Source organism: Pseudomonas sp. NPDC007930 (assembly GCF_042958985.1).
Classification (GTDB): Bacteria; Pseudomonadota; Gammaproteobacteria; order Pseudomonadales; family Pseudomonadaceae; genus Aquipseudomonas.
On the sequence record NZ_JBIBKC010000019.1, the window covers coordinates 1 to 55535 of the forward strand.

General features: G+C 67.3%; 50 protein-coding genes and 1 riboswitch (1 of these 51 running past the window's edge). Of the genes, 29 read left to right on the forward strand and 21 right to left on the reverse strand.

What is annotated here, in order from left to right:
- Nucleotides 1–127: 127 nt before the first annotated feature.
- Both ACFZCE_RS23995 and ACFZCE_RS24000 read right to left on the reverse strand, forming a co-directional pair.
- Entirely contained in the window at nucleotides 128–1381 is a 1254-nt protein-coding gene (locus tag ACFZCE_RS23995; protein WP_390943037.1) for a mechanosensitive ion channel domain-containing protein, read from the reverse strand.
- Between the two features lie 93 nt (nucleotides 1382–1474).
- On the reverse strand, nucleotides 1475–2566 hold the full coding sequence (locus tag ACFZCE_RS24000) for an NADH:flavin oxidoreductase/NADH oxidase (RefSeq protein WP_390943038.1): 1092 nt from the start codon (nucleotides 2564–2566) through the stop codon (nucleotides 1475–1477).
- A gap of 83 nt (nucleotides 2567–2649) precedes the next feature.
- Between ACFZCE_RS24000 and ACFZCE_RS24005 the strand changes: the two genes are divergently transcribed.
- The gene (locus ACFZCE_RS24005; protein WP_390943039.1) at nucleotides 2650–2949 is read left to right on the forward strand and encodes a helix-turn-helix domain-containing protein; all 300 of its coding nucleotides are present in this window, start codon (nucleotides 2650–2652) and stop codon (nucleotides 2947–2949) included.
- Nucleotides 2950–2962: 13 nt separating this feature from the next.
- Here ACFZCE_RS24005 and ACFZCE_RS24010 read toward each other — a convergent pair whose 3' ends face one another.
- Nucleotides 2963–3343 carry a DnaJ domain-containing protein gene (locus tag ACFZCE_RS24010; protein ID WP_390943040.1) on the reverse strand — a complete coding sequence of 127 codons (381 nt, stop codon included), beginning with the start codon at nucleotides 3341–3343 and terminating at the stop codon, nucleotides 2963–2965.
- Between the two features lie 128 nt (nucleotides 3344–3471).
- Here ACFZCE_RS24010 and ACFZCE_RS24015 point away from each other — a divergent pair, with 128 nt between their 5' ends.
- A complete protein-coding gene (locus ACFZCE_RS24015; protein WP_390943041.1) occupies nucleotides 3472–4155 on the forward strand; it encodes an FCD domain-containing protein in 684 nt (227 codons plus the stop codon).
- A 34-nt stretch (nucleotides 4156–4189) separates the two neighbouring features.
- On the opposite strand, the gene ACFZCE_RS24020 is transcribed toward ACFZCE_RS24015, so the two are convergent.
- Nucleotides 4190–5860 carry a protein phosphatase 2C domain-containing protein gene (locus ACFZCE_RS24020; RefSeq protein ID WP_390943042.1) on the reverse strand — a complete coding sequence of 557 codons (1671 nt, stop codon included), beginning with the start codon at nucleotides 5858–5860 and terminating at the stop codon, nucleotides 4190–4192.
- Nucleotides 5860–7071 carry an MFS transporter gene (locus tag ACFZCE_RS24025; RefSeq protein ID WP_390943043.1) on the reverse strand — a complete coding sequence of 404 codons (1212 nt, stop codon included), beginning with the start codon at nucleotides 7069–7071 and terminating at the stop codon, nucleotides 5860–5862. Before ACFZCE_RS24025 ends, ACFZCE_RS24020 begins: the two co-directional genes overlap by 1 nt.
- A 351-nt stretch (nucleotides 7072–7422) precedes the next feature.
- Between ACFZCE_RS24025 and ACFZCE_RS24030 the strand changes: the two genes are divergently transcribed.
- Entirely contained in the window at nucleotides 7423–8442 is a 1020-nt protein-coding gene (locus ACFZCE_RS24030; RefSeq protein ID WP_390943044.1) for a quinone-dependent dihydroorotate dehydrogenase, read from the forward strand.
- A gap of 143 nt (nucleotides 8443–8585) precedes the next feature.
- Here the strand turns inward: ACFZCE_RS24030 and rmf are convergent, their stop codons facing one another.
- Nucleotides 8586–8801, reverse strand: coding sequence for a ribosome modulation factor (rmf, locus tag ACFZCE_RS24035; protein WP_390943045.1), 216 nt, complete (start codon nucleotides 8799–8801; stop codon nucleotides 8586–8588).
- Between the two features lie 477 nt (nucleotides 8802–9278).
- Between rmf and rlmKL the strand changes: the two genes are divergently transcribed.
- On the forward strand, nucleotides 9279–11492 hold the full coding sequence (rlmKL, locus tag ACFZCE_RS24040; protein WP_390943046.1) for a bifunctional 23S rRNA (guanine(2069)-N(7))-methyltransferase RlmK/23S rRNA (guanine(2445)-N(2))-methyltransferase RlmL: 2214 nt from the start codon (nucleotides 9279–9281) through the stop codon (nucleotides 11490–11492).
- 129 nt (nucleotides 11493–11621) lie between these two features.
- On the forward strand, nucleotides 11622–14012 hold the full coding sequence (locus ACFZCE_RS24045) for a diguanylate cyclase (protein WP_390943047.1): 2391 nt from the start codon (nucleotides 11622–11624) through the stop codon (nucleotides 14010–14012).
- A gap of 12 nt (nucleotides 14013–14024) precedes the next feature.
- Here ACFZCE_RS24045 and ACFZCE_RS24050 read toward each other — a convergent pair whose 3' ends face one another.
- Together ACFZCE_RS24050 and ACFZCE_RS24055 are read right to left on the reverse strand one after the other, a co-directional pair.
- Nucleotides 14025–14807, reverse strand: coding sequence for a hypothetical protein (locus ACFZCE_RS24050; protein WP_390943048.1), 783 nt, complete (start codon nucleotides 14805–14807; stop codon nucleotides 14025–14027).
- A 53-nt stretch (nucleotides 14808–14860) separates the two neighbouring features.
- Nucleotides 14861–15814 (reverse strand): alpha/beta fold hydrolase, encoded by a 954-nt coding sequence (locus tag ACFZCE_RS24055; protein WP_390943049.1) that lies wholly within the window; start codon nucleotides 15812–15814, stop codon nucleotides 14861–14863.
- A 120-nt stretch (nucleotides 15815–15934) separates the two neighbouring features.
- On the opposite strand from ACFZCE_RS24055, the gene aroC reads away from it, so the two are divergent.
- Genes aroC through ACFZCE_RS24070 form a run of 3 tightly spaced genes read left to right on the forward strand, consistent with a single transcriptional unit; the run spans nucleotide 15935 to nucleotide 18667 of the window.
- Nucleotides 15935–17026: a chorismate synthase gene (aroC, locus tag ACFZCE_RS24060; protein WP_390943050.1), complete on the forward strand. Its 1092-nt coding sequence runs from the start codon at nucleotides 15935–15937 to the stop codon at nucleotides 17024–17026.
- Complete coding sequence (locus ACFZCE_RS24065) at nucleotides 17023–18222, forward strand: MFS transporter (protein WP_390943051.1); 1200 nt, start codon at nucleotides 17023–17025, stop codon at nucleotides 18220–18222. The genes aroC and ACFZCE_RS24065 overlap by 4 nt, the downstream gene beginning before the upstream one ends.
- Nucleotides 18223–18238: 16 nt before the next feature.
- Nucleotides 18239–18667, forward strand: coding sequence for a hypothetical protein (locus tag ACFZCE_RS24070; RefSeq protein WP_390943052.1), 429 nt, complete (start codon nucleotides 18239–18241; stop codon nucleotides 18665–18667).
- Between the two features lie 108 nt (nucleotides 18668–18775).
- Here ACFZCE_RS24070 and ACFZCE_RS24075 read toward each other — a convergent pair whose 3' ends face one another.
- Nucleotides 18776–19054: a DUF3509 domain-containing protein gene (locus tag ACFZCE_RS24075; RefSeq protein ID WP_390943053.1), complete on the reverse strand. Its 279-nt coding sequence runs from the start codon at nucleotides 19052–19054 to the stop codon at nucleotides 18776–18778.
- 326 nt (nucleotides 19055–19380) lie between these two features.
- Here ACFZCE_RS24075 and ACFZCE_RS24080 point away from each other — a divergent pair, with 326 nt between their 5' ends.
- A complete protein-coding gene (locus ACFZCE_RS24080) occupies nucleotides 19381–19902 on the forward strand; it encodes an ankyrin repeat domain-containing protein (protein ID WP_390943054.1) in 522 nt (173 codons plus the stop codon).
- A gap of 267 nt (nucleotides 19903–20169) precedes the next feature.
- The gene (locus ACFZCE_RS24085) at nucleotides 20170–20793 is read left to right on the forward strand and encodes a trypsin-like peptidase domain-containing protein (RefSeq protein WP_390943055.1); all 624 of its coding nucleotides are present in this window, start codon (nucleotides 20170–20172) and stop codon (nucleotides 20791–20793) included.
- A gap of 6 nt (nucleotides 20794–20799) precedes the next feature.
- Here ACFZCE_RS24085 and ACFZCE_RS24090 read toward each other — a convergent pair whose 3' ends face one another.
- Nucleotides 20800–21192 carry a ketosteroid isomerase-related protein gene (locus tag ACFZCE_RS24090; protein ID WP_390943056.1) on the reverse strand — a complete coding sequence of 131 codons (393 nt, stop codon included), beginning with the start codon at nucleotides 21190–21192 and terminating at the stop codon, nucleotides 20800–20802.
- 107 nt (nucleotides 21193–21299) lie between these two features.
- Between ACFZCE_RS24090 and ACFZCE_RS24095 the strand changes: the two genes are divergently transcribed.
- Together ACFZCE_RS24095 and ACFZCE_RS24100 are read left to right on the forward strand one after the other, a co-directional pair.
- Nucleotides 21300–21884: a GNAT family N-acetyltransferase gene (locus tag ACFZCE_RS24095; RefSeq protein WP_390943057.1), complete on the forward strand. Its 585-nt coding sequence runs from the start codon at nucleotides 21300–21302 to the stop codon at nucleotides 21882–21884.
- The gene (locus ACFZCE_RS24100; protein ID WP_390943058.1) at nucleotides 21881–22753 is read left to right on the forward strand and encodes a nitrilase-related carbon-nitrogen hydrolase; all 873 of its coding nucleotides are present in this window, start codon (nucleotides 21881–21883) and stop codon (nucleotides 22751–22753) included. Before ACFZCE_RS24095 ends, ACFZCE_RS24100 begins: the two co-directional genes overlap by 4 nt.
- A gap of 153 nt (nucleotides 22754–22906) precedes the next feature.
- On the opposite strand, the gene ACFZCE_RS24105 is transcribed toward ACFZCE_RS24100, so the two are convergent.
- On the reverse strand, nucleotides 22907–23959 hold the full coding sequence (locus ACFZCE_RS24105) for an alcohol dehydrogenase catalytic domain-containing protein (protein WP_390943059.1): 1053 nt from the start codon (nucleotides 23957–23959) through the stop codon (nucleotides 22907–22909).
- A 170-nt stretch (nucleotides 23960–24129) separates the two neighbouring features.
- Between ACFZCE_RS24105 and ACFZCE_RS24110 the strand changes: the two genes are divergently transcribed.
- Nucleotides 24130–25011 carry an AraC family transcriptional regulator N-terminal domain-containing protein gene (locus tag ACFZCE_RS24110; protein WP_390943060.1) on the forward strand — a complete coding sequence of 294 codons (882 nt, stop codon included), beginning with the start codon at nucleotides 24130–24132 and terminating at the stop codon, nucleotides 25009–25011.
- A gap of 154 nt (nucleotides 25012–25165) precedes the next feature.
- Nucleotides 25166–26770, forward strand: a complete 1605-nt coding sequence (locus ACFZCE_RS24115) for an inorganic phosphate transporter (protein ID WP_390943061.1) — start codon at nucleotides 25166–25168, stop codon at nucleotides 26768–26770.
- A gap of 417 nt (nucleotides 26771–27187) precedes the next feature.
- Here the strand turns inward: ACFZCE_RS24115 and ACFZCE_RS24120 are convergent, their stop codons facing one another.
- The gene (locus ACFZCE_RS24120; protein WP_390943062.1) at nucleotides 27188–27355 is read right to left on the reverse strand and encodes a DUF2897 family protein; all 168 of its coding nucleotides are present in this window, start codon (nucleotides 27353–27355) and stop codon (nucleotides 27188–27190) included.
- 128 nt (nucleotides 27356–27483) lie between these two features.
- Between ACFZCE_RS24120 and pyrF the strand changes: the two genes are divergently transcribed.
- On the forward strand, nucleotides 27484–28179 hold the full coding sequence (gene pyrF / locus ACFZCE_RS24125) for an orotidine-5'-phosphate decarboxylase (RefSeq protein ID WP_390943063.1): 696 nt from the start codon (nucleotides 27484–27486) through the stop codon (nucleotides 28177–28179).
- 134 nt (nucleotides 28180–28313) lie between these two features.
- Here the strand turns inward: pyrF and ACFZCE_RS24130 are convergent, their stop codons facing one another.
- A complete protein-coding gene (locus ACFZCE_RS24130) occupies nucleotides 28314–29612 on the reverse strand; it encodes a PQQ-dependent sugar dehydrogenase (protein WP_390943064.1) in 1299 nt (432 codons plus the stop codon).
- Between the two features lie 94 nt (nucleotides 29613–29706).
- Nucleotides 29707–29906, forward strand: a riboswitch (cobalamin riboswitch).
- A gap of 96 nt (nucleotides 29907–30002) precedes the next feature.
- Between ACFZCE_RS24130 and cobO the strand changes: the two genes are divergently transcribed.
- Genes cobO through ACFZCE_RS24180 form a run of 10 tightly spaced genes read left to right on the forward strand, consistent with a single transcriptional unit; the run spans nucleotide 30003 to nucleotide 38757 of the window.
- Nucleotides 30003–30614, forward strand: coding sequence for a cob(I)yrinic acid a,c-diamide adenosyltransferase (gene cobO, locus ACFZCE_RS24135; RefSeq protein WP_390943065.1), 612 nt, complete (start codon nucleotides 30003–30005; stop codon nucleotides 30612–30614).
- A complete protein-coding gene (locus tag ACFZCE_RS24140) occupies nucleotides 30611–31924 on the forward strand; it encodes a cobyrinate a,c-diamide synthase (RefSeq protein WP_390943066.1) in 1314 nt (437 codons plus the stop codon). Before cobO ends, ACFZCE_RS24140 begins: the two co-directional genes overlap by 4 nt.
- On the forward strand, nucleotides 31921–32571 hold the full coding sequence (gene bluB, locus ACFZCE_RS24145) for a 5,6-dimethylbenzimidazole synthase (protein ID WP_390943067.1): 651 nt from the start codon (nucleotides 31921–31923) through the stop codon (nucleotides 32569–32571). Before ACFZCE_RS24140 ends, bluB begins: the two co-directional genes overlap by 4 nt.
- Nucleotides 32568–33476 (forward strand): adenosylcobinamide-phosphate synthase CbiB, encoded by a 909-nt coding sequence (gene cbiB, locus ACFZCE_RS24150; RefSeq protein WP_390943068.1) that lies wholly within the window; start codon nucleotides 32568–32570, stop codon nucleotides 33474–33476. Before bluB ends, cbiB begins: the two co-directional genes overlap by 4 nt.
- Nucleotides 33469–34452 (forward strand): threonine-phosphate decarboxylase CobD, encoded by a 984-nt coding sequence (cobD, locus tag ACFZCE_RS24155; RefSeq protein ID WP_390943069.1) that lies wholly within the window; start codon nucleotides 33469–33471, stop codon nucleotides 34450–34452. The genes cbiB and cobD overlap by 8 nt, the downstream gene beginning before the upstream one ends.
- The gene (locus ACFZCE_RS24160; RefSeq protein ID WP_390943070.1) at nucleotides 34449–35918 is read left to right on the forward strand and encodes a cobyric acid synthase; all 1470 of its coding nucleotides are present in this window, start codon (nucleotides 34449–34451) and stop codon (nucleotides 35916–35918) included. Before cobD ends, ACFZCE_RS24160 begins: the two co-directional genes overlap by 4 nt.
- On the forward strand, nucleotides 35906–36427 hold the full coding sequence (gene cobU, locus ACFZCE_RS24165; protein ID WP_390943071.1) for a bifunctional adenosylcobinamide kinase/adenosylcobinamide-phosphate guanylyltransferase: 522 nt from the start codon (nucleotides 35906–35908) through the stop codon (nucleotides 36425–36427). Before ACFZCE_RS24160 ends, cobU begins: the two co-directional genes overlap by 13 nt.
- Nucleotides 36424–37476 carry a nicotinate-nucleotide--dimethylbenzimidazole phosphoribosyltransferase gene (cobT, locus tag ACFZCE_RS24170; protein ID WP_390943072.1) on the forward strand — a complete coding sequence of 351 codons (1053 nt, stop codon included), beginning with the start codon at nucleotides 36424–36426 and terminating at the stop codon, nucleotides 37474–37476. The genes cobU and cobT overlap by 4 nt, the downstream gene beginning before the upstream one ends.
- Complete coding sequence (locus ACFZCE_RS24175) at nucleotides 37473–38030, forward strand: histidine phosphatase family protein (protein ID WP_390943073.1); 558 nt, start codon at nucleotides 37473–37475, stop codon at nucleotides 38028–38030. The genes cobT and ACFZCE_RS24175 overlap by 4 nt, the downstream gene beginning before the upstream one ends.
- Before the next feature lie 4 nt (nucleotides 38031–38034).
- The gene (locus tag ACFZCE_RS24180) at nucleotides 38035–38757 is read left to right on the forward strand and encodes an adenosylcobinamide-GDP ribazoletransferase (RefSeq protein WP_390943074.1); all 723 of its coding nucleotides are present in this window, start codon (nucleotides 38035–38037) and stop codon (nucleotides 38755–38757) included.
- Nucleotides 38758–38808: 51 nt separating this feature from the next.
- Here ACFZCE_RS24180 and ACFZCE_RS24185 read toward each other — a convergent pair whose 3' ends face one another.
- From ACFZCE_RS24185 to ACFZCE_RS24220, 8 genes are all read right to left on the reverse strand, one after another.
- Entirely contained in the window at nucleotides 38809–40080 is a 1272-nt protein-coding gene (locus ACFZCE_RS24185; protein WP_390943075.1) for an outer membrane protein transport protein, read from the reverse strand.
- Between the two features lie 597 nt (nucleotides 40081–40677).
- Entirely contained in the window at nucleotides 40678–40902 is a 225-nt protein-coding gene (locus tag ACFZCE_RS24190; RefSeq protein ID WP_390943076.1) for a hypothetical protein, read from the reverse strand.
- 866 nt (nucleotides 40903–41768) lie between these two features.
- A complete protein-coding gene (locus tag ACFZCE_RS24195; RefSeq protein ID WP_390943077.1) occupies nucleotides 41769–45248 on the reverse strand; it encodes a PAS-domain containing protein in 3480 nt (1159 codons plus the stop codon).
- Between the two features lie 21 nt (nucleotides 45249–45269).
- Nucleotides 45270–46865, reverse strand: coding sequence for a diguanylate cyclase (locus ACFZCE_RS24200; RefSeq protein WP_390943078.1), 1596 nt, complete (start codon nucleotides 46863–46865; stop codon nucleotides 45270–45272).
- A 472-nt stretch (nucleotides 46866–47337) separates the two neighbouring features.
- Nucleotides 47338–49677 carry a TonB-dependent Fe(3+) dicitrate receptor FecA gene (gene fecA / locus ACFZCE_RS24205; protein ID WP_390943079.1) on the reverse strand — a complete coding sequence of 780 codons (2340 nt, stop codon included), beginning with the start codon at nucleotides 49675–49677 and terminating at the stop codon, nucleotides 47338–47340.
- 107 nt (nucleotides 49678–49784) lie between these two features.
- Entirely contained in the window at nucleotides 49785–50744 is a 960-nt protein-coding gene (locus ACFZCE_RS24210) for a DUF4880 domain-containing protein (RefSeq protein ID WP_390943080.1), read from the reverse strand.
- On the reverse strand, nucleotides 50741–51238 hold the full coding sequence (locus ACFZCE_RS24215; protein WP_390943081.1) for a sigma-70 family RNA polymerase sigma factor: 498 nt from the start codon (nucleotides 51236–51238) through the stop codon (nucleotides 50741–50743). Before ACFZCE_RS24215 ends, ACFZCE_RS24210 begins: the two co-directional genes overlap by 4 nt.
- Before the next feature lie 82 nt (nucleotides 51239–51320).
- The gene (locus ACFZCE_RS24220; protein ID WP_390943082.1) at nucleotides 51321–51851 is read right to left on the reverse strand and encodes an RNA polymerase factor sigma-70; all 531 of its coding nucleotides are present in this window, start codon (nucleotides 51849–51851) and stop codon (nucleotides 51321–51323) included.
- 192 nt (nucleotides 51852–52043) lie between these two features.
- Here ACFZCE_RS24220 and ACFZCE_RS24225 point away from each other — a divergent pair, with 192 nt between their 5' ends.
- From ACFZCE_RS24225 to tssK, 4 genes are all read left to right on the forward strand, one after another.
- Nucleotides 52044–52352, forward strand: a complete 309-nt coding sequence (locus ACFZCE_RS24225) for a DUF2845 domain-containing protein (RefSeq protein ID WP_390943083.1) — start codon at nucleotides 52044–52046, stop codon at nucleotides 52350–52352.
- Nucleotides 52353–53227: 875 nt separating this feature from the next.
- Nucleotides 53228–53722, forward strand: coding sequence for a type VI secretion system contractile sheath small subunit (gene tssB / locus ACFZCE_RS24230; RefSeq protein ID WP_390943084.1), 495 nt, complete (start codon nucleotides 53228–53230; stop codon nucleotides 53720–53722).
- A gap of 31 nt (nucleotides 53723–53753) precedes the next feature.
- Nucleotides 53754–55289, forward strand: a complete 1536-nt coding sequence (gene tssC, locus ACFZCE_RS24235; RefSeq protein WP_390943085.1) for a type VI secretion system contractile sheath large subunit — start codon at nucleotides 53754–53756, stop codon at nucleotides 55287–55289.
- 18 nt (nucleotides 55290–55307) lie between these two features.
- Nucleotides 55308–55535, forward strand: the 5' portion of a protein-coding gene (gene tssK, locus ACFZCE_RS24240; protein WP_390943086.1) for a type VI secretion system baseplate subunit TssK. It continues 1119 nt past the right edge of the window; 228 of the gene's 1347 nt are visible here — the first part of the coding sequence; its start codon is at nucleotides 55308–55310; its stop codon lies beyond the right edge, outside the window.

Genomic DNA, 55535 nt, shown 5'->3' on the forward strand with positions numbered 1-55535 from the left:
CCGGCCTCCCACGGGCTCTGTGTTACCTTGTAAATCAAGCACTAACACAAATCTGGTGGGAGGCCGTGGTCCGGCACTCCGGCTGTGCCGGGCGAGGGGCCATTTAAAACGTTGATAATCGCGAGGGTTAGATTTGCTTGCCCCCCAACCCCACCCGCATATCCGCCCCGCTCGGCTGCTGATACACCGCCAGCCCAAACTCGGGCAACACCGCCAGCAGATAATCGAAAATGTCGCTTTGTATCCGCTCGTATTCCGCCCACACCGTGGTGCGGGTGAAGCAGTAGATTTCCAGTGGTACGCCTTGGGCGGTGCTTTCCATCTGCCGCACCATGCAGGTCATGTTTGGCTGAATGTCGGGGTGGCTTTTCAGGTAGGCCAGGGCGTAGGCGCGGAAGGTGCCGAGGTTGGTCATGCGGCGCTGGTTGGCGGCGTTGTCGGCCACTTCGCCCTGGGCCTGGTTCCAGGCGGCGAGCTCGGCCCGCTTGCGCGTGACGTAGTCGCTGAGCAGGCGGATTTCACCCAGGCGGGCGTGTTCGTCGGCGGCCAGAAAACGCACGCCGGTGGCGTCGAGGTACAGGCTGCGCTTGATCCGCCGGCCACCGGATTGCTGCATGCCGCGCCAGTTGCGAAAGCTCTCGCTCATCAACCGCCAGGTGGGGATGGAGACGATGGTTTTGTCGAAGTTCTGCACCTTGACCGTGTGCAGGGTGATGTCGACCACGTCGCCATCGGCGCCCACCTGGGGCATTTCGATCCAGTCGCCGACCCGCAGCATGTCGTTGCTGGTGAGCTGCACTCCGGCCACGAACGACAGCAGGGTGTCTTTGTAGACCAGCAGGATCACCGCCGACATCGCGCCCAGGCCCGACAGCAGCAACAGCGGCGAGCGGTCGATCAGGGTGGCGACGATGATGATCGCGGCGAACACGTACAGCACCATCTTCGCGAGTTGCACGTAGCCCTTGATCGAGCGGGTGCGGGCGTGTTCGGTGCGCGCGTAGATGGCCAGCAGGGCGTTGAGCAGGGCGCTCAGGGCCAGTGCCTGGAACAGGATGGTCACCGCCAGCGCCAGGTTGCCGAGAAAGTGCGCCAGCGCGGTGTTCAGCTCCGGCACCAGCGCCAGGCCGAACTGCACCACCAGTGACGGGACCATTTGCGCCAGGCGGTGGAAGACCTTGGCGTGGCGCAGGTCGTCGACCCAGAGCAATGCCAATTGGTGCGACAGCAGCCGCGCCACCCGCTGCAGCACGTAGCGCATCAGCCGCCCGGCGGCCAGCGCCACCACCAGCAGCACCAGCAGGCCGAGGGTGGATTGCAGCCAGGGGTGGCGGTCCAGGAGGTTCCAGAAATCCTCGATTTGCAGCCAGAGTGCCTGCACGGGTAAGCCTGCCGTAAGGGAAAAGGGCCGGTATTAAACCGCACCGGCCCCGGGGCTTGCCATCGCAGGGCGTTGCCGGATGTTAACCAAGCCTTAGCGGTAGCGTTCCAGCCAGTGCGCGTAGGGCGCGGGCAGCGTCCAGGAAGCCTTGTCGACCCCCAGCTCCTTGGCCGCGTAGTACGCCCAGTGCGGGTCGGCCAGGTGCGCGCGGCCGATCGACACCAGGTCGAGCTGGGCGTTCTTGACCGCTTCCTCGGCCAGTTGCGGGGTGCCGAAGCCCCACGCCGAGGTCACCGCCAGGCCGCTTTCACGGCGCACGCGCTCGGCCACCGGGCCCATGAACGCCGGCCCCCAGGGGATGTTCGTGTCGGGGATGGTAAAGCCCACGCTGACGCTGAGCAGGTCGAGGCCACCGGCCTTGAAGCGCCGCGCCAGCTCGATGGATTCCTCCAGGGTGCGCTCGTCGCGGCCGTCGTATTCGATCACGCCGAAGCGCGCGGTCAATGGCAGGTGGTCTGGCCACACCTCACGCACCGCGGCGAGGGTTTCGAGCAGGAAGCGGCTGCGGTTGTCGAAGCTGCCACCGTAGGCGTCGGTGCGCTGGTTGGAGTGCTCGGAGAAAAAACTCTGCGCCAAGTAGCCGTGGGCAAAGTGCAGCTCGAGCCATTCGAAGCCGGCCTCCAGGGCACGGCGCGCGGCGGCGACGAAGTCCTGGCGAACCCGGGCGATGTCGGCCAGGGTCATTTCCTGTGGCACTTTCGGCAGGTTGGCGCCAAAGGCGATGGGCGAGGGCGCCAGGGTTTGCCAGGCGCCCGGGGCGCCGTCGGCGATGTGGTCGTCACCTTCCCAGGGGCGGTTGGCGCTGGCCTTGCGCCCGGCGTGGGCGATCTGGATGCCTGGCACCGCGCCGGCGGCCTTGATGGCCTGCACGGCGGGCACGAAGGCCTGCGCCTGGGCATCGTTCCAGATGCCCGCGCAGCCGGGGGTGATACGCCCCTCGGGGGCCACCGCGGTGGCCTCGACCACCACCAGCCCGGCGCCACCGCGGGCCATGCTCGCCAGGTGCACGTGGTGCCAGGCGTTCACCATGCCGTCGTCAGCGCTGTACTGGCACATCGGCGGGATGGCGATGCGGTTGCGCAGGGTCACGCCTTTGAGGGTGAAGGGTTCGAACAGTGCGGCCATGGGGGAGCTCCAAAGGGTTGGTTCGTTTGTTCGATAGTATTCGAACTATGGCGATAATGAAAAGCCCTCGGTATCCTGTGACCATGCGTACCTTCAAACATCCCCAGCCCGCGGATTTTTCCCTCGAGCGCCTGCTGTATGCCCTCAGCGACCCGGTGCGGCTGCAGATCGTCCGCTGCCTGGCGGCGGTGCCGGAGGCCTCCTGCGGCGAGCTGGACGGCGGCCGGCCGAAATCCAGCGTGTCCCATCATTTTCGCGTATTGCGCGAGGCCGGGCTGGTGCACACCCGCAGCGTGGGCACCACGCACATGAACTCACTGCGGGCGGAAGACCTCGACGCGCGCTTTCCGGGGCTATTGCAGTCGATTCTGGCGCAGGCCTAGCGCCCTGGCGCGTTCAACGCAGATGCGGCGCCACCCCGGGCAATTGCAGGGCCATCACCATCCCCAGCCCGAACGCCAGCAGCACCAGCGCCGCTACCCACATCCAGCCACCGCGGCGCACCGGCGCTGGCGGCGCGGCGGCGGGTAAGGGCAGGGGCCGCGGGCGTGGCGCCTGGGCGCGGATCCAGGCATCGTGGCGGGCCTTTTTTTCCGGGTCGCTGAGCACCGCATAGGCTTCGTTGATCATCAGCAGGATCTTCGCCGCGCGCTCACTGTTGCCGTGCTTGTCGGGGTGGTACTTCTGCACCAGCGCCTTGTAGGCCGCGCGGATCACCTCCGGCGGGGCGTTGCGGGCGATTTTCAGGTTGTCGTAGTGGGTGCGAACGTCGTGCATCGAAACCGGTCTCTGGGCGGCGGGCCGCCCTTGGGCGCAGGGCGGGCAAGCAGGGTATCGGCCTTGTTACACGTTTCTTTAGAGGCCGCCGGCAGGCTATGCTGGGCCCCTCACAAGGAACCCGCCCGATGCCCGCACCCGCACCTGCCCCCGAGCGCCGCCTGTACCAGGTGACTGCCGACCGCCTGCGCCATTACATTCGCCAGCACGCCATCGAGCCGGGCGCGCGGTTGCCGCCGGAGCGGGACCTGGCGCAGCAGTTGGGGGTGTCGCGGCCGTCGCTGCGCGAGGCGCTGATCGCCCTGGAAATCGAAGGCAGCGTAGAAGTGCGCATGGGCTCGGGCATCTATGTGTGCGAGCGGTTGCTGGTGGCGCGCCCGGCCAACCTCGGCGAAAGCCCCTCGGAACTGATGAAGGCGCGGGCGGTGATCGAAGGCGAGTGCATCGTGCTGGCCTGCCTGCATGCCACCAAGGCCGACCTCAAATACCTGCGCAACTGCATCGACGCCATGCGCGCCGGTGTGGAGCAGGGCATCCCGGCGCTGGACGACGACCGCAAGTTCCATTACCGGCTGGCGCGCATGAGTGGCAATTCGACCCTGGCGCGGATCGTCGGCACGCTCTTCGATGAACGCTACAGCCCGTTGCTGGCGCACATCAGCGAGCATTCGGAAAACCGCGGCACCTGGGCCGAGGCGGTGCAAGAGCACGAGTTGATTTTGCAAGCGCTGGAACAGCGCGACCCGATCGCCGCGCAAACGGCGATGCGCCGGCATATTCAGTTGGCCGAGGGGCGTTGGCTGGATAGCTGACCGCCGGGAGGGCGCCAGGGCACACCCCACAGCCTCACCCCTTCAGCCAACACACCCACACCACCAGGTTCACCAGCAACGACACCAGCGCCAGCGCCCGCCATACCCGCATCGGCTCACGCTCCAGCAATGGCCGGGCGCGGGCCGCGGGTGGCTGGCGTTCGCCCTGTTCGAGTTCGATCAGCGCCTGCTCGGCGGTTTCGAAGCGTAGCGTGGCGTTGGGCTCGACGGCCTTGAGCAACCAGGCCTCGAGCCAGGCCGGGAGGTCTGGGCGGTAGCGCCCGGGCGCGGCCGGCGCGCCGAAGCGCGGGCGCTGGAAGGCTTCGATCTCGCCATGGGGCCAGTGCCCGGTGAGCGCGCGGTAGAGGGTCACGCCGGCGGCGTAGAGGTCATGCTGGGCGGTGGGCACCTCCCCGGTGTAGGCCTGCGGGGCGATGTAGCCAGGGGTGCCCGCCACCTCGCCGGCCGGCGCGGTACTCAGCCCGGGGCAGTAGGCCAGGCCGAAATCCAGCACGCGGTAGTCATCGCCGCCCAGCCACCAGAGGTTTTCCGGCTTGATGTCGCGGTGCACGATGTTGCGCCGGTGCAACTGGCCGAGCGCCTTGAGCAGCGTGCTGGCCAGCCCCAGCCAGGCCGGCAGCGACAGCGGCCCGTCACTGGCCAGGCGCGCGGCCAGGCTGCTACCGGGGTACTCGCGCATGGCGTAGAACAAAAACTGTTTGGCCCCCACCGGGTGCAGTTCAGGGAAGTAACGCCCGGCCACCCGGCGCAGGAACCACGCCTCCAGCAGCAGCGCATGCTGCGCCGCGGCGTCATCGCGCAGCCGGGGCGGTAGGGTTTTCAGCAGCCAGGCCTGGCCTTGGGCATCCTGGGCGCGGTACAGCAGTGCTTGCTGGCTTTCGCCCAGCCGGGCCTGCACGTTGAAGCCTTCCAGCGCCTGCCCGGCCTTGAGCGGCGGCGGCACCGGGGTGTGCTGGCCCTGCTCGAGGGCTTCGCGCAGCGACGCCTCGCCCACCGCGCTCACCTGCAGCACCAAGGCGCTGGCGTTGTCCTGGCTGCCAGCCAGGTGGGCATGGCTGACCAACGCCTCGGCGGCGGCCTGCGGCTCGGGGTAGTCACGCAGGGCGTTGGCGATTTCCTCTTCGCGCAGGCTGGCCCACACGCCATCGCTGAGCAGCACGAAGCCATCGCCGGGGTGCAGTTCGCCTTCGGAAAAATCCACCACCAGGTGTTGGTCCAGGCCCAGCGCACGCTTGAGCACGTGCTGCATGCCGGGTTGGTCCCAAACGTGGTCTTCGGTCAGCCGCTGCAGGTGCCGCTGGCGCCAGCGGTACACCCGGCAGTCACCCACATGCCCAAGGGTGAAGCGTTGGCCGCGCAGCACCAGCGCGCTGAGGGTGGTCAGCAGCGGCTGGCCACCGCCCTGGGCGCGCAGCCAGTGGTTCTGGGCGATCAGCAGGCGCTCCAGCGCCTGCGCCACCGGCCAGGTTTCCGGGGTGCTGTAGTAGTCCAGCGCGAGCGCCTGCAACGAGGCGCGCGCGGCCAGGCCGCCATCGGCGCACTGGCTCACACCATCGGCCAGGGCGAACAGGTAGCCCTTGCTCGCCGCCAGGGGTGCGGCCGGGGTCACCCCACGCAGCGCGTCCTGGTTTTCCGCGCGCGGGCCGGTGGCGCTGGCCTGGCCGAACGCCAGGCTCAGGCCCATTACACCCGCGCCGCGGTCACGGCCGCCGCGCCCCAGGTGGTGCGCCAGCGGCGTTTCACCCCGTGCAAGCCGAACCAGGCGAGCACCGCCAGGCAGGCGAAGGCCCACAGCGCCAAGTGGTAATCACCGGTTTGCTGCTTGATCGCGCCCAGCCCCGACACCAACAGGAAGCCACCCACACCGCCGGCCATGCCGATCAACCCGGTCATCACGCCGATCTCCTGGCGAAAGCGCTGCGGTACCAGTTGGAACACCGCGCCGTTGCCAGCGCCAAGGCCCAGCATGGCGACCACGAACAACGCCAGCGCCGCCAGCGAACTGGGCAGGTTGAAGCCCACCGCGGCGATGCACAGCGCCGCCACCGTGTACATCGCCAGCAGCGCGCGGATGCCGCCGAAGCGGTCGGCCAGGGCGCCGCCGATCGGCCGCATCAGGCTGCCGCCGAACACGCAGGCGGCGGTGTAGTAGCCGGCGGTGACCGGGCTCAGGCCGTACTGGTCATGGAAGTAACCGGGCAGCGCACTGGCCAGGCCCATGAAGCCGCCGAAGGTGATGCTGTAGAAGAACATGAACCACCAGCTGTCTTTGTTGCCCAGCGCCTTGGCGTAGTCGGCCAGGGTTTTCGGCTGTGGCCGGGTGGGGGCATTGCGCGCCAGCAGGGCGAACACCACGAAGGTGATCACCAGCGGGATCAGCGCCCAGCCGAACACGTTGTTCCAGCCAAACGCGGCCGCCAGCGCCGGGGCGAACAGCGCGGCGAACACCGTGCCGCTGTTACCGGCGCCAGCGATGCCCATGGCCTTGCCTTGATGCTCGGCCGGGTACCATTGCGAGGCCAGCGGCAGCGACACCGCGAACGACGCCCCGGCCACCCCCAACGCCACCCCCAGCAGCAGTGCTTGTTCCAGGCTGTGAATACCCAGCTGCCAGCCGGCCAGCAGCGAGAGGATCACGATCGCCTGGCCAATCAGCCCGGCGCGCTTGGGCGAATAACGATCGGCCAGCCAGCCGAGGATCACCCGCAGCACCGCCCCGGCCAGCAGTGGCGTGGCCACCAGCAACGAGCGCTGTTGGGTGGTCAGTTGCAGGTCGGTGGCAATCTGCACCGCCAGCGGGCCGAGAAGGTACCAGACCATGAACGACAGGTCGAAATAGAGAAAGGCGCAGAACAGGGTCGGGGCGTGCCCGGCTTTCCAGAAACTCGTTTGCATCTCAGCACCTCAGCACGTGAGGGCCACGCCGGCGTGGCCAGAAAACAAAAAAGGCGCCTCTCCCGCCCGTGCCGGAGCAAGGGGGGAGCGACGCCTTCGTCGGGGGAGCAGGCCGCCATTGGCCACCTCCCGAATGTGTTGCTGAGTGTTTTGCAAAAGCCGGGCCAATGGTGCCGGGTGGCTCTGGGGCGGGGCTTACAACCCTCGCGGTGGCGCCCCGGCGGGCGCCGCTGCGCCGTGCTGGTGCTCGCCGCGGCCGGCGCGCGCCAGGGCAGCGCACAGGTGCCGCCGGCGCCGGTTGCGGGTATACTCTGCGGCCCGCCCGCACACCTAAAGAGCGTTGCCCCGCCCATGTACAACCTGGCCCGCCAGCTGCTGTTCAAGCTTTCTCCGGAAACCTCCCACGACCTGTCGCTCGACCTGCTCGGCGCCGGCGGCCGCCTGGGCCTCAACGGCCTGCTGGCGAAGGCCCCGGCGCGCGCGCCGGTCACGGTGATGGGCCTGGCGTTCGCCAACCCCGTCGGCCTGGCCGCGGGGCTGGACAAAAACGGCGCGGCCATCGACGGCCTGGCGCAACTGGGCTTTGGTTTCGTCGAAATCGGTACCGTCACCCCACGCCCGCAACCGGGCAACCCCAAGCCACGGTTGTTCCGTTTGCCCGAGGCGAACGCGATCATCAACCGCATGGGCTTCAACAACCTGGGCGTCGACCACTTGCTCGAGCGGGTGCGCGCCGCGCGTTACCGGGGTGTGCTGGGCATCAACATCGGCAAGAACTTCGACACCCCGGTCGAGCGCGCGGTCGACGACTACCTGATCGGCCTGAACAAGGTCTATGAACTGGCCAGCTACATCACCGTGAACGTCAGCTCGCCCAACACGCCGGGCCTGCGCAGCCTGCAGTTCGGCGAGTCGCTGAAGCAATTGCTCGGTGCCCTGGCCGAACGCCGCGAAGCGCTGGCCAGTGAGTATCGCCGCCGCGTGCCGCTGGCGATCAAGATCGCCCCGGACATGACCGACGAAGAAACCGCCGAGGTTGCCGAAGCCCTGCTGCAAAGCGGCATGGACGCGGTGATCGCCACCAACACCACGCTCAGCCGCGAAGGCGTCGAAGGCCTGGCCCATGCCGACGAGGCTGGCGGCCTGTCGGGCGCCCCGGTACGGGAAAAAAGCACCCACACCGTGCGCGTGCTCGCCCAGGCATTGGCTGGCCAGATGCCGATCATCGCCGCCGGCGGCATCACCGAAGGCGCCCATGCCGCCGAGAAAATCGCCGCGGGCGCGAGCCTAGTGCAGATCTACTCCGGTTTCATCTACCGGGGGCCGGCACTGATTCGTGAGTCGGTGGATGCGATCGCGGCAATGAGGTGATACACCGCGCGGCGAAGCGTGGGTAACGGCGAGGGTTGGCGTGGGAAGTTGCGAGAAGGGAAGGGGTTTCAAACCTACCCCGCCGCCCGGACATGGCGGGGTAGGGCAAAAGGTGAATAGTAAAGATGAACTAAAAAGCGCCGTTAGCCGACGGCGTGAAGCTCATTCAGCCGATGAATCCCCGCGGTGCCGGTCATGCCGTCCCATTGGTCGCCGCGCCCCTCGCGCCAGCCGTTGATCCACGCCTGGCGAACGGCCGGAAGGTTGAATGGACAAAGTTCGCGAGATTTTCCGCTGACACCATGTTGGTAGCCTTTGCTGAATGCTCGTTCCATCGGATCACGCTTGAGTCTTCTCATAGGGTGTAGCCCTCGTTGTTGACTGGTATGTCCGGTCGGCCTCCGGGAGGCCGCGCAGCATGATTGCTGCAGGTGATACTGACCCGTTGATCGGGCCTTTTTGCGCACTGGCTAGCGGTGCGCTTGGTTTGGAGTGTCAAACAAAGCTCGCGGCGCAGGGAATGATCGATTTGTCATAACCCCGTCATGTTTAGCATAAAGGGCCATAAGTAAAAGTGTATTTCCGCCCTTGCAAACGCTGAAAAGCATTGGCGCTGGGTGCTGCGATGCCAATGCAAGCCATTCGCTATTGCACAGTGGGCTGTTATATCGCTGTAAAAAACTCGACGAAGGGTCATCACCGGCTCAAGCCCGGCGCCCTTCAGCTGCTTTCGTTACGGAGGCGGCACGGCACTTGATGTGCCACCGTGGCGCTGCGGGAACAGCGCCAGTAACCAGGGCCGGCGTGTGGCGTGCGGCCCGCTAGAGGTGTTTTGGATGTCTGAAGTACACGAACTGTTCCTGACCTGCCCCAAGGGGCTGGAAGGCCTGCTGGCCGAAGAAGCCGCCACGCTGGGCCTGGCCGAAGTGCGCCAGCACACCTCGGCGATCCGCGGTGAAGGCACGCTGGAAACCGCCTACAACCTGTGCCTGTGGTCGCGCCTGGCCAACCGGGTGTTGCTGGTGGTATCGCGCTTTGCGATGAACAACGCCGACGAGCTGTACCAGGGCGTGCACGCGGTCGACTGGGCCGACCACCTGGCGGCCAACGGCACCCTGGCGGTGGAGTTCAGCGGCCATGGTTCGGGCATCGATAACACCCACTTCGGCGCGCTGAAGGTCAAGGACGCCATCGTCGACCGCCTGCGCAACGCCCAGGGCGAACGCCCGAGCATCGACAAGCTCTCGCCAGACCTACGCGTGCACCTGCGCCTGGACCGCGGCCAGGCGATTCTCTCGATCGACCTTTCCGGGCACAGCCTGCACCAGCGCGGCTACCGCCTGCAGCAGGGCGCCGCGCCGCTGAAAGAAAACCTCGCCGCGGCTATTTTGATCCGCGCCGGCTGGCCGGCGATCGCCGCCCAGGGCGGTGCGCTGGCCGACCCGATGTGCGGTGCCGGGACCTTTTTGGTCGAGGCCGCGCTGATGGCCGCCGACATCGCCCCCAACCTCAAGCGCGAGCACTGGGGCTTCAGCGCCTGGCTGGGCCATGTGCCGGCGCTGTGGCGCAAGCTCCACGACGCCGCCCAGGCCCGCGCCGAGGCCGGCCTGGCGCGGCCGCCGCTGTGGATTCGCGGCTACGAAGCCGACCCGCGGCTGATCCAGCCCGCGCGCAACAACATCGAGCGCGCCGGCGTCAGCAGCTGGGTGAAGCTGTACCAGGGCGAAGTGGCCACCTTCGAGCCGCGCCCGGACCAGAACCAGACCGGCCTGGTGGTCTGCAACCCGCCCTATGGCGAACGCCTGGGTGATGAAGCCAGCCTGCTGTACCTCTACCAGAACCTCGGCGAGCGCCTGCGCCAGGCCTGCCTGAACTGGCAGGCCGCGGTGTTCACCGGCGCGCCGGAACTGGGCAAGCGCATGGGTATCCGCAGCCACAAGCAGTACGCCTTCTGGAACGGCGCGCTGGCCTGCAAGCTGCTATTGATCGACGTGGTGCCGGCGCAGTTCGTCACCGGCCCGCGCACTGAGCGCCCGGCCGCGGGCGCCGCCCCGGCCGCCGTTGAAGCGGGCACCCCGGCCCCGGCCGCCGCGCCGGCGCTGGAAGCGCGCCTGAGCGAAGGCGGGCAGATGTTCTGCAACCGCCTGCAAAAAAACCACCGGCAACTGAGCAAGTGGGCCCGCCGCGAGAACGTGGAATGCTACCGGGTGTACGACGCCGACATGCCCGAGTACGCGGTGGCGGTCGACCTCTACCGCGACTGGGTGCACGTGCAGGAGTACGCCCCGCCGCGCAGCATCGACCCGCAAAAGGCCCAGGCGCGCCTGCTCGATGCCCTGGCGGCGATCCCCCAGGCCCTCGGCGTTGACCCGCGCCAGGTGGTGGTCAAGCGCCGTGAGCGCCAGGCTGGCAGCCGCCAGTACGAGCGCCAGGGCGCCGAGGGGCGCTTCATGGAGGTGAGCGAAGGCGGTGTGCGGTTGCTGGTGAACCTCACCGATTACCTCGACACCGGGCTGTTCCTCGACCACCGGCCGATGCGCCTGCGCCTGCAGAAGGAAGCCGCCGGCAAGCGCTTCCTCAACCTGTTCTGCTACACCGGCACCGCCACCGTGCACGCGGCCAAGGGCGGCGCGCGCAGCAGCACCAGCGTTGACCTGTCGCGCACCTACCTGGATTGGGCGCGGCGCAACCTGTCGCTCAATGGTTATTCCGACAAGCACCGCCTCGAGCAGGGCGACGTGATGGCCTGGCTTGAAGCCTGCCGTGACGAATTCGATGTGATCTTCATCGACCCGCCGACCTTCTCGAATTCCAAGCGCATGGAAGGGGTGTTCGACGTGCAGCGCGACCACGTGCAACTGATCGACCTGGCGATGGCGCGCCTGGCGCCGGGCGGCACCTTGTATTTCTCCAACAATTTCAGGCGCTTCGCCCTGGATGAGCCGTTGCAGCAGCGCTACCAGGTGGAGGAGATCAGCGCCGCTACCCGCGCGCCGGACTTCGCCCGCAACGAGAAGATCCACCGCGCCTGGTGCATCAAGGCCCGCTAAAACCCGCCGGCGTACTGGCCTTTTGTCCGAGGCCAGGCACGCCGGGCTTTTCAAGCTAATGGCGAATGGCTATAACCGTGCTGTGGCCAGGCTGATCCATTGTGCGCTGGCGTTGGGCGGGAAACGCATATGGAGACCGTGGCGCGGCCAAAAATTCTCGGCCTGATCAGTGAGGGGGCTTCCGCCTGGCTGGTCGCTTGCGTGGGCCTGGCCTGCGGCGCCCTGCTGACCATCGCCCTGGCCCTGGGCCTGGAGCGCCTAGCCCGCGAGCAGATGGCCCAGCGCTTCGAACTGCTCGCCGGCGAGCGTTTCAGCCGCTTGGCCGAGCGCTTCGCCGACCAGGCCCAGCGCCTGGACGGCCTGCGCCGTTACTTCACCTATTCGCAAAACATCAGCCGCGCCGAATTCAATGGTTATGCCGGGCCCCTGCTGGTGCGCTCGCAATCCTTTGGCTGGCTGCCCCACGTGCTGGGCAGCGAGCGCGAGGCGTTCGAGCGCGAGGCCCAGGCCGACGGCGTGCCGGGCTATACCATTCGCGATCTGGCCAATGGCACCCTGGCCAGCGCCGCGCCGCGGCCAGAGTATTACCCGGTGTTGTTCATCCGCAGCCTGGGGCACCTGCAACTGCCGCTGGGCTTCGACCATTACGCCGACGGCACCCGCGGCGCGGCCATGCGCAAGGCGGTGGCCAGCGCCGAGGTGGCCGCCACCGCGCCGCTCGACCTGATCGGCATCGACACCACCTACCGCCGCGGCGTGGTGCTGTACGCGCCGCTGTATGGCCATGGCGCCCTCACGGGCAACCCTGGGCAGGTGCCGCTGGGGTTCGTCACCTGTGCGATCAGCATCCGCCAGATGATGGTCGACGGCTTTCCGCCGGCCGACGAAGACAACCTGCGCATGGCCCTGCGCGACATCACCGACCCGGCCGCGCCGCTGCCGTTGCATGGCAGTTGGGAAGCCCCCGGCGCGCTGGCCGAGCAACACACCCTGCGCCTGGCCGACCGGGTGTATGAGCTGGCGCTGCTGCCCAGCCCGGCGTTCCTGCGGGCCAACCGTTCTTCGGTGTACACCCTGGTCGGCGCGCTGGGCGGCCTGCTCAGCCTGTTGCTGGCCGGGTTGCTCTACAGCCTGGTCAGCCAGCGCCAGCGCGCCCTGCACCTGGTGGCGCGGCGCACCCTGGAACTGAGCACCAGCGAGCAGCGCCTGCGCAACACCCATGGGCAATTGCGCAGCGTGCTGGATGCCGCCACCGAGGTGGCGATCATCGCCACCGACCTGAACGGGGTGATCACCACCTTCAACGCCGGCGCCGAACGCATGCTCGGTTACCGTAGCGAGCAGGCGATCAACCGCCTGAACCTGGCCGACCTGCACGTGCACCATGAGCTGCGCGAGCGCGTGCGGCAGTGGGCCCAGCATGGCGAGGTGATCGCCCCTGGCCGGGCGATGCTGGTCGAGAGCCTGCGCGGTGAGCCGCCCCAGGCCCAGCAGTGGAGCCTGGTGCGGCGCAACGGCAGCCGGCTGACGGTGAATATGCTGGTCACCGCCGTGCGCGACGAGGCCGGCCAGGCGGTCGGGCACCTGGCGGTGTGCATCGACGTGACCGAAAGCCGCCGCGTGCACGAGGCGCTGGCGGCGCGCGACCGGCTGCTGGAAAAACTCAGCGCCGAGGTGCCGGGGGGGATTTTCCAGTTCCGCCTCAGCCGTGACGGGCGCACCGCGTTCACCTATGTGAGCCGCGGCATGCTCGACATCTACGAAGTGCCGCTGGAGCAACTGCAGGGCGATGCCGCGCCCACCTATGCGCGCATTCACCCCGACGACTTCGACGCCGTGCGGGGTTCGATCCAGGCCTCGGCCGAGCAACTGCAGCGCTGGCGCATGGAATACCGGGTGTGCCTGCCCAGCCAGGGCCTGCGCTGGGTGCGCGGCGAGGCCACGCCCGAGGCGGTGGAGGATGGCGCCACGGTCTGGCATGGCTACCTCAGTGACATCACCGACATGAAGCGCGTCGAGGAGGAGTTGCGCGCGCTGTCGATCACCGATGCGCTGACCGGCATCTACAACCGCCGTTACTTCCAGGAGCGGCTCAAGTCCGAGCTAGACCGCGCGGCCCGCGATGGCCTGGCGCTGGCGGTGATCATGCTCGACATCGACCACTTCAAGCGGATCAACGACCAGCTCGGCCACGCCATGGGCGATAAAGTGCTGCAGGTGCTGTGCCGGCGCATCGGCCAGCGCCTGCGCCGCACCGATGTGTTCTGCCGGCTGGGTGGGGAGGAGTTCATGGTGCTGTGCCCCGGCAGCGACGCCCGCCAGGCCACGCGCCTGGCCGAAGAGCTGCGCCAGGCGCTGCATGAGCAGCCGGTCGATGGCCTCGGGATTGTCACCGCCAGCTTTGGCGTGGCCGCCTGGCGCCCGGGGGAGGGCGCCGACGCGTTGCTGCTGCGAGCGGATTCCGGGGTGTACGCGGCCAAGCAAGGCGGGCGCGATCGGGTGCAGGAGGAGTTGGACTAAAGGGCCCTGCACTCAGCGATGGGTTGCCATCCAGATCAACACCCCCGCCTGAAACACCGAAAACGCCACCAGGCAGACGATGGTAAAGCGCAGGCTGCCGTCTTCGCGGCGGAATTTGGCGATCTGCTCGTCACGCTTGCGCAGCTTGATCTCGGCGTCCTGCAATTGGTGGTCAGCGACTTGCAGCATGTTCGCCGCGTCGAGCAGGTCTACCGCCTGCACCTTCTCCGGGTTCCACTGCGGCAACAGCATGCTCACCCGCAACTCGCCGTAGCGGCCCTTGAGGTGCTGCGGGTCTTCGTACATCACATCGAAGCCGTGCATGCGCAGCACGTGGTCGCGGCGCAGGCGGGTGTCTTCGACGATGGCATCGCGGTTCGGCAGTTCGGCGCCCTCGATGCGGTACGCCGGCCAGCGCGCGTTCAGCCAGGCCGCGGCCTGAGCCAGCAAAAAGCGCCCCAGGCCGCGGTTGATCGGTTCCATGCTGAGGGTGGCCGGCTCGCTGAAAACCACCTGCTGCACGTGGTCGACCCACACGTCGAGGCGGTTCTGTTCCTTGCGCACGCGCTGGCCGACCAGTTGGATTTCCAGCCGCAGCAGGCTTAGCAGCGGGTTGTGCCGTTCAACCCGGCCGAACTGCACAAAGCGCAGCGGCCGTGGGCCGCTGGCGCGGTCGGTGGGCAGCGGCAGCAGGCGCAGCAACTGGAAGTGTTCCGGCACCACGTCACCCCAGGGCAGGTCGCGGGCGGGGGCCTCCTCGGCGGCGGGGGCTTGTTCAACAGGGGTATCGGTCATCGGGGCGTCCTCATCACTGGAGGATGTATCGGCCACCGTTACAAAAGCTGAAGTCACAACCCCTGGATGAACGCCACCAGCGCCGGCGCCAGCGCGGCCGCCAGTGGCAGGCCGGGCGCGTTGTAAGAGGCCAACTGGGCTTTTACCTCCATCGGCACGATGCGCAGCACGTGGTTCATGCCCGGCACCATCAGCACCTGGGCATCCGGCTTGGCCGCGGCCAGGGCGCGGGCGTCTTCAAGGCTTACCTGGATGTCGTGCTCACCTTGCACCACCAACGCTGGCACCTTGAGGGCGGCGAAGGCGCGGGCCGGGTCCTGGCGAAACAGTGACATCAAGTACGGCTGCACGCTGGGGCGGAACACCACCTGCAGCGGCTCGGGCACCTCGGGCGCGGGGATGCCGGCCTTGAGCGCGGCGATGATCTCCAGGCTGCGCGCCAGCAGCGGTGGCGGCAGGCGCTGGCGCAGTTGCTCGGCCAGCACCTGGTCGATCGGCCGGCCGCTGCCGGCCAGGGTGATCACCGCGCGGGCCTGGGCCTCGGGGGCGGCGAGGCTGGCGATCAATGCGCCTTCGCTATGGCCAAGCAGGATCAGCGGGCCAAAGCGCGGGTCTTGCCGCAGTTGCCGGGCCCAGGCCACGGCATCGGCCACATAGCCCTCTACGCTGAGGGCGCGTTCGTCCGGCGCCAACGGCTGGCCGCTGGCGACCCCGCGTTTGTCGTAACGCACGCTGGCGATGCCCTGGCGGGCCAGGGCCCAGGCCAGGCGCTTGAGGCTGTCGGTGCGGCCGCCGTCGGGGTTGTTGCCGTCGCGGTCGGTGGCGCCGGAGCCGGCCAGCATCAGCACCACCGGTACCGGCTGGCCGGTTTGCGGCAGCAATAGCGTGCCGTGCAGCGCGCCGCCGGGCACGGCGAGGTCGATCGGGTGTTGCAGCACGGGGGTGGGGGCTGCCTGGGCGGAGGCGGCCAGGCACAACAGCAGGTAAACGAAGAGGCGTAACATCATTGGGCCACATCAGCGAGGTAGCGGTTGGACCGGGCCGGTGCGGGGAAGGTTCGCCACCGGGCAACAATCTGTATACTAACCGGCCGTTTTACCCAGGCAGACTGATTTCGCGGAGCGCTCATGTCCGGCAATACTTTTGGCAAGCTGTTCACCGTTACCACCGCCGGCGAAAGCCATGGCCCGGCCCTGGTCGCCATCGTGGACGGCTGCCCGCCGGGCCTTGAGCTGTCGGCCCTCGACCTGCAGCACGACCTCGACCGGCGCAAGCCCGGCACCAGCCGGCACACCACCCAGCGCCAGGAGGCCGACGAAGTCGAAATCCTCTCTGGCGTGTTCGAAGGCCGCACCACCGGCACCTCGATCGGCCTGTTGATTCGCAACACCGACCAGAAGTCCAAGGACTACTCGGCGATCAAAGACCTGTTCCGCCCGGCCCACGCCGACTACACCTACCACCACAAGTACGGTGTGCGCGACTACCGCGGCGGCGGCCGCAGCTCCGCGCGGGAAACCGCCATGCGCGTGGCCGCCGGCGCCATCGCGAAAAAATACCTGGCCAGCCTGGGCATCCAGGTGCGCGGCTACATGAGCCAGCTCGGGCCGATCGAAATCCCCTTCAAAACCTGGGAATCGGTCGAGCAAAACGCCTTCTTCAGCCCAGACCCAAGCAAAGTGCCAGAGCTTGAGGCCTACATGGACCAACTGCGCCGCGACCAGGATTCGGTCGGGGCGAAGATCACCGTGGTCGCCGAAGGGGTGATGCCGGGCCTTGGCGAGCCGATCTTCGACCGCCTGGACGCCGACCTCGCCCACGCGCTGATGAGCATCAACGCGGTCAAGGGCGTTGAAATCGGCGCCGGCTTCGCCAGCATCGCCCAGCGCGGCAGCGAGCACCGCGACGCCCTTACCCCCGAAGGCTTCACCAGCAACAATGCCGGTGGCATCCTCGGCGGTATTTCCTCCGGCCAGCCGATCGTCGCCCACCTGGCGCTCAAGCCCACCTCGAGCATCACCGTGCCGGGGCCGAGCATCGACCTGCACGGCAACCCGGTGGAAGTGATCACCAAGGGCCGCCATGACCCTTGCGTGGGCATCCGCGCCACGCCCATCGCCGAAGCGATGATGGCCATCGTGTTGCTCGACCACCTGCTGCGCCACCGCGGCCAGAACGCTGGCGTGCAGGTGGCTACCCCCGTACTGGGCCAGCGTTGAGCAGCGTGCCGCCCACCGGCCCGGCCGGTGTGGCGGTGCCTTACTGGCGGCTTTCGGGCTTTTACTTCTTCTATTTCGGCCTGCTCGGCGCCACCGCGCCGTACCTGGCCGCCTGGTTCGCCTACTTGGGTTTCGCCAGCGCGCGCATCGGCGAACTGGTGGCCATTCCCATGCTGATGCGCTGCGTGGCGCCGCACCTGTGGGGCTGGCTGGCCGACCGCAGCGGCCGCCGCCTGGCCATCGTGCGCCTGGGCGCGGCCTCTACCCTGTGCGCGTTCTCGCTGGTGTTCGCCAGCCACAGCTATGCCTGGCTGGCGCTGGTGATGGCCTTGCACGCGTTCTTCTGGCACGCGGTGTTGCCGCAGTTCGAGGCCATCACCCTGGCCCACCTGCGAGAGGCGCCGGAGCGCTACGGGCAGGTGCGGCTGTGGGGCTCGGTGGGGTTCATCGCCGCGGTGGTGCTGATGGGCCGGGCCTTCGAGGCGGCGGGGCTGAGCGCCTACCCCTACACGGTGCTGGTGATCATGGCCGGTATTCTCCTGGCCAGCCTGTGGGTGCCGGTGCCGCCGTGCTCACCCGCGAAAGCCAGCGCCAGCGCCGAGGGCTTCTGGCCGCGGCTGCGGCAGCGGCCGGTGCTGGCCTTTTATGGCTGCGTGGCGTTGATGCAACTGAGCCACGGGCCTTACTACACCTTCTTCACCATTCACCTCGAGCACCTGGGCTACAGCCGCGCCGGCATTGGCCTGTTGTGGGCACTGGGGGTGGTGGCCGAGGTGCTGATGTTCATGGCCATGCGGCGCATCCTCGGCCGCTGGCCGGTGCAACAGGTGCTGGCCGCCAGCTTCGCCCTGGCGGCGCTGCGCTGGGCCCTGCTGGGCGGCTTCGCCCAGGCCTGGCCGGTGCTGCTGCTGGCGCAGGTGCTGCACGCGGCGACCTTTGGTAGCTTTCACGCCGCGGCCATTCACTTCGTCCAGCAACGCTTCGGCGCCGCCCGCCAAGGCCAAGGCCAGGCATTGTACGCGGCCCTGAGCGGTGCCGGTGGGGCGCTGGGCGCGCTGTATGCCGGTTACGCCTGGGGCAGCCTGGGCGCGCTGGCCACCTTCGCCCTCGCCAGCGTGGCGGCCGGCGCCGCGGCGGTTATCATCGCTACCCAGATGCACACACCGCCGGCGCCGCCGCCGGCCACCGTTGACTGACCTGCCCGAGGCCCCGATGAGCGTGCTCAGCGTTTACCCCGAGAACTCCCCCGAACTGCCGAACAAGGTGCTTGGCCACCTTGAAGACATCCTCGCCACCCTGCCGGGCAGCGTGCGCCTGGAGCAGTCACCGGGCCAACGCCTGGCCCGTGGCGCCAGCGCCGACGAGGTGCTGGCCGCCTGTGCCGGGCACTTGCCAAGTGGCGCGCGGGTGCTGGCTGCCGAGCAGCTGGCGGCCTGGGCCGAGGCGCAGCAGTTTGCCGTGCAGCAGCAGCTTTACGTGGCCGCCGGCGAGGGGGTGGTGTGGGTGCGCCACGATGGCTACCACTACGCACTGGCCTGTGGGCGGGGCGATAAGGTCAGCCTGGCGCCGGGCACCGTGCACTGGCTGGAGGCCGATGAACCGCGGGAGTGGGTGGTGCTGTGGGCGGGCGCGCCGCTCTAGCGCGCACAACTGGAAACAGCCCAGCAGGGGTTAACCTGTGGGCTGGCCAGGGCAGGCACGGGGAAGTGCAAAGGTCACGCGAGAGGCTATACAGCGCTGCGCCAGGGCTTACGCCGAGTGGTAGGTGGGCAGCGCGAAACGGTTCTGGCTTTGCAGCAGGTGGATGTCAGGCAGTTGGCTGGCCTCGCCGGCAAGGTCGCGGCGGATGGCGCTGATCACCCACGACAACTGCTCTGGGGTATTGAGCTGCGCATAAGAGATCGAGCGGCGGGTGACTTTCCCGGTAGCGTCTTTCAGGGTCAGCAGCACAGCGCCGTCAGGGCGGGGCAGGGCGTTGACTTCGTATTCGGAAAAGAGGCTGGCGAATTTTTCTTGCAGGAAATTCATGTCGGCTCCTCAACATGTGCTTGGCAGATACACAAGTGAGGTTGCAGCGACCGTGCCATCTTTTTGGTTTTTGTAAAACCGTTATAAATCAGATGGTTAGCGTTTTGTCTCGGTTAAGGGCTTCGTGCAAATTGCAAGATGCACGGTGGCAGGGTGTGCAAATTGCCGGAATTGAACGCGCGTTCAGGGAAACCCTCTTAACCTCTGACCACTGCCCGGCGATAAATTCCTTCGCGGCCAGCGATAGGCACCGTTCATTTGACCAGTGGTCAACCCTTGGTAACCTCTGGAACCCCCGCCTTTAGCGCCTGATAAGGACATACCCGATGGCCGACCAACCCACCCCGATGACCGCCGCCGAAACCGCCGAGTTCGCCCAGCAGGTGCTGGACGTCGCCCGCAAGGGCGACGCCGCCATGCTGCAACGGCTGCTGGAAAAAGGCCTGCCGGCCAACCTGCGCGACCACAAGGGCGACACCCTTCTGATGCTCGCCAGCTACCACGGCCATGCCGCCGCGACCGAAGTGCTGCTGGCTCACGGTGCAGACCCAGCCCTGGCCAACGACCGCGGCCAATTGCCGATCGCCGGCGCCGCGTTCAAGGGCGACCTGGCGGTGATCAAGGCGCTGGTCGAAGGTGGCGCGCCCGTCGATGGCGCCGGCGCCGACGGCCGTACCGCGCTGATGATGGCAGCGATGTTCAACCGGGTTGACATCGTCAGCTACCTGCTCGAGCAGGGCGCCGACCTGCGCGCGCGGGATGCCCAAGGCATCGACGCGCTGGGCGCGGCACGGGCGATGGGGGCCCAACAGGCCGAGGCGCAGTTGCTCGAATTGCTGGCTCACTAGGGTGCCGTTTGTCGGCCCGTAGCGCAGCGGCCAACCCACCGCTATGGTGGGAGTGCCTTCGCCGAACTTTTGGCGCTGTTACCTTGGCGCGCTACGCCAAGGGTGTAATCGGTTTCACACTGCCTGAAAACGATAGCGCCAAAAAACCGCTTGATCGCCGTGTTTTCCCCGTGGTTTGCCGCCGATAAATGGCCGTGCTGGCACATTGATTCTGTAGCGTCTCGCTGACATATTCGCGCCATCCCCACCCCAGCCGATGTGTGCGACATGCTCAAGTATCTTCTGGCGGCCTGTGTGCTGCTGAGCGGGTGCAATGGAGTGCCAACCGCGTTTATCAAGGACAACCCAGCCTACGACGAAGCCTTCGTCGTCCATTCCGGCGGCCCTTTGCCCCTGCTGTTGATGGGCAGCGCCGTGCAGTGGAACGAAGACTACGCCGTGACCGTCAAGCACGTGCCGTATCTGGACGGCGCGGTGTACCAGGGGCGGGGCGATGTGCAGTTCTTCAAGCACAAGGCCAGTATGCCGTTGCCGGTGTGGCGCCAGTACAGCACCGGTGAAACCCTCACCGCGGTGGGCTTCAGCAGCCTGTACGTGCCGGTGAAGGGCCAGGGCCATGCGCTGGCGGCGCTGGTGCGGCTCGATGCCCAGGATGGGGTGTTCTATGCCACCCATGACGGCCCTACCGCCAAGGGCATGAGCGGTGGGCCGGTGTTCGGCGACGATGGCGACGTGGTCGGCATCAATGTGGCCTACCTGACCGAAAGCGACCTGGCGCAACTCAAGCGCCAGGACCTCGCCCACCAGCCGCGGGTGAGCATCTTCATGCCCTACAACGAAATCGCCAAGGAATGGCGGCGCTTCCAGGCCTCGCAGGTGGCCCAGCGCTAGGGCTGCCTACTGCACCTGCTCGACCCAGTCACCGAGGTTGTAGTAGTTGGTGATCCGCGCCACCTTGCCGGCCTTGACCAGAAAAAACGCCCCGGCCGGCAGCACGTAGGTTTGCCCGCTGGCGGGGGGCAGGCCTTCGTCGCTGTTCAGGTACTGCCCATGCACCACGAACTCGGCGGCGGCGCGCTCGCCGTTGGCCATGATCACGATGTCGGTCAGGCGCTCGCGGTAGCAGCGGTTCATGTGCTGCATGAAGGTGGTGAAGGCGGCCTTGCCTTGCTGGCGTTGGCCTTGGTTGATGTCGTGCACCACATCGTCGCTGAGCAGGGCGAGAAAGGCGTCCATGTCGCCCTCGTTGAAGGCCTTGTAGTAGGCGGCGATGACCTCGGTCGTGCTCATGGGGGCTCCTGTCGTAGAGGGAACAAACGGATACAACCAACTATGCTAGTGTGATTATCCCGTTGCGGCATACCTGGCCGCGCCGCCCATTTGCCAGAACGCCCCTTATGCAGATCGAGCTCTACCACGGCGCGGCCATCGAGCCGCACATTGCCGGCCTTGCGCGCCTGCGCATCAGCGTGTTCCGCGAATTCCCCTACCTCTACGACGGCACGCTGGACTACGAACAGCGCTACCTGGCCACCTATACCCAATCCGCCGATAGCCTGTGCGTGATCCTGCGCAGCGGCGAGATGATCGTCGGCGCCGCCACCGGCCTGCCGTTGGCCGATGAAACCGCCGAGGTACAGGCGCCGTTCATCGCCGCCGGCTGGGACGTGGGCAAGGTGTTCTATTTTGGCGAGTCGCTGGCGATGCCGGCCTTCCGCGGGCTGGGCTATGGCAAGCGCTTCTTTGCCGAGCGCGTGGCCCATGCGCGGCAGTTGGGGCGCTTTGACTGGTGTGCGTTCTGCGCCATCCAGCGCCCCGACGACCACCCTCGCCAGCCGCCGGGGTACTACCCGCTGCACGGGTTGTGGCGCGCCCAGGGTTTTGATCGGCACCCAGAGCTGCGTACCGAATTCAACTGGCAAGACCTCGACGAGAGCGCCCCCTCGGCCAAGCCCATGGCGTTCTGGCTCAAGCCGCTGTGATCCGCCTGGCCGCCTGCCAATACGCGATCGAACACCTGCCCACCTGGCCGGCCTATGCCGCGCACCTGCGCGAGCTGTGCACGGCCGCCGCGGGGCAGGGCGCGCAACTGTTGCTGCTGCCCGAATACGCCGGGCTGGTGCTCAGCGCCCAGTTGCCGGCGGCCGAGTGCGCCGACCTGCACGCCAGCATGGCCGGCATCCAGGCGCTGATTCCGGCCTGGCGGGCGCTGTGCGAGGGGCTGGCGCGGGAGTTGGGGGTGTACCTGCAGCCGGGCAGCCTGCCGGTGCTCGATGCCGACGGCCAGTACCGCAACCGCGCTTGGCTGTTTGGCCCGGAGGGTGAACTGGGCTACCAGGACAAACTCATCATGACCCGCTTCGAGCGCGAAACCTGGGGCGTGCACGGTGGCCGCCAGGGCCTGCGCAGCTTTGACACGGCGCTGGGCCGGCTGGGCATTCTGATTTGCTACGACAACGAATTCCCGCTGCTGGCGCGCACCCTGGCCGAGCAGGGCGTAGACCTGATCCTCGCGCCCAGTTGCACCGACACCGAAGCCGGTTACCACCGGGTGCGCATCGGCGCCCAGGCGCGCGCCCTGGAAAACCAGATCGCGGTGCTGCAGGCGCCGACGGTGGGGCTGGCGCCGTGGTCGCCGGCGCTGGATGAAAACACCGGCCGCGCCGGGCTGTTCGTGCCGCCAGACTACGGCCTGCCGGCCGACGGGGTGGTGGCGCAATCCGCCGAGCTGTGCCCGGCGGCCAGCCAATGGTTGCTGGCCGAACTCGACCTGGCCGCGCTCAAGCGGGTGCGCGAGCAGGGGCAGGTGTTCACCCGGCGCGATTGGCCCGAGCAGTGGGGCGTGGTGTAGGGCCCTGATTTCTTCAAATGGTTTTACTTAGCGCATGACCTGACTGGCCCATCGCCCGGCACAGCCGGCCTCCCACCAGATGATGTGTAAGTGCTTGATTTACTGGGTAGCACAGAACCCGTGGGGGGCCGGCTGTGCCGGGCGAGAGGCCCTTCAGCCCTGCAACGTCGCCATGTCGATCACGAAGCGGTACTTCACATCGCCGGCGATCATCCGCGCATAGGCCTCGTTGATCTGGCGAATGTCGAGCATCTCGATGTCGCAACTGATGTTGTGCTCGGCGCAGAAATCCAGCACTTCCTGGGTTTCGGCGATGCCGCCGATCAGCGAGCCGGCCAGTACCCGGCGCTTCATTACCAGGTGCGCCGCGTGCAGGGCCGGGTCTACCGGTTCGATCAGCCCGACCAGAATGTGCACGCCGTCGAAGCTCAGGGTTTCCAGGTAGGGGTTGAGGTCGTGCTGCACCGGGATGGTGTCGAGCAGGAAGTCGAAGCGCCCGGCGGCGGCCTGCATCTGCGCGGCGTCGGTGGACACGATCACATGGTCGGCGCCCTGGCGGCGGGCTTCCTCGGCCTTGCTCGGGGAGCGGGTGAACAGCGTCACCTCGGCGCCCATCGCCTTGGCGAACTTGATGCCCATGTGGCCCAGCCCGCCCATGCCGAGCACGCCGACCTTATGCCCCGGCTTGACGCCGTAGTGCTTGAGCGGCGAATAGGTGGTAATGCCGGCGCAGAGGATCGGCGCGGCGGCGGCGAGGTCCAGCGTGGCGGGGATGCGCACCACGAAGTGCTCGCTGACCACGATGCTGCTGGAATACCCGCCCATGGTGTTGCTGCCGTCGACCCGGTCTGGGGTGGCGTAGGTCATGGTCGGGCCTTCGAGGCAGTATTGCTCCAGGTTCTGCGCGCAGGCCTGGCACTGCCGGCACGAGTCGACCATGCAGCCTACGCCGACCAGGTCGCCGGCCTTGTAGCGAGTGACCTGCGCGCCCACCTCGGTGACCCTGCCGACAATCTCGTGGCCCGGCATCAACGGGTACACGGCAATGCCCCATTCGTTGCGCGCCTGGTGGATGTCGGAGTGGCACACGCCGCAATAGAGGATCTCGATGGCCACGTCATCGGCGCGCGGGCTGCGGCGCTCGAAGCGCATTGGCGCGAGCGGGGTGGTGGCGGACTGGGCGGCGTAACCAATAGCTGTGTACATGTGCAACCTTACAACGTGAATGAAGCGCGGCATTGTCCGCATCGCACCCGCCCGCGGCCATGGCTATTGCTCCGGCAGGCATGCCTAAAGCTACTAAGGTTGGCCATGGGGCTGGCCTGCCCGGGCAAAGCTGCGACAATGGCCGTGTTCAATCCTCTATCTGGCCCTCCATGTTCACCGACGCCAACCAAACCCTCGCCGGGTTGATCCAGCCGCTGGCCCCGCGCCCGGGCTTCAACCCCACCCGGGTGCCCGGGGTACAGGCCATGGCCTGGGACCACTACGTGGCCAGCAGCCCGCAAATCTACGAACCCAGCCTGATCGTGCTGGCCCAGGGCAGCAAGCTGGCGCGCCTGGGCGCGCGCACCTTCGAATATGGCGGCGGCCAGTATCTGGTGCAGGCGCTGTCGGTGCCGTTCATGTGCGAAACCTTCGCCACCCCGGCACGGCCGCTGTATGGCGTGGCGGTGGCGATCGACCGCGCGGTGCTCAGCGAACTGGTGCAGCGCATGGGCCTGCCGCCCGACCCGAGCGTGCAGGCGCAAACCCCGGAGTCGATGACCTCGGCCGCGCTGGATGCGCCCATGCGCGAGAGCGTCGAGCGGCTGTTGCGCTGCCTGCACGACCCGCTCGATTGCCAGGTGCTCGGCGCCGCGCGGGTGCGCGAGGTGCTCTATGCCGCCTTGCGCGGCCCCCAGGCCGGGGTGCTGCGGGCGCTGGTCGAGCAGCAGGGGCACTTTGCCCGCATCGGCGCTGCCCTGCAGTACCTGCGCGACCACTACGACCAGGCGTTGAACGTGAGCACCCTGGCCCAGTGCGCGAACATGAGCCCGTCGACCTTCCACGCCCACTTCAAGCGCAGCACCTTGCTCTCGCCGGTGCAGTACCTCAAGCGCCTGCGCCTGCTCAAGGCCCAGCAGGTGCTGGCCGGGGAGGGCCTGGGGGTGGCCCAGGCGGCGCAGCGGGTGGGCTACCAGAGCACCTCGCAGTTCAGCCGCGAGTACAAGCGCTACTTCGCCCGCAGCCCGGTTAGCGAGCGCCGCCAAGGCTGAGTTTTCAAGGCCTTGGCGCCACAAAACCGGCAGCGAAACCGCCGCGCGTCAAAATAATTCAAATTATTTCCAAGGCCGCTGCGGCTGCCGCATAACCGTCACATTGCGGGCCTAGCGTGAGGGCATTTCCCCCTGTACGCGGATACGACCTGAAATGGACACCACACTGCACGCCCCGGCCGTTGGCCGGCCTCACCTTGACCACGGCATGAGCAAACGCACGGGCATCCTGTTCGTCGCGCTCATGCTGATCGGCCTGATGGTCAGCGCTTATGGGATTTTCACCGACGTCGACGACGCCGGCAGCGTGGCCACCACCTGGCTGCCCTACGGCCTGCTCGGCATCGCCCTGGTGATCGCCCTGGGCTTTGAGTTCGTCAACGGCTTCCATGACACCGCCAACGCCGTCGCCACGGTGATCTACACCCACTCGCTGCCGGCCAACGTCGCGGTGGTGTGGTCGGGCTTCTGCAACTTCCTCGGGGTGATGCTCTCCAGCGGCGCGGTGGCCTTCAGTGTGGTCGCCCTGCTGCCGGTCGACATGATCCTCCAGGTGGGCACCAGCAATGGCTTCATCATGGTCTTCGCGCTGTTGATCGCGGCCATTTTGTGGAACCTCGGCACTTGGTACCTGGGCTTGCCGGCGTCGTCGTCGCACACCTTGATCGGCTCGATCCTCGGCGTCGGTATCGCCAGCGCCATCCTCAGTGGCCGCTCGGGCCTCGACGGCCTGGACTGGGCGCAGGTGGCGAAGGTCGGCTACGCGCTGCTGCTGTCGCCGCTGGTGGGCTTTGTCTGCGCCGCGGTGCTGCTGCTGGCCCTGCGCCTGCTGGTGAAGAACCGCGAGCTGTACCGCGAGCCGCAAGGCAACACGCCGCCGCCGGCGTGGATCCGTGGGCTGTTGATCGTCACCTGCAGCGGTGTGTCGTTCGCCCACGGCAGCAACGATGGGCAGAAGGGCATGGGCTTGATCATGCTGATCCTGGTCGGCACCCTGCCGATGGCCTATGCGCTCAACCGCGCGGTACCGGCCACCCAGACCACCCAGTTCGTGGCGGTGGCGCAAGTGACCCGCGACAGCCTCGCCCAGGCCAGCCAGAACGCGGCCTTGCCGGCCGACGCGCATAAGGTGCTGTTGGACTTCCTGCACAGCAAGCAGGGCACCCCAGACGTGGTCCCGGCGCTGGTAGTGGTGACCAACGACATCGCCAACCAGGTGAAAAACTACGGCACCCTGAACAACGTGCCGGCCCAGGCCATGCAGAACGTGCGCAACGACATGTTCCTCGCCTCGGAAAGCCTCAACCTGATGAAAAAACAGCACCTGGATGCTGGTTTCTCCGAAGATACCCGCAAGAACGTTGCTGAGTTCAACCGCCAGATCACCGAGGCGACGCGTTTCATTCCGTTCTGGGTGAAGATCGCCGTGGCCATCGCCCTGGGCCTGGGCACCTTGGTCGGCTGGAAGCGCATTGTTGTCACCGTGGGCGAGCGTATCGGTAAAACCCACCTCACCTATGCCCAGGGCGCCAGCGCCGAGCTGGTCACCATGGCCACCATCGGCGCGGCGGATGCCTTCGGCATGCCGGTGTCGACCACCCATGTGTTGTCTTCGGGGATCGCCGGCACCATGGCCGCCAATGGCAGCGGCTTGCAGTGGGCAACGGTGCGCAACCTGATCCTGGCCTGGGTGTTCACCTTGCCGGCCTCGATGCTGTTGGCGGGCGGTTTGTACTTCCTGTTCCACGCGATCTTTTGAGTACCGCGCGTCCGCAGCATTGAACAAAAAATGAACGAAACCCTGCAGGCCTTGTATTTCGGGGCCTGCAGCGGGTCTTCCCGAGGTTGTCCACAGGCTGGTCCACGCCAGGTGTGTAAAACCTTGCGGCGGCTGGTCAAATTCTGATCACTTGCTCGTAACCCGCGCGGCACTAGGGCTGCAGGCGAGCGCCCCCAGCTTATACACAGGCAGGCGCAGGTTTTCGAGGGATAAAACCTTCGGCAAATCAGTGGCCTGGGCGGGGAGGGCGGAAACAGCCTGAACAGCCGTCAACTTTCAGCCATAATGATCAAAAAATAACCACTTCTCTGCAGCCCACGGCTGGCGCGGGCTGTGGCGGCATCCCCCCAGCTTGTCCACAGGCAGGCGCAGGGTAACGTGGGATAAAAACCGCAGTTAACGGTCGCGTTCATCCTGTGCGTCGGCAGCGGCATTGCGCTCGTGCACGCGCTTGAGTTGTTCATCGCTCAACGGCAGTTTTTGCGCGCTTTCGCGCAGCATCAACAGGCCACCCACGATCGAACCGATCGCAACTATCAATATCAGCCAGGCATACCAGGGCATGGGGTGTCTCCTTCTTTCTCATTCGAGCCGCCGCGCGCGGCTTGGTTCCAGCGGACGGAGTGTGCCCCAGCGGCGAATGAATCCGCTACAATGCGCGCCGTTTCAATCAAGCCTAGAGAGCCCGCCCCATGCCCGCCTGCCAGACGCCCGTGATCGTCGCCCTGGATTTTTCCACCCGTGAAGCTGCCCTGGCCCTGGCCGACCAGCTCGACCCAGCGCTGTGCCGGGTCAAGGTGGGTAAAGAGCTGTTCACCAGCAGCGCCGCCGGTATCGTCGAAACCCTCAACGCGCGCGGCTTCGAGGTGTTCCTCGACCTGAAATTCCACGACATCCCCAACACCACGGCGATGGCGGTGAAGGCCGCCGCCGAGATGGGCGTGTGGATGGTCAACGTGCACTGCTCCGGTGGCCTGCGGATGATGGCGGCCTGCCGCGAAGTGTTGGCCAAGCGCCAGGGGCCCAACCCGCTGTTGATCGGCGTGACCGTGCTGACCAGCATGGAGCGTGAAGACCTGGCCGCCATCGGCCTGGACCTCGATCCACAAGAGCAGGTGTTGCGCTTGGCTGCGCTGGCGCAAAAGGCCGGCATGGACGGGCTGGTGTGCTCGGCGCTCGAAGCCCCGGCGCTGAAGGCCGCCCACCCAGGCCTGCAACTGGTGACCCCGGGCATCCGCCCGGCGGGCAGCGCGCAGGATGACCAGCGGCGCATCCTCACCCCGCGCCAGGCGCTGGATGCCGGTTCCGACTACCTGGTGATCGGCCGGCCGATCAGCCAGGCGGCAGACCCGGCGGCGGCCCTGCGGGAGATCGTCGCGGGGTTGTAAGGCGTGCCAGGCGTCAGGGCCTCTCGCCCGGCACAGCCGGCCTCCCACCAGTTTTGTGTAAGTAGTTGATTTAAGAGGCAACACAGAACCGGTGGGAGGCCGGCTGTGCCGGGCGAGAGGCCCTCAAAGGCACCCTACTGGGCAGCGCTCACCCGCCAGATCTTGTTGCCCACATCGTCGGCCACCAGCACCCCGCCCTTGTGGTCGCTGGCTACCCCGACCGGCCGGCCATAGGCGTTTTCGCTCTTGTCGAGAAAGCCTGTGAGCAGGTCGATCGGCGCGCCGCTGGGCTTGCCGCCGCTGAACGGCACGAACAACACCTTGTAGCCACTGTGCGGCTTGCGGTTCCACGAGCCGTGCTGGCCGATGATCGCGCCGTTGCCGAACGGCGCCGGCAGGGCGTTTTGCTCGGCGAACATCAGCCCCAGCGACGCGGTGTGCGCACCCACCGCGTAGTCTGGGGCGAGGGCGGTTTTCACCAGGTCCGGGTTGCCCGGCTTGACCCGTTCATCCACATGCTGGCCCCAGTAGCTGAACGGCCAGCCATAGAAGCCGCCGTCCTTCACCGAGGTGATGTAGTCCGGCACCAGGTCGTTGCCGATCTCGTCGCGCTCGTTCACCGCCGTCCACAGTTGCCCGCTTTGCGGGTTCCAGGCCAGGCCGTTGGGGTTGCGCAGGCCCGAGGCGAACACCCGGTGCTGGCCGCTGGCAACGTCGACTTCCCAGATCGCCGCGCGGCCTTCCTCGGCCGCCAGGCCGTTCTCGCCCACGTTGCTGTTCGAGCCCACGGTCACGTACAGCTTCTTGCCGTCGGGGCTGGCGATCACGTTCTTGGTCCAGTGGTGGTTGATCGGCCCACCGGGCAGGTCGAGCACTTTCTCACCCGTGCCATTGAGGTACATGGCGTTCGGGGTGTACTTGAACTTCACCAGCGCATCGGCGTTGGCCACGTACAGGGTATTGCCGACCAAGGCCATGCCGAACGGCGAGTTGAGGTTCTTCAGGAAAATCGAGCGGGTTTCCGCCACGCCGTCGGCGTTGCGGTCGCGCAGCAGGGTGATGCGGTTGGCGCTGGCCACCGTGGCGCCGGCGCGGCTCATCACCTTGTTGGCCACCCAGCCCTTCACCCCCTTGTTGTCTTCAGGCTTGGGCGGGGCATTGGTTTCGGCCACCAGCACATCGCCGTTGGGCAGCACGTACAGCCAGCGCGGGTGGTCCAGCCCCTCGGCGAAGGCGGCCACCTGGGTGCCGGGCGCCGCCCGCGGCTTGGCGCCCTCCGGCCAGCCCACCGCCGGGGCGATGTTCATGGTCGGGATCAGCGACTTCTGCGGGGCGGGTAGCTCTGGGTTGGGGCCAAAGCCAGGGGCGTAAGGGGTGGCCGCCTGGGCGCTGGCGGCGATCAGCAGGCTCAGGGGCAACAGGGCGTGGCGCATGGTGGCAGTCCTTGTTCGGCGCGGGGGTGAAACATAGGAAAGCCGCCGGCCCGTTTGGGTTCATTCGATTGACGCTGGCAGCGCCAGGCTCTAACCTTCGCGGTTCGTTTCAGGTGCCCGGCTTGCCCGGGTGAAACAGGGAAGCCGGTGCGAAACCGGCGCTGCCCCCGCAACGGTAAATGAGCCAACGCCTGCCACATGCCACTGGGAAACCGGGAAGGCGGCCGGCCTGGGTGTGCCTTGATCGCACGCCGCTCATCAGCCCGGAGACCGGCCTGAACCTCATTCATTACAGCCAAGGCCGCGCGGGTGAGAGCGGCATCGACAGCCAGCGGCCACCGCGTGTGGGCGCGCGTCGGTGCACGCCCCCGCGCCGCCGCGGAGAGCCCCATGAGCGACACCCCAGACCGTGACGCGCGCCACCTGGCACGCATGCAGCGCAAAAAAGCCCTGATCGACGAGCGCATCGCCAATTCGCCAGACGAATGCGGCGTGCTGCTGGTGCTCGGCGGCAACGGCAAAGGCAAAAGCAGCTCGGCGTTCGGCATGCTCGCCCGCGCGCTGGGCCACGGCATGCGCTGCGGCGTGGTGCAGTTCATCAAGGGCCGCAACAGCACCGGCGAAGAGCTGTTCTTCCGGCGCTTCCCGGCCGAGGTGAGCTACCACGTGATGGGCGAGGGCTTTACCTGGGAAACCCAGGACCGCCAGCGCGACATCGCTGCCGCCGAGGCAGCCTGGGCCAAGGCCCGAGAAATGCTGCAGGACCCCGCCGTGCAGTTCGTGGTGCTCGATGAACTGAACATCGCCCTCAAGCACGGTTACCTCGACCTCGACCAGGTCATGGCCGACCTCGCCGCGCGCCCGCCGATGCAGCACGTGGTGGTCACCGGCCGCGCGGCCAAGTCCGAGCTGATCGAGCTGGCCGACACCGTGACCGAAATGGGCCTGGTCAAGCACGCGTTCGCCGCCGGCATTCGCGCGCAAAAGGGCGTGGAACTGTGACCCACGCGCGCCATTGCCCGGCCGTGCTGGTGGCCGCGCCGGCCTCCGGCCAAGGCAAAACCACCGTGACCGCGGCCTTGGCCCGCCTGCACCGCCAGCAAGGCCGGCGGGTGCGGGTGTTCAAGTGCGGGCCGGACTTTCTCGACCCCATGATCCTCGAGCGCGCCAGTGGCGCGCCGGTGTACCAGCTCGACCTGTGGATGGTGGGCGCCGAGCAAAGCCGCCGGTTGCTCTGGCAGGCGGCCGGCGAGGCCGATGTGATCCTCATCGAAGGGGTGATGGGGCTGTTCGACGGCACCCCCTCCAGCGCCGACCTGGCCCGCCACTTCGGTGTGCCGGTGCTGGCGGTGATCGACGGCAAGGCGATGGCGCAAACCTTCGGCGCATTGGCTCTGGGCCTGGCCAGCTACCAACCCGACTTACCCTTTGCCGGCGTGCTGGCCAACCGCGTCGGCAGCGCGCGCCACGGGCAGTTGCTCGAAGGCAGCCTGCCCGCCGGCTTGCGCTGGTACGGCGGGCTGCCGCGCGACAGCGCGATCGAGCTGCCCAGCCGCCACCTGGGCCTGGTGCAGGCCGATGAGCTGGCCGACCTCGACCAACGCCTGGACGCCGCCGCCGCCGCGCTGGCCGCCAGTTGTGAGCACCTGCTGCCGCCGCCGGTGTGCTTCGAAGCACCGGCGCTGGAGAGCCTGCCGCAGGCCTTGGCCGGCCAGCGCATCGGCGTGGCGCAAGACGCCGCCTTTGCCTTTATCTACCGCGCCAACCTCGACGTGCTGCGCGCGCTGGGCGCCGAGCTGTGCTTCTTCTCGCCGCTGCGCGATGCCGCCTTGCCGCGCTGCGATGCCCTGTACCTGCCCGGCGGTTACCCGGAGCTGCACCACCAGCAACTGGCCGCCAACGCACCGATGCTGGCCGCCTTGCGCGCCCACCACGGCGCCGGCAAACCGCTGCTGGCCGAGTGCGGCGGCATGCTTTACCTGCTCGAACAGCTCACCGATGTGCACGGCCAGGGCGCCGCGCTGGCCGGCCTGCTGCCGGGCGAGGCGCAGATGCAGCCGCGGCTGGCGGCGCTGGCGCTGCAGTTGGTCGAGCTGCCCGAAGGCAGCCTGCGCGGGCACACCTTCCATCACTCGCTGACCCGCACCGCGTTGGCGCCGCTGGCCGTGGGCCACAGCCCCAACGGCGGGCGTGGCGCCGAGGCGGTGTACCGGGTCGGCCGGCTTACGGCCTCTTACGTGCACTTTTACTTTCCCTCCAACCCGGCGGCGGTGGCGGCGCTGTTCGCCCCCGCCGAGGCGTGCGCGGCATGAGCGACCACGGGTTTTCCGACGCCGAGCGCCAGGCGCTGTACCGCGCCATCGCCGAGCGCCGTGACATGCGCCATTTTGCCGGGGGCAGCGTGGCCCCGGAGGTGATGGCGCGGCTGCTGCGGGCCGCGCACCAAGCGCCCAGCGTGGGCCTGATGCAGCCCTGGCGCTTTGTGCGGATCACCACCCCGGCGCTGCGCCAGGGCATTCATGGCCTGGTCGAGGCCGAGCGGGTGCGCACCGCCGAGGCCCTGGGCGAGCGCGCCGATGCCTTCATGAAGCTGAAGGTCGAAGGCGTGCTGGAGTGCGCCGAACTGTGGGTGGCGGCGTTGATGGACGGCCGCGAGCAGTACATTTTCGGCCGCCGTACCTTGCCGGAGATGGACCTCGCTTCGCTCGCCTGCGCCATTCAGAACCTCTGGCTGGCGGCCCGCGCCGAAGGCCTGGGGCTGGGCTGGGTGTCGCTGTTCGAGCCGGCGGCGCTGGCCCGGCTGCTGGGCATGCCCGACGGCGCCAAGCCGCTGGCCGTGCTATGCCTGGGGCCGGTGCATGAATTCTACCCGGCGCCGATGCTGGTGCAGGAAGGCTGGGCACAGGAGAAGCCCTTGAGCGAGATGATTTTCGAAAACCACTGGGGGCAACAACCATGAGCGTGGCCTTGGCCTGCGTGATCGCGGTGGCGCTCGACGCTTTGCTGGGTGAGCCGCGGCGCTGGCACCCGTTGGTCGGCTTCGGCCGCCTGGCCACGCGCCTGGAGCAACGCTTCAACGCCGGCGGCCGCGGCTGGCGCAGCCACGGCGTGACGGCCTGGTTCATCGCCGTGGTGCCGCTCACCCTGTTGTTTACCCTGCTCAGCTGGCTGCCGTTGGTAGGCGATGCGGTGGCCGTGCTGGCGCTGTACCTGGCCCTGGGCCTGCGCAGCCTGGGCGAGCATGTTGAGCCGGTGGCGCGGGCGTTGCACGCCGGTGACCTGGCCGAGGGGCGCCGGCGCGTCAGTTACCTGGTCAGCCGCCACACCGAGGCGCTGGACGCCACCGGGGTGGCCAAGGCCGCCACCGAATCGGTGCTCGAAAACGGCAGCGATGCAGTGTTCGCCGCGTTGTTCTGGTTTGCCGTGGCCGGCGTGCCCGGGGTGGTGCTGTACCGCCTGAGCAACACCCTCGATGCCATGTGGGGCTACCGCAACGAGCGCTTCGAGCGCTTTGGCTGGGCCGCGGCGCGCATCGACGACGTGCTCAACTACCTGCCGGCGCGGCTGGTGGCGCTCACCTATGCGCTGCTGGGCAAAACCGCCCTGGCGCTGCGCTGCTGGCAACGCCAGGGCCGGCTGTGGGACAGCCCCAACGCTGGCCCGGTGATGGCCGCCGGCGCCGGCGCGCTGGGGGTCGAGCTTGGCGGCACGGCGGTTTACCATGGCCAGCCCCACGCGCGCGCGGTGCTCGGCGAAGGCCCGGCGGCCGACGCCGCGGCGATCGAACGCGGCTGGCGGCTGGTGCAGCGCGGGGTATGGTTGTGGTTGTTGATTCTTTGCGTAGGGGCGGCCTGGCATGCTTGAACACGGCGGTAGATTGCGCGCGGCGGCGGTGCGTTTCGATATTCCGGTAGGGCAGTGGCTCGACCTCTCCACGGGGCTGGCGCCCTGGCCGTTCCCGGTGCCGGCGATCAGCCCCCAGGCCTGGGCGCGCCTGCCGGAAACCGACGACGGCCTCGACGACGCCGCCCGCCAGTATTACCAGGCGGCCCAGGTGCTGCCGGTGCCCGGGTCACAAGCGGCCATCCAGGCCCTGCCACGGCTGCGCCGGCCAGGCCGGGTGGGGGTGTTGGCGCCGTGCTACGCCGAGCATGCCGAGGCCTGGCGCCGCGCCGGCCATGTGGTGCGGGAAATCGCCGACGCCGAGGTCGATTACTTCCTCGACACCCTCGATGTGCTGGTGCTGGTCAACCCGAACAACCCCACCGGGCGCCTGCTGCCGGCCGAGCAACTGCTGCAGTGGCACGCCCGGCTGGCCCAGCGCGGCGGCTGGCTGGTGGTCGATGAAGCGTTCATGGACACCACCCCCGAGCACACCCTGGCCGGCCACAGCCTACGCCCGGGGCTGATCGTGCTGCGTTCGTTCGGCAAGTTCTTCGGCCTCGCCGGGGTGCGCCTGGGCTTCGTGCTGGCCGAAGCGCGGCTGCTGCGGCTGCTGGCCGACCAGGTGGGGCCGTGGGCGGTGCCGGGGCCGACCCGCGAGGTGGGCCGCGCCTGCCTGCTCGATACCCAGCGGCAACAGCGGCAAACCGCCCTGAGCCAAGCCGCCAGCGCGCGCCTGGTGGCCTTGCTGAGCGAGCACGGGCTGGCGCCCCAGGGCGGTTGCGCGTTGTTCCAGTGGCTGGCCACCGCCCACGCCCAAGGGCTGTACGAGCACCTGGGCAGCCAGGGCATTCTGCTGCGGCTGTTCCACCACGACAGCAGCCTGCGCTTCGGCCTGCCGCCCGATGACGAAGCCTTCGCGCGGCTGGCCCAGGCCCTGGAGAGCTTCCCGCGATGACCACGCTGATGGTGCAAGGCACCACCTCCGATGCCGGCAAAAGCACCCTGGTGGCGGCGCTGTGCCGTTGGGCGCGGCGCCAGGGCCTGGCGGTGGTGCCGTTCAAGCCGCAGAACATGGCGCTCAACAGCGCGGTGACCGCCGCCGGCGGCGAAATCGGCCGCGCTCAGGCGGTGCAAGCGCAAGCCTGCGGCCTGGCGCCGCACACCGACATGAACCCAGTGCTGCTCAAGCCCAACAGCGACACCGGCGCCCAGGTGATCATCCACGGCAAGGCGGTGACCACCCTCAACGCCACCGCCTACCACAGCTACAAGCCCATCGCGATGCAGGCGGTACTGGCCTCGCACCAGCGCCTGGCGCGCGGCTACGAGCTGGTGCTGGTCGAAGGCGCCGGCTCGCCGGCAGAGATCAACCTGCGCGAGGGCGACATCGCCAACATGGGCTTTGCCGAAGCGGTGGATTGCCCGGTGATCCTGGTCGCCGACATCCACCGTGGTGGCGTGTTCGCCCACCTGGTGGGCACCCTGGCGCTGCTGTCGCCCAGCGAGCAGGCACGGGTGCAGGGCTTTGTGATCAACCGTTTTCGCGGCGACATCGCCCTGCTGCAATCGGGCCTCGACTGGCTCGAGGCGCACACCGGCAAGCCGGTGCTCGGCGTGCTGCCGTTCGTGCCCGACCTGCACCTGGAGGCCGAAGACGGCCTCGACCGCCGGCAACTGGCCAAGGCCGACGGCCCGCGGCTGAAGGTGATCGCCCCGGTGCTGCCGCGCATCAGCAACCACACCGACTTCGACCCGCTGCGCCTGCACCCGCAGGTCGACATGCAGTTCATCGGCCCGGGCGAGCCGATCCCGCCGGCCGACCTGATCATCCTGCCCGGCTCCAAGAGCGTGCGCAGCGACCTTGCCCAGTTGCGCGAGCGCGGCTGGGCCGAGGCCATCGCCCGGCACCTGCGCTACGGCGGCAAGGTGCTGGGCATCTGCGGTGGGCTGCAGATGCTCGGCCACACCCTGGCCGACCCGCTGGGCCTCGAGGGCCCAGCGGGGCAGAGCGCGGGCCTTGGCCTGCTCGACCTGCACACCACCCTGGAAGCCGAAAAACAGCTGCGCAACGTGTACGGCACCTTGTGCCTCGAGGGGGCGGCGGTGGCTGGCTATGAAATTCACGCCGGCGTGAGCCAAGGCCCAGGCCTGCAGCAGGCCGCCGTGCAACTGGCCGACGGCCGCGCCGATGGCGCGATCAGCGCCGACGGCCAGGTGCTGGGCACTTACCTGCATGGGCTGTTCGAGGGCAGCGAAAGTTGCGGCGCGCTGCTGCGCTGGGCCGGCCTGGCACAGGTGACGCCGGTGGATTACCACGCCCTGCGCGAGCGTGACCTCGAGCGCCTGGCAGAGCTCGTCGAGCAGCACCTGGACACCGGCCGCCTGCGCGCGCTGTGCGGGGTGGCGCCATGCAGCAACTGATTCTCGGCGGCGCCCGCTCGGGCAAAAGCCGCCTGGCCGAACAATTGGCCGAAGCCACCGGGTTGCCGGTCACCTACATTGCCACCAGCCAAGCCGTGGATGGCGAGCTGAACGAGCGCGTGCGCCTGCACCGCGCGCGCCGCCCAGCCGCCTGGGGCTTGGTCGAAGAACCCCTGGCGCTGGCCAGCACCCTGGCCCGGCTGGCCGCGCCGGGGCAGTGCCTGCTGGTCGATTGCCTGACCCTGTGGCTCACCAATTTACTGATGCTCGAAGACGACACCCGCCTCGAGGCCGAATGCCAGGCCCTGCTCGAAGGGCTGGCGCAATGGCCGGGGGAGATCATCTTCGTGAGCAACGAAACCGGCCTGGGGGTGGTACCCCTGGGCGAGCTGACCCGCCGTTACGTAGACCGCGCCGGGCTGTTGCACCAGGCGGTGGCCGCGCGCTGCCAGCGCGTGGTGCTGACCGTTGCCGGGCTGCCCCTGACGCTTAAAGGACCGACCCTATGACCGCCCAACCCTGGTGGCTGAACCCCTGCCCACAGCCGAACCCCAGCAGTGCCGAAGCTGCCCGGGAACGCCAGCGGCAACTGACCAAACCGGCCGGCTCGCTGGGCCAACTGGAAACCCTGGCCGTGCGCCTGGCCGCCCTGCAGGGCACCCTCAAGCCCAGCCTGGAGCAGCTGTGGGTGGCGATCTTCGCCGGTGACCACGGCGTGGTTGCCGAAGGCGTGTCGCCGTACCCGCAGGCGGTCACCGGGCAAATGCTGCAGAACTTCGTCGCCGGCGGCGCGGCGATCAGCGTGCTGGCGCGGCAACTGGGCGCCACCCTCGAGGTGGTCGACCTCGGCACCGCCAGTGCCTTGCAACTGCCGGGTGTGCGCCACATCGGCCTGGGCGCCGGCACCGCCAACTTCACCCAGGGCCCGGCGATGAGCCTGGGCCAGTGCGAACAGGCCCTGGCCGCCGGCCAGGCGGCTGCCGCCCGCGCCCGGGCGGCGGGCGCGCAGTTGTTCATCGGCGGTGAAATGGGCATCGGCAACACCACCGCGGCGTCGGCCCTGGCCTGCGGGCTGCTGGGGTGCTCACCGGCCGAAGTGGTCGGCCCGGGCACCGGCCTGGATGCCGACGGCGTGGCGCACAAGGCGCGGGTGATCGAACGCGCGCTGCTGCTGCACGCCGGGCTCAAGGCGCCGCTGGAACTGCTGCACACCCTTGGCGGCTTCGAGATCGCCGCGCTGGTGGGGGCGTACCTGGCCAGCGCCCAGGCGGGTATCGCGGTGTTGGTGGACGGGTTTATCTGCAGCGTGGCGGCCTTGCTCGCGGTGCGCCTGAACCCGTCGTTGCGGCCGTGGCTGCTGTTTGCCCACCACGGCGCCGAGCCTGGCCACCGCGCCGTGCTGCAGGCGCTGGACGCCGACCCGCTGCTGGCCCTGGGCCTGCGCCTGGGCGAGGGCAGCGGCGCCGCCCTGGCCGTGCCGCTGCTGCGCCTGGCCTGCGCGCTGCATGGGCAAATGGCGACCTTCGCCGAAGCCGCGGTGGCGGACCGCCCCGCGTGAGCCTGCGCCTGAGCCTGCTGCGCCACGGTGAAACCGAACGTGGCGGCGGCTTTCGCGGCAGCCTCGACGACGCCCTGACCGCCACCGGCTGGGCGCAGATGCGCGCCGCCGTCCAAGGCCAAGGGCCTTGGGACCGGGTGATCAGCTCGCCGCTGCAACGCTGCGCGCGCTTCGCCGAAACCCTCGGCCTGCCATTGGCCTATGCGCCTGGGCTGCGCGAGCTGCACTTCGGGGACTGGGAAGGCCTCAGCGCGGCTGCCGTGCACGCCCAATACGAGGCTGAGCTGGGGCAGTTCTGGGCCGACCCGTACGCCTTCACCCCACCCAACGGCGAACCACTGCAGGCGTTCGCCCAGCGTGTCGAGCAGGCGTTGCAAGGCCTGGCCCAGCAGTATGCCGGCGAGCACCTGCTGCTGGTCACCCATGGCGGGGTGATCCGCCTGCTGCTGTGCGCGGCCCGCGGCCTGGCGCCAGGGCGCTTGCTGGACGTGAACGTGGGCCATGGTGCGTTGTTCACCTTGGCCGGTGAACCGGGGCAATGGCAGGAGGTGTAAACCGATGCAGGCCTTTTTGATCGCGTTGCAGTTTCTCAGCTGCCTGCCGGTGCGCCTGGCGGGCATGCCCAGCCCCGGCCAGATGGGCCGCTCGCTGCTGTACTACCCGCTGGTGGGGGCGCTGTTCGCCATCTTGTTGGTGGCCCTCGACCATTGGCTCGGCGCCGCGCCGCCGTTGCTGCACGCGGCGCTGTTGCTGGGGGCCTGGGTGTGGCTCAGTGGCGGCTTGCACCTGGACGGCCTGGCCGACAGCGCCGATGCCTGGGTGGGCGGTTTTGGCGACCGCGAGCGCACCCTGACGATCATGAAAGACCCGCGCAGCGGGCCGATGGCGGTGGTCACCCTGGTACTGGTGCTGCTGCTCAAGTTCTGCGCGCTGCTGGCCTTGCTTGGGCAGGGCCCGGCCTGGTGGCTGGTGCCGGTACTGGGGCGCGCCGCGCTGCTGGGGTTGTTCCTCAGCACCCCGTACGTGCGCGCCGGCGGGCTGGGCCAGGCCCTGGCCGACTACCTGCCGCGCCACACCGGCTGGGGGGTGCTGGGCGTGTGCATGCTGCTGGGGCTGTGGCTGTTGCCGTGGTTGCAACTGGCGGCGGGGGTGGCCATGTTCGCCTGGTTGCGTTGGCAGATGCTGCGCCGCCTCGGCGGTTGCACCGGGGACACCGCCGGCGCGCTGCTGGAACTCACCGAACTGGCGCTGCTGCTGGGCGGGGCCTTGCTGCTGGGCTGAATGCAAAACGCCCCCTCGGGGGAGGGGGCGTTTTGGCTGTAGCGGTGGGGCTTAGAACTTGTAGGTCAGCGAAGCACCCAGGCCGTGGGCGCTGTTTTTGTAGGTGGCGTTGTACACACCGCCGCCGGTGGGGTTGCTCACGCTCGGGATGCTCACGTCGTTGACCTTCACGTCTTCTTCCTTCAGGTAGGAATAGGCCACGTCGAAGGTCATGTTCGGCGTTGGGCTGTAACCGGCGCCCAGGCTGAAGATGCGGCGGTCACCCGAGGGGATGCGCGGCGAACGGTTGGTGTTGTTGGTCGGCGACTGGTCGACGGTCAAACCGGTGCGCAGCACCCACTGTGGAGTGAGCTTGTAGCTCACGCCCACGGCGTGGGCCCAGGTGTCGTGCCAGTTCTGTGCTTCGCTCACCGTACCCAGCGCACTGGAGTTCTCGACGTCGATCGACTTCAGGCGGCTCCAGCGGGTCCAGGTGCTGCCGGCGTACAGCGTCCAGCGGTCGGTCAGCTCGTGGGTGAAGGAGGCGTCCCACGACTCGGGGGTGTCGAGGCTCAGCGAGGCGTCGTATTTACCGGCGATCGGCAGCAGGGTGGTGAACAGCGGGCCACTGGCCTTGAGCTTGCCGTCGAGGTTGTAGCTGACCTTGGAGTGGTAGGTCAGGCCGACACGGGTTTTGTCGGTGGCTTGTACCAACAGGCCGATGTTGAAACCGTAGCCGGTGTCATCGCCCTTGACCTTCACCTCGCCATCGCCCACCAGCGGGCTCGGGCTGTGCACGTAGCGGCTCAGCTCACCGTCGATGCGGTTGATGGTGGGGCCGAAGCCGATCGACACCTTGTCATTGAAGGCGTAGCTCACGGTGGGCTGGAAGGTGATGACCTTCACCACGCTCTTGTTGGCGAAGTAGCGCCCGGCAAAGCCGGTTTCGTAGTCAGTGGACAGGCCGAAGGGTACGTACACGCCGAAACCGACCGTGAGGCGGTCATCGATGGGTTTGACGTAGTAGCCCATGGGCACGCCGACGAACGGGACCATGTCACCGTCGTTGCTGCCGCCGAAGGTGGCCTGGTGGCCGTTGATGTCCGATTTGGCATAAATCGCCGCCGCGCCGACCGTGAACTGCTCCTGTTTCAAACGCGACATGCCGGCCGGGTTCCCTGCCACGGTAGAGGCGTCTTCGGCGGACGACGAACGCCCGGCGAAGCCCAGGCCCATGCCGCTGATGCTTTGCTCGTTGATGGCAAAGCCGCTGGCGAAGAGCTGGGAGGAAGCGAGGGTGATGGCCAGGCCGAGGCCGGATTTGATCATGACATTTGTTTTCATTGTTGTTGTAACTCCATGGTGATCAACACGGGGCAAATTACCAACATTTTTCTACCTGCGCTATAGGGCTGTATCGGCGATGGTAGAGCGGTTTTGTAGGACAATCCAACGCTTTTGACGGCGTTGCCCGCTGTAGTTGGATCCTGCGCGTTCAGTCAAGTCCTTGTTCAGGTTCTGAAACAAAACAGCACAGCACTTCTGCGTGGCCTAGCAATGGGCAGGGCGGCAGAGGCAAATTCGGCGCCAAGGAGTGTGTGTCTAGTTTTGTCTGGGACGGGCAAAGGCGGGGCTATGGCGGGGCACTGAGGGTGCCAGCTGGTAACGGGCGTAATACGTCCCAGGCTAGGCGGAAAACATGCTGACACAAATCCTTTGCGACGCTCTCCATGCTGACCTCACCGTTGTACCGCTTTCAAGGTAGGTGGTCGGCGGGCCCAGCGCTGGCAGCAATGGATCGATCGGCCCGCCTTCAGAGCATGCGTTAACACACCCTACTTAAAGTGTAGTGTGAATAGCCGGGGGTAAAAGCCTGTTTTTAAAACATTACCGGCGCCAGGCGCCGGTTGTTATTCCCCATCGCGATGACGGGCCGCCGGCTCAGGCCAACAGGGCCTGGCGGGTGCGGTCGATCACGGCTTGCAGCGGCGCCGGGGTGGCGTACTGGTCAGGGTACAGGCGCTCGCTGCGGCGAACCACGCCGTGTTCGTTGACCAGGCTGAAGCTGAAGCTCTCGCCGCGGGCGGCGAAGATGACGCATTTGAGCGGGGCGAAGGCGCTGCTCAGGGTTTCAATGGCCCGGTGGGCTTGGTGGTTATGAGTCATGTTGTTGTGTTCCTGCATAAGACACGGATAAGAGCCGTGCGAGATCAAAACGTTCCAGTCACGCCGGCCACACGCTGGGCCGCACGGAGAACCTGCTGGAACAATAAGGCCTGCCTGTGACGCCCATGTGAATGTAATGGGGGCGTGGCCAGGTGGCAGTAGGTACTTGGGAAGCCAGGCAACGTAGCGGCATGGGTTCTGGCCGGTATACGAAGGTCCTGGGTCAACTCGCCCGTCGCGCGGGTGCCAGGTTGCAACCTGAGGCAGTGCGCGGGTAAGGCCGTAAAGGTCCGTTCAGGGCAGCGGGAAGAGGTATCGGGGATACCTTGAAGGCTGGAGGGGGACTTGCTCGGCCAAAAATTGAATTTCAGCTTGGTACTTACTGGGGGCGGACACTACAGCGTTGAGCTGGAACATGCAAGTGCCGCGCTGACAAGCGGTACGTCGATGTGCGCCTGGTTTATTCAGTGCTTATGCGAAATCGGTCACAAAAAAGCGCCATCTACCGGTGCAGCACTATTGCCTTCCTTTAGGGCGTTGTGCACAGCGTGCACCGAAGTGTCACATTTGGACACAGGCGTTTGGCGCTGCTCGGCCTACGCCGTTTCACCGGTTTAAGTCAATGAATAAACACGCTTTTTTTTGTTGGTGAAAAAATCGACAGTTTGTCTGTAAGCCCCATTCCATAAGCCTTTGCGGGATATTACTGGCCGTTGTCCACTAGGTTATCCACAGGTTCTGTGGATTGTAACCTGCAGGGCCTCTACTACCGGGCTTTGGGGGTTTTTCCTTTGCCAACAAGGCCTTCGCCCACGCAAACGGGCAAACCGCTCACAGCGCCCGAAGCTTGGCGCTGCGTAGCGGTTTCACGCCGTGCGCCGTTGCCCCTGGTAACGGTTCAGCAACGCGCGCAGGGCGCCGGGCTTCACGGGTTTGGCGAGGAAATCCAGGCCCGTGGCCTGTACCTGGGCGATGGTTTCCGGGCGGCCGTCGGCGCTGATCACCACCCCGGCGGTGGCCTCGCCTAGCCGCTCGCGCAGCCAGGCGACCAACTGCGGCCCGGTGTCGCCGGCATCCAGGTGGTAGTCCACCAGCAGCACCTGGGGCACGAAGCCCTCGGCCAGCAGCACCTCGCAGGCGGCGCGGCCGCTGGCCACGCGCACCTCACAGCCCCAGCGGCTGAGCAGGCTGTGCATGCCGATCAGGATGCTCTGCTCGTTGTCAACGCACAGCACCGCCAACCCCGCCAGGCTGCCCAGTGCTGGCGCCACCCGGGCAATCGGCGCGGTGCTGGCGCTGGCGAGCGGCACGCGCACGCTGAACACGCTGCCGTGGCCCACCCGCGAGCGCACCGCCAGCGGGTGGCCGAGCACCCGGCACAGGCCGTCGGCGATCGCCAGGCCCAGGCCCAGGCCTTTTTCGGCGCGGGTCTGGTGGCTGTCGAGGCGCTGGAACTCCTCGAAGATCACCTCGAGTTTGTCTGGGGCGATGCCCGGGCCGCGGTCCCACACCTGCAGTTCGAGCTCGCCGCCACGGCGGCGCACGCCCAGCAGGATCGGCCCCTGGGCATAACGAAAGGCGTTGGTAAGGAAGTTCTGCAGCACCCGCCGCAGCAGCTTGATGTCGCTGTCGATGCGCAGCGCGCTGCCGCGCAGGCGGAACTTCAGCCCCTGTTGCAGCGCCTGGGCGTGGCATTCGGCGCCAAGGGTGTCGTACAGCTCGGCCAGGGCGAACGGCTTGGGCTGGGCGAGGATGCGGCCGTTTTCCAGGCGCGAGATGTCGAGCAGGTCGCTGATCAATGCTTCGGCCGATTGCAGCGAGTGGTCCAGGTGTTCCACCAGTTGCCGCGCCTCGCCGGGCAGCTCCGCCGGTTGGTGGGCCAGCGCCGAGCAGAACAGCCGGGCGGCGTTCATCGGTTGCATCAGGTCGTGGCCAACGGCGGCCAGAAAGCGGCTTTTCGAGCGGTTCGCCGCCTCGGCGGTGCCTTTGGCGCTGCCCAGTGCCTGGTTCAGCGCGCTGAGCTCGGCGGTGCGCTCGGCCACCCGTTGCTCGAGGCTTTCGTTGGCGTTCTTCAGCGCGCGCTCCGCCTCGCGGAAAGCGGTGATGTCAGTGAAGCTCATCACGAAGCCGCCGCCGGGCATCGGGTTGCCGATCAGCTCGATCACCTGGCCATTGGGGAACACCCGCTCGGAGGTGTGCGCGCGGCCCTGGCGCATCCAGTGCAGGCGCCGCGCCACGTGCACCTCGGCCTCGCCCGGCCCGCAAAAACCGCGCTCGGCGTTGAAGCGAATAATGTCGGCGATCGGCCGGCCCACGGCGATCAGCCCGTCGGGGTAGTTGAACAGCTCGAGGTAACGGTGGTTCCAGGCCACCAGGTGCAGGTTCTGGTCGACCACGCTCACGCCCTGGTTGATGTTCTCGATCGCCCCTTGCAGCAGCGCGCGGTTGAACTGCAGCACCTCGCTGGCTTCATCGGCGATGCGCACCACGTCTTCGAGCTGCATGTCGCGGCCCTCGATGGCCGCCTTGACCACCGCGCGGGTCGACGAGCTGCCCAGCACCCCCGCCAGCAGCCGCTCGGTGTGGGCGATCCAGGTGTTGTCGGCGCGCTGGTTGGGGTTGAACGCCTTGCCCTGGGCCTCGGCGAACTGGTTGAAGCTGGCGTGGGCGCGGGCCTCGCCGACGAAGCGCCCGGCCAGTTGCAGCAGGTCGCCGAGTTGCACCGCCAGTTGGCCGCGCCCGCCAGGGTTGAGGGCGCCGCCCTGGCCGACGAAGCGCCCGGCTTGCCAGTGCTCGGCCACCCGCGTGCGCGACCACACAGACACCCATATAAACAGTGCGAAGTTGCCGGCGAACGACAGCGCCACGCCTTGGGTCAGCGGCGAGGCCGGCAGGTGCAGCGGGTTGGCGTGCAGCCAGGCCAGCCCTGGGAAGGTGCTCAGTGGCAGGCCCAGGCCGTGGGCCGCCACCGGCAGCACCAGGGTGTAGAACCAGATGAACACCCCTGCCGCCAGGCCAGCGAACACCCCCTGGCGGTTGGCCTGCTTCCAGTACAGCGCGCCGAGCATCGCCGGCGCCAGTTGGGTCACCGCGGCAAAGGCGATCTGGCCGATGGTCGCCAGGCTGGCGGTCGAGCCCAGCAGCCGGTAGCTGACGTAGGCCAGCAGGAGGATCACCACGATGCTCACCCGGCGCACGCTGAGCATCCAGTGGCGGAACACCTCGAACGGCCGCTCGGCGCGCTGGCGGCGCAGCAGCCAGGGCAGCAGGATGTCGTTGGAGACCATGGTCGACAGCGCCACGCTGGCGACGATCACCATGCCGGTGGCGGCCGAGGCGCCGCCGATGAACGCCAGCAGCGCCAGCGCCGGGTGCGCCTCGGCCAGCGGCAGGCTGATCACGAACGAATCGGGGATCACCGAGGCCGGCAGGTGCAGTTGCCCGGCCAGGGCGATGGGGATCACGAACAGCCCGGCCAGCGCCAGGTAGGCCGGGAACACCCAGCGCGCCAGGCGCAGGTCGGCCGGCTGGGTGTTCTCCACCACGATCACATGAAACTGCCGCGGCAGGCAGATGATCGCCATCATCGCCACCGCGCTCTGCACCAGCAGCGCCGGCCAGTTCACGGTCTCCTGCCAGTAGGCCTGCAGCGGTTCGGCGACCCGCGCCTGGCGCAGCAGGTCGTCGAAGCCGTCGTACAGCCCATAGGTGACGAACACCCCCACCGCCATGAACGCCAGCAGCTTGACCAGCGACTCGAAGGCAATCGCCAGCACCATGCCGCGGTGGTGCTCAGTGACGTCCAGGCTGCGGGTGCCGAACATGATGGTGAACAGCGCCAGCGCCAGGGAGATCACCAGCGCGGCGTCTTGCACGCGGCTGCCGGTGGCGTCGGCGCCGGCGCCGATCAGCAGGTTCACGCCGAGCACGATGCCCTTGAGCTGCAGGGCGATGTAGGGCAGCACGCCGATCAGGCAGATGAGCGTGACCACCACCGCCAGGCTTTGCGATTTACCGTAGCGGGCGGCGATGAAGTCGGCGATCGAAGTGATGTTTTCCTGTTTGCTGATCAGCACCATCTTCTGCAGCACCCAAGGCGCGCAGAGCATCAGCAGGATCGGCCCCAGGTAGATGGGCAGGAACGCCCAGAGTTGCTCGGCGGCCTGGCCGACCGCGCCGAAGAACGTCCAACTGGTGCAGTACACCGCCAGCGACAGGCTATACACCCAGGCCCGCAGCCGCGGCGGCAGCGGCGTGCGGCGGCGGTCGCCCCAGGTCGCGATGGCGAACATGATGGCCATGTAGGCCAGGGCGACGACGGCGATCAGGCCGCTGGACAGCGTCATGGGGGCAGGCTCCGCGCACACTCAAGGCGCGATGGTAACACCCCCCGGGGTGGCGCTGAACAAGCCGTCTACCCCGGCCATGCGCCATTGGTCCCGGCCGCTGTGCTTGGCCATGTACAGCGCGGCGTCGGCGGCCTTGAGCATGCCGCTGGCGCTGCTTGGGTGGCGCCCCGGCGCGCAGCAGAACACCCCGGCGCTGGCGGTCACCTGGCCGCCGGGGTGGTCAGCGTGGGGGATGCCCAGCGCGCGAATGTTCTGCAGGATCGCCTCGGCCACCTGGCAGGCGCCGGGCCCACCGGTGGCCGGCAGCAGCACGGTCATCTCCTCGCCGCCATAGCGCACCGCGAGGTCCGCCGGGCGGCGCAGCGCGGCGCGGATCGCCCCGGCCACCTCGCGCAGGCAGGCGTCGCCGGCGGGGTGGCCGTAGCGGTCGTTGAAGCGCTTGAAGTGGTCGATGTCGAGCATGATCAACGCCAGCGAGGTGCCTTCGCGCTGGGCCCGGGCGATCTCCTCGGGCAAGCGCTGGTCGAGGCGGCGGCGGTTGCCCAGGCCGGTCAGGCTGTCTTGCAGGGCCATTTCCTCGAGCGCCAGGTGCGCGGCGCGCAGTTGGTCTTCGGTGTGCTGGCGCCCACGCAATTCGCGCAACAACCCGGCGCCGAGCAGCAACAGCCCCAGCAGCAGGGTGCCGACCACCGCCAGCGAGCGCAGCAGGTCGCGGTACCAGGGCCGCAGAATGGTGTCGCGGGACATCCCCGCGTCGACGATCAGCGGGTAGCCGTTGAGGCTGCGGTAGCTGTACAGCCGTTCCACCCCATCGATCTGCGAGCGCACCTCGGCCACGCCTTCGTCGGCCTGGCTCAGGTACTGGCTGAACAGCGCGCTGGTGGAGAGGTTGGTGCCGATCAGCTTGGTGTCGAACGGCCGCCGCGCCAGCAGGGTGCCGTCACGCAGGGCGAGCAGGAACACGCTGCGGTCATCGACCTTGAACGCGGCATAGTAATCAAGGAAGTACTGCACGCTCAGGGTGCCGAGAAACACCCCGGCGAAGCTGCCGTCGGGGTTGTTCAAGCGGCGCGACACCGGGATCACCAGCTCGCCGGTGGAGCGGCTGGCGATCACCGCGCCGATGTGCACGCTCAGCTCCGGGTGGGTGCGGTGGTAAATGAAGTATTCGCGGTCGGCGTTGTTGGCGTTCGGCGGGATGCGGTCCTGGCTGGTGACCAGCCACTGGCCGTCGGCGCCGTACACGAACAGCCCGGCCAGTTGCGGCATGATCTTCACCTGCTGCTTGAGCAGCTCATGCAGGCGCGGCACGTTCATGTGCGCCAGGCCATCGCCCTGGATGCGCTCGATGATCCCGGCGGTCAGGCCGTCGACTTCGCGGATGGCGTCTTCGGCGTGCTGGCGGGTGGCGCGGGTGAGGTTGGTCACGGTGATCTGCGCCAACTCGTAGGCGCGGTGGTAGTCACGCCACAGCCGCCAGCTCTCCAGGCTGAGGATCACCAGCACCACCAGCGCGACGAAGGCAAACGCCAGGCGCAGGGTGTCGAACGGCCGGCGGGCCGTGTCGATCCCGGCGATCGGGTGTGCTTGGCGAAGGGTGCGGAACAACTGCACGGGTGGTTACCTGGGAGGGCTGTGGTGCTCAGGGTATCGGCCATTGGGGCGGGAGCTTGAGGGCCCTCCGCCCGGCCTCGCCAGCCTCCCGCCATATTTTTTTAAACCACTGATTTACCAGGCAATAAACATCCTGTGGGAGGCCGGCTGTGCCGTAATGCTGTTCACTTAAGCAACTTCATGGCCTCGTGGAGGGCATGAACATGTGAGCTCTGCTGATTTTGTGCATGAGCTTCAGGGCCTATCGCCCGGCACAGCCGGAGTGCCGGACCACGGCCTCCCACTGGATTTGTATAAGTCCTTGATTGACGAGGCAATACAGAACCCGTGGGAGGCCGGCTGTGCCGGGCGAAGGGCCGGTCAGGTCATGCGCTCGGTAAAATCATCGGGAGAAATCGGGGCTTTTGACCCTCAATTAGCGCCCTGATTGCTTAAGTGAACCGCATGACGGCGAGAGGCCCTCGAACCCTAGTCAAAACGCCACAGACGTTTGCACATACACCGTACGCGGCTCACCCACGTACTTGCCCTTGTTGTTGTCGTCGAACGAGCGGGTGAAGTACTCGCGGTTGAACAGGTTCTTTACCCCCACCGCCACGTTCAGATCGTTCAGCCCCGGGCCGAAGTCATAGCCGGCGCGGCTGTTCCACAGCATGTAGCCGGGGATGCGCCCGGTGCTGCCGTCGGCGCTCTCGGCTTCGGTGTTGGCGTTGTCGGCGTATTGCGCGCTCTGGAAGCTGCCATCGAGGTCGAGTTTCCAGCGCCCGCTGGTGTAGTTCACCCCCAAGGTGCCCTTGTGCCGCGACGAGAACGGCACCCGGTTGCCCTGGTTGGGGCCTTCTTCGCGGATGGTTGCGTCGACCAACGCGTAGCTGGCGTAGGCCTGTACCCCGGCCAGTGCCGGGTTCAGCGCTTCCAGCGCATAGCGCAGGCTGGCCTCTAGGCCCTGGTGGCGGGTTTTGCCGCGGGCAATGATGGTGTCGTTGGTCTGGTTGCTGTCGTACTGGTTGTCGAAGTTGATCACGAAGGCGCCCAGCTCAGCCTGCAGGTCGCCGTTGTCGTAGCGGGTGCCGGCTTCCCAGGTGCGGGCTTTTTCCGGTTTCACCTCGCCGCTGTTCACCCGGTTGGGCATCTGGCTGTACTGCACGCTGCCGAACGAGCCCTCGGTGTTGGCGTAGAGGTTCCAGGTTTCGCTGAGCCGGTACAGCACGTTCAACGCCGGTAGCGCGGTGGTGTAATCCCCTTGGTAGTCCACCTGGGTCAGGTTGTTGTTTTGCCGTGAGTCGATCAACTCGTAGCGGATGCCCGGGGTGAGGGTCCAGCGGCCGATGTCGATGCGGTCGTCGATATAGAACGCATGGGCCTCGGTGTAGCCGCGGGTATCGCGGTCGCGCAGGCTGCTGGTGCTGGGGTAGAGGTTGCTGGCGGTGCTTTCGCGAAAGCGCTGCTCGTGGCCGGCCTCGTTGATGTAGCGGTAGCCCAGGCTCACCTCGTGCTGGGTCTCGGCCAGGGCGAAGCCTTGCGAGAAGCGCGTTTCCAGCCCGCGTACCCAGTATTCCCGGGGCGACAGCGAGAGGAAGCTGCCCTGGTCGAGGTAGCCGCTGCGCAGGGTGTGGGTGAAGAAACTGTTGACGGTGAATTCGCGGTCGTCCTGGTGGTACCGGTAGCCGGCATTGACCAGCGTGCGGCGGCCCCAGAAGCGGTCTTTCTGGCGGGTAGACTGGTAAGGGTCGGCCTTGTAGGCCGCGGCCGTCAGCCCGCCGGGCATGTCGGCTTCGCCGTCGTAGTACTGCGCTTCGGCATTGAAGCTGTTGGCGTCGTCCAGGGCATAGTTGCCCTTGAGGATCAGGTCGTCGATGCGCGTGTCGCTGTGCTCGCGCCAATCGCCGCCGCGGGTGCCGGAGTACAGCAGCGCCCCGCCCAGGCCGTTGGCGTTGGTGCCACCGGCCAGCAGGTTGGCGGTGTGCTTGAAGCCGTCCTGGCTGGAGGAGGGCGACAGCTCAGTCTGGTAGCCGCCTTTCAGCGTCGCCTGCTGGGGGATGGCGCGGGTCACGAAGTTGACGATGCCGCCCACGTTCTGGGGGCCATAGCGCACCGCGCCGCCGCCGCGCACCACATCGACCGCGTCGAGGTTGCCCAGGCTGACCGGCGCCAGCGACAACTGCGGCTGGCCATAGGGCGCAAAGGGCAGCGGGATGCCGTCCATCAGCACTGTCGAGCGGGTCGCCAGGCGCGGGTTGAGGCCGCGGATGCCGAAGTTCATCGCCAGGTCGTGGCTGCCGGTGCCGTTGTTTTCCGGCGCGTTGACCCCCGGAATGCGCCCCAGCACCTCGCGCACCGTGGCGGCGCCGCTGCGCTCGAAGGCCTCGCGGCGCACTACATCACGGGCGCCGGGGTGGTCGAACACGTTTACCTCGTCGGCTTCGCCGAGCCAGTCGCCGATCACCGCCACGGTGCCCAGTTGCAGCGGCGCGCCGGCGGCCTGCGCGGCGGCGGCCGGGCGTGGCTGCAGGCTGTAGGCGCCATTACCCTCGGCGCGGGCTTCCAGGCCACTGCCGGCCAGCAGCGCGGCCAGCGCCGCCTCCACGCTGTAGGTGCCTTCCAGGCCAGCGCTGTTGAGCTCAGCAGTGGCCTGCGAGCCAAACGAGATCAGCACATTGGCTTCGCGGCCAAACTGGTTCAGGGCTGCTTCCAGTGGCATCGGCGCGATGTGGTAATTGCGCGGGGCCGGGGTTTCAGCGTGGGCGGCAAGGGCGGTGAGCAGGCCGGTGCCGAGGGCCAGGCCGCGCAGGGTGTTGAAGGGAGCACGCATGCAGGTGAATTCCAGAGACGGTTAAGGGTGGGTTCACCGGGCTTGTCACGCGAGGGTTGGAAAACAGCTCAGGATGATTGAAAAATGTTTGCGGCCCTTGGCCTGCCTCAGGCCGCCACCACCCGCGCCCAAAAGCGCGTCACCCGCTGCACCCTGACCGGCAGCGCGCTGGGCAGCAGGTCGAGAATGCGCTCGGTATCGCCCAGCGGGTAACTGCCCGACAACAGCAGGCGCGCCACCGCGGGGTCACACTGCAGGTGGCCACGGCGGTACCGGCCCAGCTCACCGAGAAACTCCGCCAGCGGCATGTGCGCGGCGATCAGCATGCCGTCGCGCCAGGCGCTGGCGTTCGGGTCCAGCGGGCGCGGCGCCAGTGCCTGCGCCTCGGTGAACTCCAGTTGGCGCCCGGCTTCCAGCCACAGCGGCGCGCCGGCCCAGCTTTTTGGCAGCACTTGGGCGCGGCCGCTGAACAGCGATACGCGCGTTCGCCCGCCCAGCAAGCGCACGTCGGCGCGGGCCTGGTCAAGTAGTAGTGCCCCTTGCGCGGTGGCCAGCCGCAACGGTTGCGCGGCCGCGGCACAGGTGATGAACGCCTCGCCCTCCAGCAAGCGCACCAGGCGCTCACCGCCGGCAAAGTGCGCGTCGGCACAAGAGCCGCTGTTCAGCTCGAGCTGGCTGTGGTCCGGCAGCGCCCAGCGGCGGCGTTCGCCCAGGCCGCTGCGGTAGTCGGCCAGCAGCGGGGTGAAGCTGCCCTGGCGTTCCAGCAGCACCCCGGCGCCGCCGGCCATGGCCAGCACCAGCAGGGTTTTCAGCGCGCGCCGGCGTGCCGGCGCGGTGGGCAGGCCCACGGTGGCATGGGCCAGCGGCGGCGCCAGCCCGCCCAGGTGCTGGTTGACCTGGTCGATGTGCGCCCACGCCCGCGCGTGCTCCGGGCTGGCCGCCAGCCATGCCTGCCATTGGCGGCGCTGTTCATCGGCCAGGGGCCCACCTTGCAGTTCCAGCCACCAGTGCACCGCTTGTTCGGCCACCGGCCGGGCCACCGATGCCGCGCGTAGGGCGCCGTTCATAGCGCGAAGTAGCAGCGCATTGCCGCTTTGTGCAGGTGGCGCTTCACCGTGGCGAGCGAAATACCCAGCTCCAGGGCGATCGCCGCCTGGCTCAGGCCATCGACCTGGGCCAGTAAAAAGGCGCGCTTGGCGGTGGGCGCCAGGCCACTGAGCAGCTCATCCAGCGCGACCAGGGTTTCCCACAAAATCGCCCGTTCCTCTTCACTTGGCGCCAGGGCTTCTGGCAGCAGCGCCAGGCTGGCCAGGTAGGCCCGCTCGAGGTCCTGGCGGCGGTAGTGGTTGAACAGCACGCGCTTGGCCAGGGTGGTGAGGAACGCCCGCGGCTCGTTGATCGGCGTGGCCTGGCGCGCCGAAAGCAGGCGCATGAAGGTGTCGTGGGTCAGGTCCGCGGCGCGTTCGTCACAGCCCAGCCGGCGCCGCAGCCAGGTAGCCAGCCAGTGGCGATGGTCGGTATAGAGGCGCTCGACCTGCGCGGTAGGGTAGGGGCTGGGCACGGGGAGGGCCTGCAGAATTGAATGCGTTTGAAAATGTTTCGCATTCTAAGCTGAAGGTTTTGTCAGGTGCAATCCGCTGGCGTCAGGCGCAGGGCTCGCCGAGCACCCGTTTTTTGCAGTGCAGCAGCGCGTCACGAACCATGAAGTTCACCAGCGTGGGAGACACCCCCAGCTCGGCGGCGATGTCTTTTTGCTGCTTGCCGTGCACCCGGTACATCACGAACGCGTAGCGGGTGCGCGTGGGCAGTTGCGCCAGGGCGTGGTCGACGCTACCCAGGGTTTGCCGGTCGGCGTTGATGGTTTCGGGCGTGGCCAGTTGCGGCGCGCGGTTGAGGTCCTGCTCATCGCACACCACGTATTTGCGTTCCATTGCCTGCTTACGGTAGTGGTCGATCGCCAGGTTGCGGACGATGCGAAACACGTAGCCGAGCAAGGCATTGCCGGGCAGCGCCTCGGCGCTCATGGCCGATACCCTGAGGAAGGCGTCCTGCACCACGTCTTCGGCGCGGCTGTGGCAGCCGGTGATGCTCGCCGCGGTCTTGACCAGCCCGGCCCGGTTCGAAATCAGGGTTTGCAGAAGAGGGGCGAGGCCCGCGGTGCCTGTGTCCTGCATGGCGATACCTGTGCGGCGGAGGGTAAACGAAGGGTGACGGCGTCCATGGCCTGCCATCACCTTAGGGCTGGATGATTATGATTGTCAAATGAGAATCTATTTTATTAAGGCGCTGCTGGGCTTGCCGCGCGCCAACCGCCGCTGCCGCTGGGCTAAACTCAGGCCACCGTTCCGTTAACGATGCAGGTGCTTATGGATTGCCGCCCGTGGTTGTTTGCCGTGTTTACCCTCGCGCTGGCCAGCGGGGCCCAGGCCAGCATGCGTTGCGGCACCGAGTTGATCGACGAAGGCGACCCCATCGGCACGGTGCAGGGCAAATGCGGCGCGCCGCCCTACCAGCACACCGAATACCCCCAGCCGCGCACCTACATGGCCCCCGGCGCCAATGCTGTGACCGTGACCTGGTGGGTTTACGGCCCCGATAACGGCGCTTACCGGTATTTGCGGTTCATCGAGGGTAAGTTGGTGGAGATCCGCACGTCTCGCCAGGCGCCGCGCTAGGGTAACCGGCCCGTTACCGGGGCTTTCTGAGGCGTTGTGGCAGGCCGGCTAAGCCGTAATGCTGTTCACTTAAGCCATTTCACGGCTTTACGGAAGAGATCAATCTGTGAGCTCTGCTGACTTTGTGCATGAGCTTCAGGGCCCATCGCCCGGCACAGCCGGCCTCCCACCAGTTCTGTGTTGCCCCGTAAATCAAGTACTTACACACATCTGGTGGGAGGCCGTGGTCCGGCACTCCGGCTGTGCCGGGCGATGGGCCAGTCAGGTCATGCGCTCAGTAAAACCATTTGAAGAAATCAGGGCTTTTTAACCCCGATTTAGCGCTCTGATTGATTAAGTGAACAGCATTACGGCTAAGCCGGGCTTAGGGCCCTTGGGCTCAAACAACCGATTGCTTGACCCAGGCCAGTGAAGGCCTGCGCCGCCAGTACTTATTTAAATAATTCAGAATATTGCCTTGGGCACTTTTGCGGCGCTAGAAATAATTTGTATTAAAGTTGCCCGCAATTAAGTGGATGTTCAGAACTTTCCTTCAAGAAAAATATTCTTCCGCGCGTTCAGTCTCAGAAAATAGGGAGTGATTGCCGGTTTATTCCGCAGACTTTTCTGACATGGCCATTGGGAACCATTGCCCTTGGCTTTCAGTTGAAGTTAGTTTCTTTGCGCTTGGCCGGCACCGCTGTCGCCGGCCAACAGCGGGGGCTAGCCCACGCTTCGAGCCGTTTTGCAGCATTTTCAGCGGCACCCTTGCGAAAGTGCCTACAGAGGCCGCGCTCAGGCCGCCTGAAACTACCCACCGCCCAGTTTCGCCTGGGCACTGAGTGGTTCCCTTTTGAACTAGCCCCCGCTTCGGCGCCTGGGGCTCTGGAGACGTTATGGCCGCAAAAAGCTTTCAACATGAAGTGCCCAAGGCACGCGTGAACATCACCCTCGACCTGCACACCGGCGGCGCCAGCCGCAAGGTCGAGTTGCCGCTGAAGTTGATGCTGCTCGGCGACTACAGCAACGGCCGCGAACAGGCGCCGTTGTCGGCGCGCAACAAGGTCGGCATCGATAAGAACAACTTCGACAGCGTACTGGGCGAGTTCTCGCCGCGGCTCAAGCTGGCCGTGCCCAACACCCTCGCGCCCGACCTGGGCGAGCTGGCCGCGGACCTTCGCTTCGACCAGCTCAAGGACTTCGAGCCCGAGCAGGTGGCCCGGCAGATCCCGCAACTGCGCGCGCTGCTGGCGATGCGCAATCTGCTGCGCGACCTCAAATCCAACCTGCTCGACAACGCCACCTTCCGCCATGAGCTCGAACGCATCCTCAAAGACCCGGCCCTGAGCGCCGGGCTGCACGCCGAGCTGGCCGCGCTGGCGCCGCGCTGACCCTTCCCCCACTGCCTTTAGGACACTTCCCATGCCCATGGAACACGACACCGCGCCGGCTGCCGGCAGCCCTTCGGCCGCCGCTGGCCACAGCGTTTACGCCAACCTGTTCGAAAAAATCAACCTGAGCCCGGTGCAGGGCATTGGCCCGATCGACGCCTTCCAGAACGATGAAACCCTCGCCGAAGCCTCTGCCGACGAGCGCGTGACCGCGGCGGTCAGCGTGCTGCTCGGCCGCCTCAAACAGTCGGCGCGGCAGGTCGAGCGGCTTGACCGGCGCCTGCTCGACGAGCACATCGCCGCCCTCGACGAGCAGATCAGCCAGCAGCTCGACGCGGTGATGCACCACCCCGACTTCCAGCGCGTCGAAGCCACCTGGCGCGGCGTGAAGGGCCTGGTCGAGCAGACGGACTTCCGCCAGAACGTGCGCCTGGAATTGCTCGACGTGAGCAAGGAACACCTGGTGCAGGACTTCGAAGACGCCCCGGAAATCGCCCAGAGCGGCCTTTATCAACACACCTATACCCAGGAGTACGACACCCCCGGCGGCGAGCCGATCGCCGCGGCGATTTCCAACTACGAGTTCGGCCGTGGCGCACAGGACATCGCCCTGTTGCGCAACCTGTCGAAGGTCGCCGCGGCCGCGCACATGCCCTTTATCGGCGCGGTGGGGCCGGCGTTCTTCGGCAAGCAGACGATGGAAGAAGTGGCCGCCATCAAGGACATCGGCAACTATTTCGACCGTGCCGAATACCTGAAGTGGAAGGCCTTTCGCGACAGCGACGATGCCCGTTACATCGGCCTCACCTTGCCGCGGGTGCTCGGCCGCCTGCCCTATGGGCCTGACACCGTGCCGGTGCGCAGCTTCAACTACGTGGAGAACGTCAAGGGCCCGGACCACGGCAAATACCTGTGGACCAACGCCGCCTTCGCCTTCGCCGCGAACATGGTCAAGAGCTTCGTCAGCAACGGCTGGTGCGTGCAGATCCGCGGCCCCCAGGCCGGCGGCGCGGTCACCGACCTGCCGATCCACCTGTACGACCTGGGCACCGGCAACCAGGTGAAGATCCCCTCCGAGGTGATGATCCCGGAAACCCGCGAATTCGAGTTCGCCAACCTCGGGCTGATCCCGCTCTCGTACTACAAGAACCGCGACTACGCGTGTTTCTTCTCCGCCAACTCGGCGCAAAAGCCAGCGCTGTACGACAGCCCCGATGCCACCGCCAACAGCCGCATCAACGCGCGCCTGCCCTACGTGCTACTGCTCTCGCGCATCGCCCATTACCTCAAGCTGATCCAGCGCGAAAACATCGGCACCACCAAGGACCGCCGCGTGCTCGAGATGGAGCTGAACAAGTGGATCGGCGGGCTGGTGACCGAAATGACCGACCCCAGCGATGACCTGCAAGCCTCGCACCCGCTGCGCGAAGCCAAGGTGAGCGTCGAGGACATCGAAGACAACCCCGGGTTCTTCCGCGTGCGCCTGTACGCGGTGCCGCACTTCCAGGTCGAGGGGATGGACGTGAACCTCTCGCTGGTCTCGCAAATGCCCAAGGCCAAGGCCTGATCGCCCAGGAGCGCAACGATGAGAATCGATCGCCCGCTCTGGGCCGAAGGCATCCACCTGGCGCCACAGCACCTGCAGCAGCAGGCGCGGGTGGCCGCCTGGGCCACCGAATGCGTCGCGCGCCTGGCGCACCTGCACCCCTGGGGGGTGCAGGCCGCCGAGTTCGACCCCGAGGCGCTCAAGCTCGGCACGCTCAAGGCCGAGCACCTGTGCGTGCGGCTGGCCGATGGCAGCCTGCTCGACACC

Bases quoted from the DNA above. Each gene is read 5' to 3' on its own strand.
- ACFZCE_RS24000 (WP_390943038.1), bottom strand. From the start codon at position 2,566: ATGGCCGCACTGTTCGAACCCTTCACCCTCAAAGGCGTGACCCTGCGC.
- ACFZCE_RS24005 (WP_390943039.1), top strand. From the start codon at position 2,650: ATGCGTACCTTCAAACATCCCCAGCCCGCGGATTTTTCCCTCGAGCGC.
- ACFZCE_RS24010 (WP_390943040.1), bottom strand. From the start codon at position 3,343: ATGCACGACGTTCGCACCCACTACGACAACCTGAAAATCGCCCGCAAC.
- ACFZCE_RS24015 (WP_390943041.1), top strand. From the start codon at position 3,472: ATGCCCGCACCCGCACCTGCCCCCGAGCGCCGCCTGTACCAGGTGACT.
- ACFZCE_RS24020 (WP_390943042.1), bottom strand. From the start codon at position 5,860: ATGGGCCTGAGCCTGGCGTTCGGCCAGGCCAGCGCCACCGGCCCGCGC.
- ACFZCE_RS24025 (WP_390943043.1), bottom strand. From the start codon at position 7,071: ATGCAAACGAGTTTCTGGAAAGCCGGGCACGCCCCGACCCTGTTCTGC.
- ACFZCE_RS24030 (WP_390943044.1), top strand. From the start codon at position 7,423: ATGTACAACCTGGCCCGCCAGCTGCTGTTCAAGCTTTCTCCGGAAACC.
- rmf (WP_390943045.1), bottom strand. From the start codon at position 8,801: ATGAGAAGACTCAAGCGTGATCCGATGGAACGAGCATTCAGCAAAGGC.
- rlmKL (WP_390943046.1), top strand. From the start codon at position 9,279: ATGTCTGAAGTACACGAACTGTTCCTGACCTGCCCCAAGGGGCTGGAA.
- ACFZCE_RS24045 (WP_390943047.1), top strand. From the start codon at position 11,622: ATGGAGACCGTGGCGCGGCCAAAAATTCTCGGCCTGATCAGTGAGGGG.
- ACFZCE_RS24050 (WP_390943048.1), bottom strand. From the start codon at position 14,807: ATGACCGATACCCCTGTTGAACAAGCCCCCGCCGCCGAGGAGGCCCCC.
- ACFZCE_RS24055 (WP_390943049.1), bottom strand. From the start codon at position 15,814: ATGATGTTACGCCTCTTCGTTTACCTGCTGTTGTGCCTGGCCGCCTCC.
- aroC (WP_390943050.1), top strand. From the start codon at position 15,935: ATGTCCGGCAATACTTTTGGCAAGCTGTTCACCGTTACCACCGCCGGC.
- ACFZCE_RS24070 (WP_390943052.1), top strand. From the start codon at position 18,239: ATGAGCGTGCTCAGCGTTTACCCCGAGAACTCCCCCGAACTGCCGAAC.
- ACFZCE_RS24075 (WP_390943053.1), bottom strand. From the start codon at position 19,054: ATGAATTTCCTGCAAGAAAAATTCGCCAGCCTCTTTTCCGAATACGAA.
- ACFZCE_RS24080 (WP_390943054.1), top strand. From the start codon at position 19,381: ATGGCCGACCAACCCACCCCGATGACCGCCGCCGAAACCGCCGAGTTC.
- ACFZCE_RS24085 (WP_390943055.1), top strand. From the start codon at position 20,170: ATGCTCAAGTATCTTCTGGCGGCCTGTGTGCTGCTGAGCGGGTGCAAT.
- ACFZCE_RS24090 (WP_390943056.1), bottom strand. From the start codon at position 21,192: ATGAGCACGACCGAGGTCATCGCCGCCTACTACAAGGCCTTCAACGAG.
- ACFZCE_RS24095 (WP_390943057.1), top strand. From the start codon at position 21,300: ATGCAGATCGAGCTCTACCACGGCGCGGCCATCGAGCCGCACATTGCC.
- ACFZCE_RS24105 (WP_390943059.1), bottom strand. From the start codon at position 23,959: ATGTACACAGCTATTGGTTACGCCGCCCAGTCCGCCACCACCCCGCTC.
- ACFZCE_RS24110 (WP_390943060.1), top strand. From the start codon at position 24,130: ATGTTCACCGACGCCAACCAAACCCTCGCCGGGTTGATCCAGCCGCTG.
- ACFZCE_RS24115 (WP_390943061.1), top strand. From the start codon at position 25,166: ATGGACACCACACTGCACGCCCCGGCCGTTGGCCGGCCTCACCTTGAC.
- ACFZCE_RS24120 (WP_390943062.1), bottom strand. From the start codon at position 27,355: ATGCCCTGGTATGCCTGGCTGATATTGATAGTTGCGATCGGTTCGATC.
- pyrF (WP_390943063.1), top strand. From the start codon at position 27,484: ATGCCCGCCTGCCAGACGCCCGTGATCGTCGCCCTGGATTTTTCCACC.
- ACFZCE_RS24130 (WP_390943064.1), bottom strand. From the start codon at position 29,612: ATGCGCCACGCCCTGTTGCCCCTGAGCCTGCTGATCGCCGCCAGCGCC.
- cobO (WP_390943065.1), top strand. From the start codon at position 30,003: ATGAGCGACACCCCAGACCGTGACGCGCGCCACCTGGCACGCATGCAG.
- bluB (WP_390943067.1), top strand. From the start codon at position 31,921: ATGAGCGACCACGGGTTTTCCGACGCCGAGCGCCAGGCGCTGTACCGC.
- cbiB (WP_390943068.1), top strand. From the start codon at position 32,568: ATGAGCGTGGCCTTGGCCTGCGTGATCGCGGTGGCGCTCGACGCTTTG.
- cobD (WP_390943069.1), top strand. From the start codon at position 33,469: ATGCTTGAACACGGCGGTAGATTGCGCGCGGCGGCGGTGCGTTTCGAT.
- ACFZCE_RS24160 (WP_390943070.1), top strand. From the start codon at position 34,449: ATGACCACGCTGATGGTGCAAGGCACCACCTCCGATGCCGGCAAAAGC.
- cobU (WP_390943071.1), top strand. From the start codon at position 35,906: ATGCAGCAACTGATTCTCGGCGGCGCCCGCTCGGGCAAAAGCCGCCTG.
- cobT (WP_390943072.1), top strand. From the start codon at position 36,424: ATGACCGCCCAACCCTGGTGGCTGAACCCCTGCCCACAGCCGAACCCC.
- ACFZCE_RS24180 (WP_390943074.1), top strand. From the start codon at position 38,035: ATGCAGGCCTTTTTGATCGCGTTGCAGTTTCTCAGCTGCCTGCCGGTG.
- ACFZCE_RS24185 (WP_390943075.1), bottom strand. From the start codon at position 40,080: ATGAAAACAAATGTCATGATCAAATCCGGCCTCGGCCTGGCCATCACC.
- ACFZCE_RS24190 (WP_390943076.1), bottom strand. From the start codon at position 40,902: ATGACTCATAACCACCAAGCCCACCGGGCCATTGAAACCCTGAGCAGC.
- ACFZCE_RS24195 (WP_390943077.1), bottom strand. From the start codon at position 45,248: ATGACGCTGTCCAGCGGCCTGATCGCCGTCGTCGCCCTGGCCTACATG.
- fecA (WP_390943079.1), bottom strand. From the start codon at position 49,677: ATGCGTGCTCCCTTCAACACCCTGCGCGGCCTGGCCCTCGGCACCGGC.
- ACFZCE_RS24210 (WP_390943080.1), bottom strand. From the start codon at position 50,744: ATGAACGGCGCCCTACGCGCGGCATCGGTGGCCCGGCCGGTGGCCGAA.
- ACFZCE_RS24220 (WP_390943082.1), bottom strand. From the start codon at position 51,851: ATGCAGGACACAGGCACCGCGGGCCTCGCCCCTCTTCTGCAAACCCTG.
- ACFZCE_RS24225 (WP_390943083.1), top strand. From the start codon at position 52,044: ATGGATTGCCGCCCGTGGTTGTTTGCCGTGTTTACCCTCGCGCTGGCC.
- tssB (WP_390943084.1), top strand. From the start codon at position 53,228: ATGGCCGCAAAAAGCTTTCAACATGAAGTGCCCAAGGCACGCGTGAAC.
- tssC (WP_390943085.1), top strand. From the start codon at position 53,754: ATGCCCATGGAACACGACACCGCGCCGGCTGCCGGCAGCCCTTCGGCC.